Here is a 57,671-nt window from a genome sequence, read left to right as displayed (position 1 = left end):
GCCCGGTGATCCACTCCCCTGCCGGGGCCTGTCGGACCGCCTTCCGCACGGCCTCGGCCACATCGGCCAGCGAGGTGACGGCGGGGTGGGCGACGTCGAGGGACAGCGGGGGCCTGGTCATCCCGAAGGCGCAGCCGTGCAGGTGGGCGTCGTTGATGCCGGGCAGGAGGGTGCCGCCCTTGAGGTCGACGACGCGGGTCGCCGGGCCGGCGTGTGCCATGACCTCCGCCCGGTCCCCGACCGCGCTCACGAGGCCGTCGGTGACCGCCAGGGCGGAGGCGACGGTGAAGCGGGAGTCGACGGTCAGGACCGAGCCGTTGACGAGGACGAGGTCTGCCGGGGTGACGGGCAAGGTGCTGTCTTCCTCTCGGGATGCCGTGAACGGCTGTGCGTTGTGCGGCGGACCGGCCCCGCGTCCGGCAGCGGACGCGGGGCCGGTGATCAGCTACGGGCAGTTCAGTGCCACTTGGTGCAGGTGTAGTTGCCGCCCTGACCGTCGTACATCTCCACGCAGGCGCGGTAGGAGTAGCTGTTCCACACCATGCGCGTGTAGGCCTCGAAGGTGTACGAGGCGTTCGCGAACTGCGGCTTGCCGCCCTTGTACTCGATCTTGAACTTCCAGCTGGGGTCGGCCTTCTCGATACGGGCCCACGCCGCGCCACAGGTGGCCGAGCTCCGCAGCTCGACCTCGGGCCCGCCACCGCCCGGCCGCACTCTGTCGATGACCTTGGCATCCTCGCCGCACCCGGCCGTCTTCGGGTTCTGGCCCGTGCAGGACTGCCCCTTGCACGTGGCCGCCTGAGCGGTCCCCATGGGCAGGACCGCCGCCAGGGCGACGCCCGCCACGACGGTACCGAGCACCTTATTGATCAACATGCGTAAAGCCCCCTGGACTCAACAGATCGGGTCATTTCCGGCCAACTGCCTCAGTCGATCTTATGAAGCGGCGCTCGCCGACGGGATCCGTCATTCGACCGATGACCCCGATATCGACACGGCGCTTCCGCTGGAGCGGGCGGCGAAGGCCCACGCGCTCGCCGGCAGCCGCCGCACACCGGCAAGATCGTCCTGTCCGTCACCGACTGAGCACCAGGGAGCAACCCATGACCACCTTCGTCCTCATACCGGGCGCCTGGCACGGCGCTTGGACCTTCGAACCGACGGCCCGTCAGCTGCGGGCGCACGGCCACCACGCCTACCCCCTCACCCTCACCGGCGTCGGGGACCGCAAGCACCTGCTCACCTCCACGGTCAACCTCGACACCCACATCGACGACGTGGTGAACCTCCTGACGGAGGAGGAGATCACCGACGCCGTGCTGGTCGGTCACAGCTACGGCGGCATGGTGATCACCGGCGCCGCCGACCGCGTCCCCGAGCGGGTGGCCGGGCTGGTCTACGTCGACGCCATGGTCCCCGCCCACGGCGACTCCTGCTGGTCCCTGGTCACCGACCAGGAGCGCGCCTGGTATCTCGACGGCGCGGGCGAGACCGGCTACACCAGCGCGCCGTTGCCCTTCTTCGACCCCCGGACCACCCCGCACCCCCTGGCCTCCCTCCTCCAGTCGATCCGCCTGGAGGGCGGACTCGACCGGTACCGGAGCCGGGACTACGTCTACGCCACCGGCTGGGAGGGGCGGTCCCCCTTCACCGGGCTCTACGAACGGCTGCGCGACGACCCCGCCTGGCGCACACACGCGCTGGTCAGCGGCCACAACGTGATGCGCGACGCCCCCGACGACCTGCTGAAGGTCCTGCTGACGGCCGCCCAGGGCTGACGGTCACGGCGCCATGGCCGGGGCCGCCGCCGGGGCGCGGTTCCAGCGCATCCTGGACCACGGCAGGGCAAGGCCGCTCTGGTCGGCGACCTCACGCGGGGCGAGGTCCGCGATCGGCGCGGCCTCGCGGTGCCGGGCGTAGACGGTGTCGACGTAACGGTGGCCGGTGTCGGCGGCGATGAAGAGGACCGTCCGCCCCGGGGAGCGCTCGCGTTCGTGGCGGGCGGCGAGGTAGCCGGCGCCGGTCGACAGTCCCGCGAAGACCGCGTGCCGCCGCAGGAGGTCGACGCTGCCGGCCAGCGCCGCGTCGAACGAGATCCAGTGCAGGGTGTCGTACAGCTCGTGCGAGACGTTCCCGAAGGGGATGGAGCTGCCGATCCCGGCGATGATGATCTCGGGGTCGGCGACGTGTTCGGCGCCGAAGGTGACGCTGCCGTACGGCTGGACGCCGACGAGTTCGACGTCCGCCGGGCGCACAGCGCCACCGGAGTCCTCGCGCAGGTAGCGGGCGAGGGCTCCGGTGGAGGCCCCCGAGCCGACGCCGCCGACGACGGTGAGCCCGTCCGCGCCGATCGCCTGACGGATCCGGTGGGCGATCGCGCGGTAGCCGAGGTAGTGGATGTCGTCGTGATACTGGCGCATCCAGTGGTACTCGGGGTGTTCGGCGAGGATCTCGTGGATCCGCTCGACGCGCCGCTTCTGGTCGAGTTTGAGGTCGCTGCACGGTTCCATCTGCTCCAGCGTCGCCCCGAGCACGGCGAGCTGGGTGCGCAGCGTGTGGTCCACCGTCGTCGAGCCGACGATGTGACAGCGCATGCCGTGCCGGTGACAGGCCAGGGCGAGGGCGTAGGCGTAGATGCCGCTGGAGCTGTCCAGCAGGGTGTCCCCGCGGCGCACCGCCCCGGTGTCCAGCAGGTGGCGTACCGCGGCGAGGGCGGAGACCACCTTCATCGTCTCAAAGCGCAGGCAGACGAGCCGGTCGTCGAGGCGTATCAGGTCCGGTCGGCCGATCGACTCCGCGATGTGCTGGTCCATGCAGGATCCCCTTGGTGGTGGTGAAGGTCGTGAAGGTCCGGGTGGCGGGGATGCCGTGGGCGTCCAGGGCGCGCAGGCAGCTGCGGACGCGGTGCCGCAGGCCCGGCGCGGCCGGGTCGAACAGCACGCCCGCCACCGCGCCGCTGTGCGCGATCTGGACGCCGGCGGCACCGACCCGCCGGGCGATGAGGGTCAGCGCGTCGAACTCCGGGTGTCCGAGCGCCCGCTGGCCGCGCCGGGCGCTGGCGGTGGCGACCTGGCCGAGCAGCCGTACGTCGCCGGTGGCGATCGCCCGGCGCAGCCGCGTGCGCAGCCGTTCGCAGGCCCGTACGTCGCTGTCGCCGGGCTCGTGCACGGGCAGGGACAGGGTGTCCACGGGCGCGCCCCCGCCGAGGGCGCAGCCCACCACGACCAGCGGCGGCAGGGCCGGGCCGAGGACCTCCAGGACCCGGCCCTCCCGCTGGGCGAACAGCACCGGGCGGCCGTCGAGCATCAGCGGATCGCAGGCCAGCTCGGCGCGCACGGCCAGCCGGGCGACCGTGCCGGGGGTCAGCCGCAGCCCGTAGGAGTCCGCGACCGCGCGCACGGTGGCGATCACGTCGCTGGTGGAGCTGCCCATGCCCAGGCCCACCGGAATGTCACCGGTGAGCCGCAACTCCCCGCCGCAGGGCGGCTGACCGGCCCGCCGCGCGCACTCCGTCACCGCGAGAGCCGCGGCCCGCGCGGCCTTCGTACGGCCGGCGGGTACGACGGTGAGCACCTCGGGGGCCGTGCCGGGCCGGCGGACGAACTCGGCGTCGCTGCCGGGGCCGGCCATGGGGAGGGTGACCAGGCCCGCGCACCGGCGTCCGGCGTCGTCGAGGAAGACGCCCTGGAGGATCTCGCCGTGGTGGCAGGGGGCGTACCCGGTGCCGGTGGGGAGGCCACCGGCACCGGGTACGGCCGTGGGGGCGGCGGGGGTCACGCGCCGCCCACCGTCCGGTAGCGGTACAGGACCGTCTCCTCGGCGCTGAACTGGGAGAAGGGGAACGGTTCCGCGGACAGGGCGGTCACACCGGAGCCGAGGAAGGCGCGGGCGACGGCGCTGCCGGTCTGCGCGTAGACGATCAGCGGGATGCCCCGGGACCGGCAGCGCTCCAGGATGGTGTCGAACGAGCCGTTGCTCAGGGTCATTCCGGTGGCGACGACGGCGTCGGCGCGCTCGAGCACCTCGTGCATGTCGTCACTGACGGGGTCGCCCCACTGGGTGGTCTTGAGGTTGAAGTCGCAGGGCAGCGGCCGGCCGCCGCGCTCGCGGATGGCCGCGACCAGCGGGTTGACGACGCCGATGAGGCCGACCTGGGCGCCCTCCTCGATGTCCAGCAGGCCGGCGATGGCCGCGTCGCGGGCCACGGCGCGGACCTCCGGGGTGCCGGTGGGGAGGGTGACGGGCTCGGCGTCGCCCGTCTCGGCGGCCACGCGGTGCGGGCGTATGCCGGAGAGGTAGGCGTCGAGGGCGGCGATCCGCAGCGGGCGCGGGGCCTCGCGCAGCAGGACGTCGAGCGGGGTGCCGGAGAGCTCGCGGCAGATCGACGGGTCGATCTCGCCGGCCTCGAACGCGCAGCCGCCGAAGGAGCCGCCGAGGCGGACCAGGACGTACTGGTTGAGGTAGGTGGTGTCGCCGCCGGCCAGGCGGGTGCCGTGGTGGATCCAGAACACGCTGGTGGCGACGAGTTCGGAGGGGAGCGGGCCGTGTTCACCCGCGAGGACGGCGTCGACGAGCGCGTCGACGGTGGGCGCGAGAGAAGGGGCGGGGGACGTCTGGTTCATGAGTGTCCTTTTCGCAGGGATTCACAGGGATTAACAGGGATGCACGGGGACTTACAGGGACGGCTGGGGTGCCGGGGCCGGGGCGTCGAGCGGCCCGCGGTAGGTGACCACGGGGTGTCCCAGGGGGTCGGTGGTGAGGTCGGCGTCCACCTCGAAGACCTCGGCGAGCCGCTCGGGCGTGAGGACGGCGGCCGGGGTGCCGGAGGCGATGAGGCGGCCGTGGTGCAGGAGCAGCAGCCGGTCGCAGTACCGGGCGGCGAGCGACAGGTCGTGCAGCGCGACCAGGACCGTCTGGTCGGTCCCGGCCAGCAGCTCCATGAGTTCCAACTGGTGTTTGACGTCGAGATGGTTGGTGGGTTCGTCGAGCAGGAGCGCGTACGGCTGCTGGGCCAGCGCGCGGGCGATGTGGGCGCGCTGCCGTTCGCCGCCCGACAGCGCCTTCCAGGAGCGGCCGGCGAGCGCGGTGAGGCCGACGCGCTCCAGCGCGGCGGCGACCACGGCCCGGTCGGTGGCGTCCGGTCCGCGCCAGCGGTCGCGGAACGGGGTCCGGCCCAGGCCCACGACGTCGGCGACCCGCAGATCGCTGTCCGCGCCCGAGTCCTGTTCGACGAAGGCGACATGGCGGGCGACGCGGCGCGCGCTCCAGTCCCGTACGGGTTCGCCGTCGTAGCGGACCGTGCCCGCGTCGGGGGCCCGCAGTCCGGCCAGGCAGCGCAGCAGCGAGGACTTGCCGGAGCCGTTGGGGCCGAGCAGGCCGACCGTCTCGCCGGGGGCGATGTCCGCGCTGACGTCGCGCACGACCGGTGTGCCCGCCACCGACCAGCTCAGCTCTTCGGCGGTGATCCTCACAGTTCACCTCTCTTGCGCAGGACGAGGAGGAAGAGCGGCACGCCGAGCAGTGCGGTGAGCACGCCCACGGGGACCTCGCGGGGGGCGAAGGCGATCCGGGCCAGGGCGTCCGTCCACACCAGGAACACCGCGCCCGCGAGGGCCGTGTAGGGCAGCAGCACCCGGTGCAGCGGCCCGACGAGGAACCGCACCCCGTGGGGGACGATGAGCCCGACGAATCCGATGGCGCCGACGGTGGCCACGGCCACGGCGGTCAGCGCGGCCGTGACCACGAGCAGCAGCATGCGCGTGTGCCGTACGCCGATCCCGAGCGAGGCGGCGGTGTCGGTGCCGAACGCGAGCCCGTCGAGGGCGTTGGAGCACAGCCATGCGATCAGCAGCCCCAGCGGGGTGACGATCGCGCAGACCACGACGGTGTTCCAGCGGGCCGGTGCCATCGAGCCCAGCAGCCAGTGGGTGACGGCCCGTGTGGTGTCCGCGTCCGCCGAGGCCATCAGGACGAGCGAGGTGGTCGCGGTGAAGAGCTGGCCGACGACCACGCCGGTGAGGACGATGCGGACCGAGTCCAGCCCGGTGCGCCGCAACAGCAGCAGGAGCAGCCCGAAGGAGAGCAGGGCGCCGGCCAGCGCGCCGCCGGTGACCCCGAGCGCGCTCGCGCCCACGCCAAGGACGACCACGGTGACGGCTCCGGTCGACGCGCCCGAGGAGACGCCGAGCAGATAGGGGTCGGCGAGCGCGTTGCGGGTGACCGCCTGGAGCACCGCGCCGCACACGGCGAGGGAGGCGCCGACGAGGGCGGCCATCAGGACGCGCGGCAGCCGCAGGTCCCAGATGAGGGAGTCGACCAGCGGGGGCAACGGCTCCACGTCCAGGCCGAGACGGGCGCCGAGGACCCGGGCGAGGCCGCTCCAGCCCACGTCGGCGGTGCCGACGCGCACGGCCGCCACCACCGAGCCCGCCAGGGCGGCCGCGGCGAGGAGGAAGAGGAACACGCGGGCCGCCGCGGACCGGCCGGCGTGCCCGGCGGGGCCGGGCGGCCGGGGTCGGGTGGCGGCGGAGCCCTCGGTCACCACCCGCCCGCGGGCCGCCGGAAGCAGGAGGTCCGCCGGATGCCTGCGGGTGCCGGTGTCAGCGGGCATGGCCGAGGTCCTTCATGCCCTTGGCCAGCAGCCCCAGGGCGTGGACGGAGCGGACCGAGGGGTCCAGCTCGATGCCCGGCACCTCGAGGATCTTGTTGTCGCGGACCGCGGCCAGCTTGGAGATCACCGGGTGCTCGGTCATCGTGGCGCGCTTCTCGGCGGCGCTGTCACCCGGCCGCCCGCGCTCGGACAGGTCGCCGATCACGATGAAGTCCGGGTCACGCTTGGCGACCTCCTCCCAGGAGACCTCCGGCCAGTCCTCGTTCACGTCGTCGAAGGCGTTCTTCGCGCCGACGATCCGGCTCATCTCGCTGGGCAGGCCGGTCTTGCCCGCCACGTAGGGCATGCCGTTGAAGACGGAGTAGAGGTAGACGACGGTGGGCCGGTCCGCGCCCTGGGGAACCTTGGCGGCGGTCTCCCCGGCCTTGGCGACCGCGGCGCGCTGGCCTGCGGCGAGCTTGCCGGCCCGCTCCTGGACGCCGAACACCTTGCCCAGGTTCTCGTAGTCGGAGAAGAGCAGCTCGAAGGAGGTCTTGCCGGCGGCGTCGCGCTGCGGGCAGTCCACGGCGCTGACGAAGGTGGGGACCTTGAGGGCGGCCAGCTCCTCACGGGTGCCGGCGCGGTCCTTGGTGTAGAGGTCCGCGGAGCCGGCGACGACGAAGTCGGGGGTGGCGGCGCGCAGTTGCTCGCCGGTGGCGATCTTGGGCGCGATGACCGGGACCTTGGCGTACGCGGCCTCGTACTGCGCCGGGATCTTCGTCTTGAGGTTGGCCGTTCCCGCCATCCGGTCCTGGAGTCCGAGTTCGAGCAGGGTCTCGGTCGAGGTCTGGTCCAGGGCGACGGTGCGCTGCGGGGGCTTGGCGAAGGAGACCTGGCGGCCGCAGCTGGTGACGGATGTCGCCTCGGCGGTGGCCTTGGCGTCCGTCGTGGCACGGTCGCCGGCCGCCGTGGAGCAGCCCACGGTGGCGAGGGCGATGGTCAGGGCGATGCCGAGGCGAGCTGGGTGGCGCATGGGGTTCTCCGGTCTGGGGGCGGGGTGCGGGGAGGGGCAGACGTGGGCGTTGTCGTGCACCGGGCAAGGAGTGCCGCGTTCGAAGGGTACTGTAATGGTATTCATTTTCATTAACGAATCCGGGTGCGGTTCGCCGAGCCGCCACCCCCACCCCCGAGGAGCGACCACACCGTGGCGACCACACCCACGCCGACAACGACCAAGTCCGATACCCCGCCCCCGCGTTCGGTCCTTCGCGACGTCGCGTTCCTGCGCCTGTGGGCGGGCACCACCGCCTCCGGCCTCGCGACCTGGGCCCTGCCCTTCGTCCTCGGACTCGCCGTACTCCACCGCGACCTCGGCGCCGCCGGTCTCGGCCTGGTCCTCGCCGCACGTACCGCCGGCTTCCTCGCCGCCGTCGCCGTCGGCGGCGTGCTGGCCGACCGGCACTCCCGCCGCGCGGTCGTCCTCTGGTCGGCCCTCGCGGCGGCGGTCGCCGCCCCCCTCCTCGCCGCGGGTCTCGGCCGCTCCCTCGTGCTGATGACGGCCGCCGCCGCCCTCGCGGGCGCCGGACAGGGCGCCTGCCGCCCGGCGTTCCAGGCGCTCACCGCCGAGACCGTCGCCCCAGAACAGCGTCAGCAGGCCAACGCCGCAATGACCATGGCCGTACGGAGCTCCACGCTCGCCGGACCCGCCCTGACCGCGCTGCTCGCGGCCTTCCTCGACGTCTGGACGCTCCTGCTCGGCATCGGCCTGCTCTGGCTGGCCGCCGCGCTCGTCCCGGGCAAGGGCGTAACGGGCACCACCGCGGCGGACCCGGCCGCGGAGCCCGCCCCGCGCGCCGGCTTCCGCAGGGAGTTCCTCGACGGGATACACGAGGCACGCCGCCACCCCTGGTTCCTCGCCGGACTCGGCGCCCTCGTCGCCGTCATCGCCCTCGGCTACTCCGCCACCAGCGTCGCGCTGCCCCTGATCAGCCGGGACCGCTACGACACCGAGTGGGTGCTGGCCGCGGCCATGACCGCGTACACCGTGGGCGCGCTCGGCGGGGCGGTGGTCATCGCCCGCTGGCGGCCGCGCTCGCAGGGCTGGGCCGCGTTCGCCGGACTGGCCGCGTACGGCGTCGCCCCGCTGAGCCTCATGCTGCCCGTGCACCCGGTCGTGGTCGTCGCCGCGTACGCCGTCGCCGGGATCGGCATCGAGCTGTTCAACGTGCCCTGGTTCACGGCCACCCAGCGCGAGGTCGCGCCGGACAAGCTGGCCCGCGTCTCCTCGCTGGACTTCCTGGTGTCGTACGGCCTGGCACCGGTCGGCCTGGCCCTGATCGCCCCGGCCATCGACGCGTTCGGGGTCACGGCCGTACTCGGCGTGTGCGCCGCCGCCTGCTTCCTCGTACCGGCCGCGGCGGCGCTGGTGCCCACCGCCCGCCACTTCGCGCGTACGGCCCCGGCGACGACCGACTGACCGGCGGTCGCGAAGGCCCCCGAAGGCCCCGGCCGGTCTCGTACCACCGGCCGGGGCCTCGCGGGGTCAGGGGCGCGGGCCGACGCCGCCTCCGCTCAGGACACGAGGGTCTGCTCCGCCAATTCGGTCAGCTTCACGGTGCACAAGCCGCCGCGCTCGGCCTTGACGTCCGTCACCTTGAGCTGCGTGCCGGGCGAGAGGATGAATTCCTCCTCGCCGGTGAACGCGGAGAAGCTGCTGATACCCACCGCCCGGGCGGGCACCACCTCGAAAAGCGTCCGCTTGCCGCGGCCACCGAGGAACGCCCGTGCCACGCTGGGATTGGACGTGCACGAGGACACGCCCCACCAGGTCACGGTCCGACCGAGGGGATACTGCGCACGCAGGTCCAGCGACACCCCACGCCACAGCGGCTCGGTGCGGACGGGAAGCCGCGACACCGCTGAGAACAGCAGCCGCAGATACGGGAGATAGGGGACCAGGGCGGCCCTGTCCGGGGAGCGCAGGACGGCGTTGATCTCCCGGTAGAACGCGGACTCGCAGGTGTAGAGGTAGAGGGCGGCGATCGCGTCGGCGGACAGTCCACCGGCCGCTTCGTCCGCCCGCCTCTTGCCGAATTCGTGCGACATCTTCACGTGCCGGTCGAGATGGGACAGCAGTTTGGTGACCGGGCTGACGGCGTCCTGGAAATCCATGAGCGGGGTGTCGAACACCCCGGTGATCGCGGGAAGGACGAGGCCCTCGTCCTTGACGCTGGCGAGCCGTTCGAGATACAGCTGGTGCAGCTCCATGGTGGACGCGATGAACGCGCCCATGCGTTCGGCGATGTCACCGCCCTTTCCGCCGGACTCCCCCGCGAGCTCGTTCCACCCCTTGGCCGGCAGCCAGTCGATCACATTGGCGCCCAGCGACGCGAGGGCATCGTTCACCATCGCGAAATGGTCGCCGTCGCAGAAGATGTCGCCCTGTGCCGCGGGATTGCAGTGGTCGATGTGCCGGACGTCGACCTCGGGGTACTTCTCCTGGAGTTTGAGGACGACCTTTTTCAGATTGCGCGCGTGAGCCCCCCACCACGCGAAGACCACGCCACGGTCCTCCTCGTCGGCGTTCTGCTTGGCCTTGAGGATCTCTTCGACGATCTGCTCGGCGACCGGGCGCCAGAACGCGGTGTGCCGGTCGGCTCCCGCCGCCCTGCCGCTGTCGCTGCTGGCGGTGAGCGAGGCGTTCAACAGCAGTACGCCCTGGGTGAGCATCGCCTGGAACCATTCCGGCGGCTGGACGGTGTCCTGCTTCTTCAGCAGCGCACGGATGTCGGCGATCGGGGTCTTCTTGGGTATGCCGTACTTCCACATCGCCGCCGCCTTGATGATGCAGCGGATGCTGACGACCTTGCCGAACTGACTGTCCTTCCAGTCATGGAAGGTGTTGTCGAACATGGCTATTCCGGTGGCGCTTTCCGGCCGCGGATAGGGATTCTGACCGAATACGACGACCTTCCACTTGTGCGGTGGATGGGGCTTGAGCGCCTGGAAGGTCAGTTCGCGGACGGGGACGACCTCCGGGCCGCGGCCCGCACCGATGAAGGAGGCCGCGTCCGGCTGTGCCTCGATCACCGGCTTCAGGAGCGGAAGCCACGGTTCACCGCCGCCTGTGAACAGTTCGGCGAGGGCCAGCGGGTCGTTCGGGTCGGGCTGGGCGGGGGCGTTGGCATCGATCATGGCCGGGAGGCTAGCAACGGGGTACGACAACGGGTTCCGGACCGGTTGTCAGTGGTGCGCGGTAGCTTCGTGATCGCTGGAAGGACCGTTCCCGATGGGAGTGCACTATGGCCGTGAACCGCGAGCAGGCGCCGCTGAAGGTGGTGTTGACCGACGTCAACACGGAGGTGGTGGAGGCATGGCGGGCGGCGTTCGCCGACACCCCCGGGATCGAGATCCGCAAGGGCTCGATCCTCGATGAGACTGTCGACGCCTGGGTCAGCCCGACCAACTCGCGGGGCCTGATGAACGGCGGGGTCGACGCCGTCATCAAGCGGCACCTCGGAGCGGGCATCCAGCTGCGTGTGCAGCGGGCGATCCGGGACCGGTTCGCGGGCAGCCTCCCGGTGGGGAGCGCGGTGTGCGTTCCGTCCGGGGCGGTCGATCCGAAGTTCCTGATCTCGACGCCGACGATGGAGACGTCCTCACAGAATGTGAGCGAGACCCTGAATGTGGCCCTGGCGTGCGCCGCCGCGTTCCAGGCGATCCACCGGCAGAACGAGGAGGCGCCCGGCAGCATCGCGTCGGTGGCGCTGGTCGGCATGGGCGCCCGGACGGGCCGGGTGCCGGCACGGATATGCGCCAACCTGATGTGGACGGGCTACACGCTGTTCCACGACTACCACTTCGAGGACTACGACGACCTGCGCAGCACGATCGTCTCGCAACTCGACGACATCGAGAACGCGCCCGCCGAACAGCGGGTACGGATAGCGCCGCCCCAGCGCTCTACCCGCCGTCGCTGATCGAGGCTGTCTCCTGCGTCCCGCGCGTCAGGGCCAGGCGTTGGTGGACGAGGTCGGCGATGTCGGTGATGGTGCCGTTGCTGTGCATCAGCTCCAGCGGGGGGATCTGTACCTCGTAGCGCCGGTACAGCAGGGCGAGGAGTTCGGCGGCCATCAGGGAGTCCACGCCGAAGGTGTCCAACCGGCGGTTGACGTCGAGCTGCTCGGGGTCGGCTCCCAGGACCTCCGCGAGCAGCCCCTTCACATGCCGGGCGATGAGGGCACGTGCCTCCGCCTCGCCGGCCCCGGCGAGCTGCCGCACGAGGTCCACCCGGGACAGCCCCTCCGATGCGCCGCGTTCGGGGACGAGGGCCCGCATGCGCGGCGCGGACAGTGAGGGCAGCAGCGCGCCCAGGCGTGCCCAGTCGCAGCGCAGCAGTGCCGCCACATCCGTCCGCTCGCCCAGCAGCCGGGCGGCCGGCGGCAGCGCCCGGGCCGGGTCGAGCGCTTCCAGGCCGATCGCGGCGAGGGCGGGGATCGAGCCGGTGCGGGCGGCGTAGCCGGTCCCACCGATCGTTCCCCAGGCGATGGCCGTCGCGCTCCCGCCCGACTGGCGGCGCCGGCGTGCGAGTGCTTCGAGGTAGAGGTTCCCGGCCGCGTAGGGGGCCTGCTTGATGTTGCCGACCAGGGCGGTGGCGGACGAGTACAGCAGGAACAGGTCGCACGGACGGTCGCGGGTGAGCTCCTCCAGCACGGCCGCCCCGGCCATCTTGGGGGCGAGGACGGAGGCGAAGCGCTCCGGGCCGAGCTCGGTGAGGAGTTCGTCGTCGAGGTGCATGGCGCAGTGCACCGCGCCTCGCACCGGGTGCCCGCCAGCGTCGATGCGCCGCACCAGGGCCCGCATGGCCTCGGGGTCGGTGACGTCGACGGCGTGGGCCACGGCGTCGACGCCGCGTGCGGTCAGCGCGGCACGGACGCCGGCCGCCTCGGGGCTGTGCGCACCGCGTCGGCTGACCAGGGCGAGGTGACGGGCGCCCAGGTCGGCGAGCCAGTCGGCGCTGACGGCTCCGAAGCCGCCGGTGCCGCCGGTGATGAGGTAGGTGGCGTCCTCGCGCAGCCGGGGCGGGCGGGCGAGGTGGTGCACGAGGGGTGGTTCGTCGAGCGGGTCGAAGCTGATGACGACCTTGCCGAGGTGCCTGGAGTGCTGCATCTGCCGGAAGGCGTCCGTCACCCGGGCCGCCGGGTGGACGGTGTGGGGAAGCGGCCGCAGGGCGCCGTCCCGCAGGTGCTCGTCGACCTCGGCGAGCAGTTCCTCCAGCCGTTGCGGGTCCTCGGTGAGGAGGTTGAAGTTCAGGGCGGTGAAGGCGATGTTGTTGCCGAACGGGCGCAAGGGGAGCGTCCGGTCCTCGTAGAGGTCCCGTTTGCCGAGTTCGACGAACCGGCCGCCGGGGCGCAGGAGTTCCAGGCTGCGCGTCATCGCCTCGCCGGCCAGCGAGTTCAGTACCACGTCGACGCCCCGGCCCTGGGTGATCCGTCGGACGTCCTCGGCGAAGGCGAGGGTGCGGGAGTCCAGGACGTGGGGGACGCCGAGCCGCCGCAGGAAGTCGCGCTTGAGTTCGTTGCCGGCCGTGGCGATGAGGTGGGCGCCGCGCGAGGTGACGTACTGGAGGGCGGCGAGCCCGACCCCGCCGGCCGCTCCGTGCACCAGCACGGTCTCGCCGGGCTGGAGGCGGGCCAGGTGGTGCAGCCCGTAGTGGACGGTGGTGAAGACAATCGGAAGGGTGGCCGCCTCCGTCCAGGAGAGGCCGTCCGGGAGGGGACGTACGGACCGGGCCGATGTCACGGTGTGCGAGGCGAGCGCGTCCGGGGCCACGGCGACGACCCGGTCGCCCGGGCTGAGCCCCTGCACGCCGGGCCCGCAGGCGGTGACGACTCCGGCGCACTCCAACCCCAGTCCCCGGTGGGGAGGTCCGTGCTCGTCCGCCTCGGGCGGGAGCAGTCCGACGGCGTCCATGATGTCGCGGTAGTTGAGGGCGGCGGCCCGTACCTGGAGGACCACTTCGCCCGGCCCGGGTCGGGGTGGTTCGACCTCCTCCCAGACCAGCCGGTAGGACAGCCCGGGGTCGCGCACCCGCAGGGCGTAGGGCGTTCCCGTGGCCGGGGTGCGGGCCGGATCGTGCGGCTTCTCGCGCGGTACGAAGCGGTCGTGCGCCGTGAGCACCAGCTCGTCCTCGTCGCCGGGGGCGAGCAGCTCACGGGCGAGGCGGCGGGCATCGGCCGTGGCATCGCCGGTACGGTGCAGCGCGACGCGGCGATTGCCCATGTCGGAGTGTTCGTTGCGCAGGCAGCGTGCCGTGCCCCACGCGGCCGCGTCGGCGGGGTGGGTGATGGGGTCGGGGCCGGGCACGGCCCCGCACGGGCGGGTGACCAGCCAGAGTTCCGTCCGCGCTCCGGGAGCGAGGTGGGCGCGGAGGCCGGCGATGGTCCGCAGGATCGAGGCGCGGTCCGTGGTCCGGGTCACCAGGTCGCCGGGGGCGGGGAGTTCCGCCTCGCCGAGGAGGAGGACGACGGAGAGGACGCCGGGTGCGGCGGGAGCGCGGCGGGTCAGCTGTTCGGAGAGGGCTGTGAGGTTCATGGGTGTCGCCTGGGGGGAGCAGGTGACGGTGTCGACCGGAGCGCTGCCGGCGGCGGTCAGCGCCTCGGCCACCGCGTGGGCCATCGCCTCCTCTTTTGGGGTCTCGGCGGCGATGACGAAGGTGCCGGCTCGCGCCCGGGGCGGGGCCGGTGGCTCGGTCGCCGTCCGGAGCGGGGCCGTGGCGAGGAATACCGACGCGTGGTCGCGGAGGGCCTTTCGCTCGTCCCCGAACCGGACGACACCGGTGTAGCCGCAGCTCTCCAGCACGCCGGGCCACCGGTCGCGGGAGAGCAGCACGCAGTCGGGCCGCAGTGTGCGGTCGGTGTTGTGGTAGAAGCTGTCCAGGGTGCCGAAGTACGGCAACAGCGCTTCCGCGTCGTGGAATTCGTAGGCGAGCAGCATGCCGCCGGGGCCGAGCAGCGTGGTGACGTGGCCCAGCGCGGCGTGCAGGTCCTGCGCCGTGTGCAGGGCGTTGGCGGCGACGACCAGGTCGAAGGTGTGGGGTGTGAATCCCTGGGCGGTGGGGTCGGTGTCCAGGTCGAGGGTGCGGTAGTCGATGACGTCGTGCTGGGCGAAGCGCTGCTGGGCGCGGTGGAGGAACGCGGCGGAGACGTCGCTGAAGCAGTACGTGGTGCGGTCGGCGGGCAACAGCGGCAGCAGGGCGGCGGTGGCGGCCCCGGTGCCGGCGCCGACCTCCAGTACGCGCAGCGCCCGGTCGCCGGGCCAGGCTTTCACCGTCTCGCTCACCAGTGCCTGCATGAGGCGGTGGTGGAAGCGGTTGACGGGGGCGGTGTCGTAGAACTGCTCCAGGGCGCGGGCGACGGGTTCGGACACCAGGAGCCCCATGGCGTCCTCCGCACCCGTGAGGACGGCGGGAAGGTGTCGCAGGAGGTGCTCCAGCAACGCCACTTCCGTCACGCAGGCCGGTGGGGTGGTCTCCGGGGCGGGCGCGGGCGCGGTGGTGCCCGCCGGGTCCAGCCGCCACTGCCCGGCCCCCTCCGCCTGTGCGAGGCCATGTCGTGCGAGCAGGGGCAGGGCCAGCCGGGCCAGTCGCCGGTAGCGGGGGGCGAGGCCCCCGGAGACGAGGTCGTCCACGGAGAAGGGGGCGGCGGGGTCGGGCAGGAGCCCGGCGAACACTGTGGCGTACCGCCGGGCTGTGGCCTCCTTGCCGTAGCGGATCAGGCGCTCGTGGCCCACCTTTCCCCAGGCGGCGCCGAGTTCGGCGATCCGCTCGCGGGCCGCCGTCGCGATGAGCGGGCTCGCCGGCCCGCCCGAGGGGGACAGCGGGGACGCGGCGCGGGGGGCGTCGGGGTGCGGGGCGGCGCGCGTGACCGTGCGGAGCGTCGTGAGGGGGGTGATCCGGGGTAGCGGGAGGCGGCGCAGCCGGCAGCCGTCGAGCCGCACGGTGACCGTGCCGTCCTCGTCCGCCACGGTGATGTCCCAGCACACCGTGTCCCTCGTCCGGCTCCGTTCCCTGGCCCGTACGAGTCCGGACGGCGATGGTGTGCGCCAGACCCGGACCGCCTCGAAGCCGGTGGGCAGATAGCCCTGGCCTTCGGCCAGTTCGCTGGCCAGCATGACGACACCGCTCTGGAGGGCGCCGTCGAGCAGGGCCGGGTGCACGGTGTACGGGGCTCCGGGCGCGTCGTGGTGGTACTCGGCCAGCACCTCGCCGTCGCCCGCCCACAGCCCGCGCAGGGTGCGGAAGGCGGGGCCGTAGGCCAGTCCCACCTCGGTGCACGTCCGGTAGATCTCCGGCGCCTCCACCCTGCGCGGGCACCGGGCGCGCAGCGCGACCGGGTCCAGGGGCGCCGGCCGGGAACGCAGCAGGGTCCGGACGCGGGCGCGGGCGTGCGGCCGGGCCTCGCCGCCGGCGGTGCCGCTGCTGGTCACGGTCACCGTGCCGTCGTCCGGGCGCAGGCAGACCTGGGTGCGCACCGCGCCGGGGTCGTCCCAGTCCACGATGAGTGGTGCGCTGATGGCGAGGTGTTCCACCTCGACGGGGCCGCCGAGTACGCGGCGGCCCGCGGCCATCGCCATCTCGACGTAACCGGTGGAGGGCATGACCACGGAACCGACCAGCCGGTGGTCCGCCAGCCAGGGCACCAGCGTCGGCTCGATGGGGCCGCCCCAGGTCGGCAGCGGGGCGCTGACCTTCTCGCCCAGCAGGGGGTGTTCCAGCCGCGCGGTGCCGCAGGGGGTGATCCAGGGCAGTCCGTCGGCCACGCTGTTCCAGTGCCGTTCGCGCTGCCAGGGGTAGGCGGGCAGGCGGGTCACGCGTCCGGGGCTGGGGAAGTAGTGGTCCCAGTCGACGCGGGCCCCCGCCGCGATCAGCGCGGCCGAGGCGGTGGCGAGCGCCCGGGGCCCGTCGGCGGACCGGCGCAGGGTCGCCAGGGCGGCGAACCGGGCGCGCGTGCGCCGGCCCGCGGTGCGCCGCACGTAGCCGCCGAGCACCGGGTGGGGGCCGATCTCCAGGAAGACGTCCGCCCCCTGGTCGAGGGCGGCTTCGACCGCCGCCGAGAAGAGCACCGGCCGGCGCACGTTGCGCCACCAGTACTCGGCGTCCAGCTCCGGGCCCGGGGCCGGCGCCCCGGTGACGGTGGACAGGAACGGGACGTTCGTTGCCACCGGAGCCAGGCCGGCGAGGGCCGGCAGGAGGCGGGTGCGCAGGTCGTCCATGTGACGGCTGTGGAAGGGGTGGTCCAGCCGCAGTTCGTGGAACGGGACGCCGCGTTCCCGCAGCTGCTCGGCGAGGGAGGACAGCGCCTTGGAGCCGCCGGTGACGGTCACGTCCCTGGGGCTGTTGATCCCGGCGATCTCCAGGTCCGGCCCGTAGGGGGCGAGTGCTTCGGCGGCCTCCTCAAGGGGCAGGCCCACCGCGGCCATCCGGCCCAGTCCCGCCGTGGCCGCCTGGGCGAGGCCGCGTTCGGCAATGACCTGGGCCGCCTGGTCGAGGCCGAGGGCTCCCGCGGCGTGGGCGGCGGCGACCTCGCCGACGCTGTGGCCCAGCACCATGGCGGGCTCGACACCGCGGGAGCGGAGCACGGCCACCAGGCCGAGCTGTACGGCGAACAGCATGGGCTGGGCCGTCTCCGTCGCGCTCAGCCGCCACTGGCCGGGGGGCGCTGCCAGCAGTTCCGCCACCGACCAGCCGAGGCGGGGGGTCAGCTCCGCGTCCGCCGCGGCCACCGCGGCGCGGAACACCGCATCCTGGGCGAAGAGATCGGCCCCCATGCCGGCCCACTGGGAGCCGTTGCCGGAGAAGACGAACGCGATCCGCCCGCCGGTGACGGCCTCGGCCGTCGCCCCCACGGCATCGCCTGGGTCCACCTCGTCCGTGGCGGCGGGGCGAGCGAGCCACCGGGCCGCCTGCTCGGCGGTGCGGGCCAGCACCGCCGAGCGGTGTTCATGGCCGCCCCGGCGTACGCACGCGGTGTAGGCGATGTCGTAGAACTCCTCGGGTGTGGCTCCGGCCAGGCGCCGCGCCATCCGCTCGGCCGCCTCGGACAGCGCGGCCGGCGTGCGGGCGGAGACCACCACCGGCAGCCCCTCCGGTGGTACGTCGGGGAGCGTCGCCCGGGGCGGGGCCGGCGGGGCGACGGTGAGGACCGCGTGCGCGTTGGAACCGCCGAAGCCGAAGGAGTTGACGCCCACCACCGGCCGGTCGCGGTCGGGCAGCGCGCGGGTGGCCGTGACCGGGCTGATGCCGAGCCCGGTGAAGTCGATGCCGGGGTGGGGCGGTTGGGCGTGCAGCGATGCCGGCGCCGTGCGGTGGGCGAGCACCAGCAGGGCCTTGCACAGGCCCGCCATCCCGGAGGCCGGCTCGAGGTGCCCGAGCGTGGACTTCACCGAGCCGACGGGCAGCGGACCGACGGTGCGACGGCTGCCCAGGGCGCGGCCGATGGACTGTGCCTCGGCCGGGTCGCCCGCCGGCGTTCCCGTGCCGTGGGCCTCGAAGTACACCAGCTCGTCGGGGTGGACACCGGTATCGGCGTAGAGGCGGCGCAGCAGCTCCTCCTGCGCCGCCGGGTTGGGCAGCGACAGGCCCATGGTCCGGCCGTCACTGCCCGTCGCGGTGCCCAGGATCACTCCGTGTACCCGGTCGCCGTCGGCGAGGGCGTCCCGCAACGTCTTGAGGACGACCATTGCGCCGCCCTCGGCGCGTACGAACCCGTCGGCGTCGGCGGAGAAGGCCGCGCACCGCCCCCGGGGCGACAGCATCGACGCCTGGGAGAAGCCGACGTACGGGAACGGGCTGAGCAGGACGTTGGCTCCGCCGCAGAGCGCGGTGCGGCTGGTGCCGTCCCGCAGGGTGCGGCAGGCTCGGTCGAGGGCGACCAGGGAGGACGAGCAGGCGGTGTCGATCGTCATGCTGGGGCCGCGCAGGTCGAAGGCGTGGGAGAGGCGGTTGGCGGCGATGGAGAGCGCCCCGCCCACCATGGAGTAGGCGTTGACGGTGCGTGGGGAGGTCAGCTGGATGAAGCCGTAGGAGTTGTCGGAGAGCCCTACGTACACGGCGGTGTCCGTCCCGGCCAGCGTGGCGGGGGCGATCGCGGCGTCGTCGAGGGCCTCGGCGGCCAGTTCCAGCAGCAGCCGGTGCTGGGGGTCGATGTGGGCCGCTTCCCTGCCGGAGATCCCGAAGTACCCGGGGTCGAAGCCGGTGATGTCGTCGAGGAGGCCGCCCGCCGCCGTGTAGCTCTTGCCGCGACGGGGCCGGGACCGGTCGACGAACCGGTCGAGGTCGAAGCGGTCCCCCGGCACCTCACCGACCAGGTCCCGTCCCTCGATCAGGGCGCTCCACAGCCCTTCCAGGTCGGTGACGCTTCCGGGCAGCCGGCAGGCGACCCCCACCACGGCGACGGCTCGCCCGGCGTCGATAGTCCGCTCACACACCATGCGCCTGCCCCCAACCCGCTTCGGTGGCACATCCGTTGACACTGTGCGGCGCGGCGGGGAACACCGGGAAGACCAATGCCCCCAAACCACTCAAAGCAATGAAAACCCAAGTGCCGTCCGGCACCGGAGTGCCCGGCACGCCCACCAGCAGGCCAACCCGGCCGGTTTCCCCCTCAACTACCGTCTGCTGTACGCCAGTTCGAGGCGCGGCAAGGGCCGGGCGTTAAGCTGAGAGTCAGGTCAAGTCTTGTCAAATCAAGCTTGCCTCTTCGCGCTGGCGCAGCCCGAATCCGCCTCTCGGGGAAAGCAAGTCGATGTCGCACCGGCCCACGGCATCCGAGGAACGGTCCGCAGAACGGCAGCTCAGGAAGACAAGGGGGAAGAAATGTGCGCTGGCTGCTCCGTCGACGATTCGGAACGAAATGAAAGTCTCCTGGTCATCCACAGCGCGCCGGCTTATCGCTATGGGCTCACGCTCGGCCTGAAGGAGTCCGGATTCAGTGTCCACGAATCTGATTCCGTGGAACAGGCCGAGACCGTCGAATGGGACGCATGCCTGGTGCATGTACCGGACTCGGACATGGCGCCGCTGGCACGTCTGCGCGCGGCGTGGCCCGGCCGGTCCGTCGTCGCGCTGCTCAACGAACCGGACGTGGACGACTACCGGTCCGCCCTGCGCGCCGGCGTCCAGGGGCTGGTGGCGCACGACGCGGACCTGTGGGAGATCGGCGAGGTGCTGCGCAGCGCGCTGCGCGGCGACGTCCGATTACCGGCCGCCGTCGCCCGGGCCCTGGCGGACCGGACCACGGCGGCACCGAGCGCGCTGGCCCTCAGCAGCGACGAGACGGAACTGCTCACGCAGCTGGCCTCCGGCGCCCCGGTCGCCGACATCGCCAAGCGGTCCGGCTACTCCGAGCGGCACATGTACCGGGTGGTGCGTCACCTCTACGGCAGGGTGGGCGCCCGCAACCGCAGCGAGGCCATCGCCGCCGTGGCGCGCTGGGGCCTGCTCTCCGAGACTGGCCGCCGGCGGTAGGGGTGATGGCACAGACCTGCCACCCGGATGTCAGGAGAACGCCACGACGCTGTCGCATTCCCGCGCCGTCCCGGCGGGAATTCCGGCCCCTTGACATGGAATTACCAGCCCGGGCGTCCATAGGATCGATGCCGCGCGAGATCGTGCGAAGCCTTGTGCACAGGCTCGTCCAGTCATCGACGACAAGGAGTCCGGTCATGTACTCCAAGCCCACCGTGCTGAAGATCGGCACGTTCGGAAAGCTCACGATGCACAGCCGTCCGGCGAAGAAGGACAAGGCGGGCCGTCGGCGTCCGCGGCACGTCCTCCTCTGACCCTGCGGGGCTGATCGCCGAATGCCGGCGCGGACGGACGCACGGCGTTCGTCCGCGCCTTTCGCGCTCGCCACCTGTGAACCGGACGGGACTGCATTCCATGAATCAATTCGACCGCGCGGGTGAGTGGCTCATCGTCCTCCCCGACCACGCGGAGTCGACCACGATCGCGCACCGCATCGGCCCCGCCCCCCGGCGGGTCGACCATCCCTCCGGCCGTCCCTGGCTGATCGGGAACTGGGACCCGGCCGACTTCCGGCTCGGGGAGGCCGGGCCCACCAAGATCGCCACGCTCGGCTTCTGTTCGGCCGGCTCCGCCCGTCTCACGGAGATCGCCGCCCGCACCGCCGACGTCTCGGCGCTAGACGACGCCCGGCACCGGCTGTCCGGCTGCTTCCACCTGCTGGCCAGCGTGCACGGGACGACCCGGGCGCAGGGCACCCTCTCCGGGCTCCGCAAGCTGGTGCACGCCAGGGTCGGGGGCGTCACCGTCGCCGCCACGCGCGCGGACGCGCTGGCCGCACTCACCGGCGCCGGCGTCGACGAACGACGGCTGCTGCTGCGGCTGCTGCTGTCCGAGGTGGCGCTGCACACCGTCAACTCACCCTTGTGGAAGGGGATCCAGGCCGTCGACGAGGACAGCTGCGTCGTCCTGGACCCGGCCGGCGGTGTCCGCGTGTCCCGCCGCTGGAGTCCGCCGCTGGACGTCCTGCCGTTGCGGGAGGCGGCCGACCGGCTGCGCGTCGCCCTGAGCGACGCGGTCCAGGCCCGCGCCGACTCCGGGCTGACGCTGACCTCCGACCTGTCCGGAGGGCTGGACTCCACCACCTTGTGCTTCCTCCTCGCCCAGGCCCGCCCCGGACCGCTGACCACGCTGACCACCCTGGCCACGGACGTGGGGGACGACGACCCGCACTGGGCCGACCTGGCCGCCGGCCACCTGCCCGGCGTACGGCGCGTCATGGCCGCGTTCGCCGACCTCCCCACGCCGTACGAGGACATCCTCCAGCCGGGTCCGGCCGGCGAGGAGCCGTTCCCGGGCGTGGAGGACCGGACGATGTACCGGGCGCTCGCCGCGCTGATGAGCGCCGAGGGCTCGCAGGCCCACCTCAGCGGCGACGGCGGCGACGAGGTGCTGCCCGGCGGCTCCACGGGCGTGTTCGACATCCTCCGCACCCGGCCCCTCACCGCCCTGTCCTACCTGCGCGGCTACCGCGCCCTGGAGCACTGGACCTGGCAGGACGTCGTGCGCATGGGCCTCGAGCAGCGTCGCCCCTACCCGGCCTGGCTGGCCGACCGCGCCCGGCGCGTCGTCGCCTCCCCCCTGGACGACCAGGACGAGCGGGCCTCCGCACTGCTCCAGCTGCCTCCGTGGGCCACGCCCGACGCGGTGGCCTCCGTACGCGACCTGCTCGTGGAGGAGTCCGCCCGCGCCCGGCAGCACGGCCACAACTGGACGGCGCACCACACCATCTGGGGCATCCGCCTGTGCGCCAGCCTCGTCCGCGGCACGGTCCCGCTCTACGCCGCGGAGGGCATCCGGCTCACCTCGCCCTACCTGGACGACGCCGTCATCGACGCCTGCATGGCGGCCCGCGCCCACGAGCGCCGCACCCCTTGGGCGTACAAGCCGCTGCTCCGCGAGGCCATGCGCGGCATCGTGCCCGACCTGTCGCTGAGCCGGAGCACCAAGGCCGAGGGCTCCAACCTGGAGCACGCCGGCATCCGCCGGAACGTCCAGCACCTCGACGAGCTGTGCGCGGACTCACGGCTCGCCGCACTGGGCCTGGTCGACGGCGAGAGGCTGCGCTCGGTGTGCACCGGCTTCCAGCTCCGCCTGTTCACCCCCTACGCCCTGTCCACCACCTTCAGCTGCGAGCGGTGGCTGCGCGACCTCGAGAACCCGGGCGGCACGCCCGTGCCGTCCGGACCGACCACCGTGGAGGCCCTCCCATGACCGTGCGGTTGCGTGACGACGTCTCACTGGCCGAGACCGACGACGGCGGCATCCTGCTCGACCAGCGCTCCGGGCACTACTGGCAGCTCAACCACAGCGCCTCCGTCGCCCTGCGCAAACTGCTCGACGGCGCCGACGAGCACGAGGCGGCCCTGGCCCTCACGGCCGGCAGCTCACCGGACGAGGTGAGCGTCGAGCAGGCCGTCCGCGACGTCCGTGAGCTCACCGACCAACTGACGACGGCGAAGCTGGCGGTACGGACATGAGCACACCCGAAACCCTCTTCCAGGTCCGCGAACGCATGCCGCTCACCACCCGCCTGACCGCACGCGCCGCCGTCGCGGCGGCCCTGCTCCTCGCCCGCCTCCCACCCCGGCACATCCGCCGGATCCTGGCCGCCGTACGCAGCGGCGCCGTCGGCGCCACCCACGCGCAGGCGTACGCGGCACGCCAGGCCGTGGTCTCCGTGAGCGTCACCTGCGCGGGCAAGGGGTGTCTGCCGCGGTCCATCGCGACGGCGCTACTGTGCCGGATGCGCGGACACTGGCCGGTGTGGCGCGTGGGCGCCCGGACCGCTCCGTTCGGGGCCCACGCGTGGGTGGAGGCCGAGGGCCGCGCGGTGGGCGAGGGCGAGCAGATCACCGCCTTCCGCCCGCTGTTGACGGTCGGACACCGAGACGGCTGAGGGAGATGGGCGCACGTGTTGAGGAGCTTGCGGTCCACGCGTCGTGACGACGCCGAGGACGACGGGCAGAACGTTGAAAGGGGGGTAGAGGGGGCCGAGGGGGAAGAGGAGGCCGAGGAGGAGGCGACACGACGCGTCGGCATCAGGGACCTCTTACGGGTGACCCAGGGCCACCGCAAGGCCCTCTTCCTCGCCCTCGCGCTCTCCCTCGTGGCCGCCGCCATGGGCCTGGCCCAGCCCATGCTGGCGACCAAAACGATCAACGAGTTCTCCCACCACCGGCCCTATCTGCTGCTGACCGTCGTGCTCGGCGTGGTCTTCGTCGTCGAGGCGATCGTGTCCGCCTGCGCCCACTACTCGCTGGAGCGCACCAGCGAGGGCATCGTCCTCGGCCTGCGGCAGCGCCTCGTCGGCAAGCTGCTGCGCCTGCCCATGCGCCGCTACGAGCGGCACCGCCTCGGCGACCTGCTGACCCGCACCACCAGCGACACCACCTTGCTGCGCGACTCCCTGGCCTACGACCTCTCCGAGGTCGTGGTGGGCGCCTTCGTCATCGTCGGCGGCATCTCGATGATGATCTGGCTGGACGCCTCGCTGTTCCTCATCGTGCTGGTGATCGTCGGAGCCATCGGCGGGCTGACGATGCTGCTCCTGGCCGGGATCCGCAAGGCCGTCGAGGACGCCCAGGACAGCCTCGGCGCCATGTCGGCCGAACTGGAACGGGCCCTGTCGGCCATCCGCACCGTCCGCGTCATGCGCGCCGAGGACCGGGAGCAGGAACGCATCGGCCGCATGGCACGACAGGCGTACGAGCAGAACCTGCAGGCCGCCAAGCGTGACGCCGTGGTCGGCCCGGCCATGACCCTGGCCATGCACGGCTCGATGATGGCCGTCCTGGTGGTCGGCGGCATCCGGGTGGCCGGCGGCGAGTCCTCCCTCGCCGACATGGTCGGTTTCCTGCTGTACATCACCTACATCTCCGCACCGATGGCCAACATCTTCGACGTCATGGCCACCCTGCAGAAGGGCCTGGCGGCCCTCCAGCGCATCGAGGCCGTCGCCCAGCAGCCCGGCGAGGACGACGCCACCCCGGCGCCGGCGCCGGTGCCCGCGCCCCCGGCCCCCGACGCCGCCACGCCCGCGGTGGAGTTGCGCGACGTCGGCTTCGGCTACGAACCCGGCCGGCCGGTCCTGCACGACGTGTCGTTCACCGTGCCGCGCAACACCCACGTCGCCCTGGTGGGTCCCTCGGGCGCGGGCAAGTCCACCGTCTTCGGCCTGCTGGCCCGCTTCCACGAGCCGGACCGGGGGCAGATCCTGCTCGACGGCGTCGACATCACCACCGGCATGAGCAGGGAGCAGTGCCGGTCCATGATGAGCCTGGTCGAACAGAACGCCCCCGTCCTGCACGGCACGCTGCGCGAGAACATCGCCTACGCCCGGCCGGAGGCCACCGACGAGGAGCTGCGCCGCGTCATCACGCTCGCGAGCCTCGACGAGCTGGTGCGGCGCCTGCCCCGGGGCCTGGACACCCCCGTCGGCGAGCACGGCGACATGCTCTCCGGCGGCGAACGGCAACGCGTGGCCATCGCCCGCGCCCTGCTCCCCCGCCCCCGGCTGCTGCTCCTGGACGAGCCCACCTCACAACTGGACGCCGCGAACGAGGCCGCCCTGACCCGCACCATCGAGCAGATCACCCAGGAGTGCACGCTCCTGGTCATCGCCCACCGACCGTCCACCATCCGCGCCGCCGACGCGGTGGTGGCCCTGGAGTCCGGCCGGGTGGTGGCCACGGGCACGCACGAGGAAGTCGCCCGGCTGACTCCTGTCACACTTCCGCGCCGTGATCCGTCAGAGCAGTGACAACGACGTGAAGCCCGGAAGGAAACACGATGGAAGCACGTTCGATCACTGCGAAGGTACCGATGGGTCCGCGGATGTCCCAGGACCCGCAGGAGCTCGTCCCCGAGCTGGCGGAGGTGTCGGCGGCACTGTTCAAGGCCACCGGCAACCGCTCCGTGCCCCGGACCACGATCAGTCTGCTCCAGCTGCGGGCCGGCCAGATCGTCGGCAACACCTACCTGACCGTCCTGCACACGGGTTTCCTGCGCAAGGCCGGGGAGACGGAGGAGCGCATCACCGCGGTGGCGTCCTGGCGGGACGCCCCGTACTTCACCGGCGCCGAACGGGCCGCGCTGGCTCTGGTGGAGGCGGTGCTCCTGCCGTCCCCGCACGGCGGCGAGCGGGTGCCGGACGAGCTGTACGCCGAGGTGTCCGAGCACTACGACGCCAAGGCGCTCACCACCTTGATGATCGCGATCGGCCAGGTCAACTTCTTCATACCGGTCGCCCTCATCGCCAAGCCGGTCCCCGGCCGTTCGTTCACCGATCCGTGGGCGTAGAACCGGCCCGGTAAGGCCCGGCGTCCGCGGTCGCCTTCGCCTCAGCCGACGTCGTCGGGGTTGGTGGCGGTGACCAGCCAGGCGGCGCCGCGCAAGTGGACGCCGTCCGGCTGGGCGAAGGGCCGCAGGGCGGCGGTCAGCGCCTCCCCGGCGCGGTGGGCGACGTCCGGGGCGGCCTGGTCGAGGAGGAACCGCAGGGGCCCGGAGCCGAGGACGAAGTTGGCCGCCTCCCGGGCGTCGGGCCCCCAGTTCTGCGGCGCCTCGACCGAGGTGACGGTCACGGCCCGGAAGCCCGCGCCGCCGAGGACGTCGTGGATGCGCGCCGGGTCGGCGAAGGAGAACATGCCGGGTGCGCTGCCGTCGGCACCGAAGTACGGCATGGGCAGGTGCTCGCGCAGAGCGCCGACCGCCCGCACCCACTCGTTGCGGCCGGGCTCGGCCATCGTGACGAAGGCGAGGCGGCCGCCGGGCCGCAGGGCACGGCGGATGTTGCCGAAGGCGGCGACGGGGTCGGCGAAGAACATGATGCCGAACCGGCTGATGGCGACGTCGAACCCGCCGTGCGGGAGGGGGTGGGCCTGGGCGTCGCCCTGTTCGAAGGCGAGGTGGGCGAGCCCTTCCCGGTCCGCGAGCTCACGGGCGAGCCGGAGCTCGGGCCCGGACAGGTCGAGGCCGAGCACCCGCCCGCGCGCGGCACGCCGCGCGGCCAGCCGCGAGGTCTGGCCCGCCCCGCAGCCGATGTCCAGCACCCGGTCCTCGGCACCGATGGCGGCGGCGGCCAGGAGCGGCTCGTTGAAACCGGCGTTCACGGCATTCCAGCGGTCGTGGTGGTCGGCCCAGTGCTGCCCCTCATAGCCGTTCCACGCCTGCTCCTGCTCGGTGTTGACAACGGTGCGCATGTAAGTCCTCCCCTGTCGGGTCGCCGGTCCGGCGACTAGTATGGGCGCGTGCCCATACTGTATGGGCACGCGCCCATACTGACCAGAGGCCCGCGGGAAGAACATGACGCGGCGGCAGGGAAGGAAGTCCGGTGTCCCCACGAGGCGTCGCCATCACAGGAGTTCGGGAACGGCTCTTCGAAGCCGCGGAGCGCGTGCTGAGCCGCGACGGCGCGGGCGGTTTGACGAGCCGGGCGGTGACCGGCGAGGCCGGATGCGCCAAGGGCCTGCTGCACAACCACTTCGCGGACCTCGACGACTTCGTGGCACAGCTGGTGCTCCACCGGTTCCGACTGCTGGCGGAGCGAGCCGCCGCTCTTCCCGCGCGGGCGGGCGAGAGCACCGTCACGGAGAACCTGAACGCCACCGTCCTGGCGCTCCTCGACTCCGCCGGGCCGGCGCTGGCCGCGCTCGCCCTGGTCCGCCCCGGGGCCAGCGCCCGTATCCGGGACGCCTGGCGGGACGGCGCGCCCGGACTGAACGCCATCGAGGCGTCCGTCGCCACTTACCTGGAGGCGGAGCAGCGCCTGGGCCGCGTCTCCGGGACGGCCGACTGTGCCGCGCTGGCCCTGGCGGTGGTCGGAACGGCGCACCACCTGCTCATGACCGCCTGGCCCGGCGGGCCGGACCCGCGCGAGCGCCTCCAGCACGTCATCGCGTCGCTGACCGGCCGCAACGGCTGACCCGAGCTGCCCGGGGCCGCGGCACCCGACTGGCGGCCGTCAACGCGCGCCCGCCCGCCCCGCCCTCCAGGCTGGGGGCGTGGCTGATCAGCGGCGGGTCGTCGTCCAGCCGCCGTCCCCGAACGGCGGCCGGCGCGTGCGCGTGGACGGGGAGACCCTCGGTGTGGCGCACGGTCCGGAGGACGTGAAGGAGTTCGTCAGGCGGGCCGGCCTCGCCCCGGACACCATCCGGCTCGACGATGCCGAGCTGTTCGAATGGCAGGGCGGCGGACCCGGAGTATGGGCCGAGTCGCCGCCCTGACCAGGTGTGACGAGGAGGCCCCGGCCGAAGCCGGGGCCTCCTCGAACGAGCGGGGCTGACTCAACTCCTCACGTGAAGCGCCTCAGCCGCAGGCTGTTGGTGACGACGAAGACCGAGGAGAAGGCCATCGCCGCGCCGGCGATCATCGGGTTGAGCATGCCGGCCGCCGCGAGCGGGAGGGCGGCGATGTTGTAGCCGAAGGCCCAGAAGAGGTTGCCCTTGATGGTGCCCAGGGTGCGGCGGGAGAGACGGATGGCGTCGGCGGCCACGAGGAGGTCGCCGCGTACGAGGGTGAGGTCGCCGGCCTCGATGGCGGCGTCGGTGCCCGTACCCATCGCGAGGCCGAGGTCGGCGGTGGCGAGGGCGGCCGCGTCGTTGACGCCGTCGCCGACCATCGCGACCGTACGGCCCTCGGCCTGCAGGCGCTTGACGACGTCGACCTTGTCCTGCGGCAGTACCTCGGCGATGACCTCGTCGATCCCCACCGCGCGGGCCACGGCCTCGGCGACGGCCTGGTTGTCACCGGTGAGGAGGACGGGGGTCAGGCCCAGGCGGCGCAGCTCGGTGACCGCCTGTGCGCTGGTGTCCTTGATCTTGTCGGCGACGGTGAGGACACCACGGGCCTCGCCGTCCCAGGCCACGGCCACCGCGGTGCGGCCCGCGGCCTCGGCGGTCGCCTTGGCCGCCGCGAGCTCGGCGGGCAGCTCGATCACCCACTCGGCCAGCAGCTTCTCGCGGCCGACGAGCACGGCGTGCCCGTCGACGACGCCCTGGACGCCGAGGCCGGCGATGTTCTCGAAGCTCTCGGGGACGGGCAGGGTGCCGGTGCGCTCGGCGGCGCCGTCGGCGATGGCGCGGGCGATGGGGTGCTCCGAGGCGTGCTCCAGCGCGCCGGCCAGCCGCAGCAGCTCCCGCTCGCTGACGCCGGGGGCGGTGACGACCTCGTGGAGGGCCATCTTCCCGGTGGTGACGGTGCCGGTCTTGTCCAGGACGACGGTGTCGACGCGGCGGGTGGACTCCAGCACCTCGGGGCCCTTGATGAGGATGCCGAGCTGCGCTCCCCGGCCGGTGCCGACCATGAGGGCGGTCGGGGTGGCCAGGCCCAGGGCGCAGGGGCAGGCGATGATCAGTACGGCCACGGCGGCGGTGAACGCGGCGGTGGCGTCGCCGGTCACGAACAGCCAGGTCAGCAGGGTGCCCAGCGCGATGAGCAGGACGACGGGGACGAAGACGCCGGAGATGCGGTCGGCCAGGCGCTGCACGGCGGCCTTGCCGTTCTGCGCGTCCTCCACGAGCCGGGCCATGCGGGCCAGCTGGGTGTCGGAGCCGACGCGGGTGGCCTCGACGACCAGGCGGCCGGAGACGTTGACGGTCGCGCCGGTGACAGAGTCGCCGGCGGTGACGTCCGCGGGTACGGATTCGCCGGTCAGCATCGAGGCGTCGACGGCCGAGCCGCCCTCGACGACGGTGCCGTCGGTGGCGATCTTCTCCCCGGGCCGGACCACGAACCGGTCGCCGGCCACCAGCTCCGCGGTTGGGACGCGGACTTCACGCCCGTCCCGCAGGACGGTCACGTCCTTGGCGCCCAGCTCCAGCAGTGCCCGCAGGGCCGCACCGGCCTTGCGCTTGGACTTCGCCTCCAGGTAGCGGCCGGCGAGGATGAAGGCCGTGACACCGGCGGCGGCCTCCAGATAGATGGAGGAGGATCCGTCCGTGCGCGAGACGGCGAAGTCGAAGCCGTGCCGCATGCCCGGCATTCCCGCGTGCCCGAAGAACAGGGCCCACAGCGACCAGCCGAGCGCGGCGAGCGTACCGATCGACACCAGCGTGTCCATCGTCGCCGCCCCGTGCCGGGCGTTGGTCCAGGCGGCCTTGTGGAAGGGCAGCGCACCCCAGACGACCACGGGAGCGGCCAGGGTGAGCGAGAGCCACTGCCAGTTGTCGAACTGCAGCGCCGGCACCATCGCCATCAGCACCACCGGCACCGAGAGGACGAGCGAGACCAGCAGCCGCTGCCGCAGCGGGGCGGTCTCGTCAGCCCCCGGGCTCTCCGCCGGGGCGGCCGCACCTTCCCGCTCGGCCCGCTCGGCCCGCTCTTCCCGGGCCGCCGGCTTCGGCGGCTCCTGGGCGGTGTAGCCGGTCTTCTCCACGGTGGCGATGAGGTCGGCGACCCCGACCCCCGCCCCGTAGGCGACCTTCGCCTTCTCGGTGGCGAAGTTGACCGTCGCCGTCACGCCGTCCATCCGGTTGAGCTTCTTCTCGATGCGCGCCGCGCACGAGGCGCAGGTCATGCCTCCGATCGAAAGCTCGACTTCGGCGGCGGGTATGGCAGACGTCGCTGCCTTCTCGGGAGCCATGCTGGTCATCGCGTTCTCCTGGCGAGGGCCGGACCGTGCGGCGGCCATATCAGTGGTGCGGCACGGCCCGGCCGGGGGGAATACGGGGGTGGGGTATGTCAGGCGCGGCCGGCGAGCTCGTAGCCCGCCTCGTCCACGGCGGCACGGACCGCCTCGTCGTCCGGCGCGCCGATGGAGGTGACGGTCACCAGGCCGGTGGCGGCCACGGCCTTGACGGACGTCACGCCGGGTATGGCGGAGACCTCCTGCGCGATCGAGCTCTCGCAGTGGCCGCAGGTCATGCCGGTCACCGTGTAGACCGTGGTGATGCCGCCCCGGACGTCATCCTGGGCGCCGGTGCCGCAGGTGCCGGCCGGGGTGCAGCAGGAGCCGGGGGTCGTCCGGGAGGTCATGGCTACTCCTTGAGGGTTTGTCGTGTACGCGCGGGGACGGCTGGTCCGGGCCCGAGACGGCCCGGCGCCCCCGCCTGGAAGAACCATATACCCCCCGGGGGTATTCCGGAAGTCCACGCCGGCCCACCCGGCACCGCCGGGAGGTGGAATGCGGCGAGGCGTGCCAGCATCTATGCGTACGAACCAGATCCTGCTCTGGCTCGGAGTGCCGGCCTGCCCAACGACGCCGGCGGCTCCGGGTACGCGGAAAGGGTGGTCTCAGGCGACGGTCTCTGGAGGTCCGTGCCATGTCCGATGCGCGGGGACGCCCTGGACGCCCCGGGAAGAGTTCCTTCAACCGCCCGGCCGGAAGAGGCGGCGGAAAGCCGGCCGAACCGGCACCCGAGCGATCCATGGACCCCCGGGCGGAGGCCGAGGAGCCACCGCCCCTGCCCTTGGCACGCAGCGTCGTCGATGCCGCGGTCTACCGCGGCGGCCGGCGGATCGAGAGGCCGGCGACGCTGGAGGACATCTACGAACGGCTGCCGGGCGAGCCGGGCACGATGGCGTGGATCGGGCTCTACCGCCCCTCCCCGGCACAGCTGTGGGAGGCGGCGGCACAGTTCGGACTCCACGAGCTGGCGGTGGAGGACGCCATCGTGGCCCACCAGCGGCCCAAGCTGGAACGGTACGGCAAGACCCTCTTCGTCGTCCTGCGCGCCGCCCGCTACCTGGACGAGGCCGAGGAGGTCGACTTCGGCGAGATCCACCTCTTCGTCGGCCCCGAGTTCGTCCTGACCGTCCGGCACAGCCAGGCCCCGGACCTCGCCGCGGTACGCAAACGGCTGGAGCAGAACCCCGACCTGCTCGCCCTCGGCCCGGAGGCCGTGCTGTACGCGGTGCTGGACGCGGTGGTCGACGGCTACGCGCCGGTGGTGGCGGGCCTGCAGTACGACATCGACGAGATCGAGACCGAGGTCTTCGGCGGCGACCCCAAGGTCTCCCGGCGCATCTACGAACTCTCCCGCGAGGTCGTGGAATTCCAGCGGGCCGCCCGCCCGCTGCTGACCATCATGGCGGGGCTGGAGGCCGGCTTCGACAAATACGGCACGGACGAGGAGCTGCGCCGCTACCTGCGGGACGTGGCCGACCACGCGACCACCGTGGCCGAGCGCGTCGACGGCCTGCGCCAGGCACTCACCGACATCCTCGCCGTCAACGCCACGCTCGTCTCGCAGGCCCAGAACGAGGAGATGCGACTGCTGGCAGAGGCCGGCCACGCGCAGAACAACGAGATCAAGAAGATCTCCTCATGGGCGGCCATCCTGTTCGCTCCCACCCTGGTCGGCACGATCTACGGCATGAACTTCGACCACATGCCGGAGTTGCACTGGGTAGCCGGATACCCCTTCGCCATCATCCTGATGGCAGCCGTATGTACCAGTTTGTACGTCATCTTCAAGCGGCGTGGCTGGCTCTGAGTAACCAGCCCGAGACCCAAGGTCCCAGTCGGTCGGGGTCGCTACGGCCTGACCTCCAGGTCCCGGGCCGGGAAGGCGTCGTCGTCCCGCTGCGCACTGGCCTCGTTGTAGACCTCGGCGAGCACGGCCGGCATCCCCGCGTAGTTCATCGCCCGCAGCACCCGGTCGCGCAGCCCCGCCCAGTCGACGTCACGGTCGTCGGCCGCCGGCTGACCGCACAGCTGCTTCAGCTGGGCCCGGGCGCGCGCGGTCCGGGGGTTCCTGGTGTTCCCGTTCGCCGGGAAGGCGTCGGCGAGCAGCTTGCCGAGGCGCTGGACGTGCCGCGTCTGGGCCGGTTCGTCGGGCATCTTGCCCTTGTTGAGCGGCAGCACCAGCCCGTCCCGCCGTGGCGGGGCGGCGGCGGGACCGTACTCGGGGAAGTCCTGGAGGTCCGGCATGCCGAGCCGGTCCAGCAGGGAGCTCAGCGGCTCCACCCGTCCGTGCCGGGCGTCCTTCCGGAGCTCTGCCACGAGGCCGTCCGGGGCGTAGGTGACGAGGGAGCCCGGTACGGCCGTGGCGGCGACCTCCGCCATCCACGCCCCGCGGATCTCGTACTGGTCCGAGTCCTTCGCCTTGTCCGTGCTCTGGTTGAGGTTCTTGGGGTCGTGGGTGGAATTGATCTGCTGCTCGCTGACCGCGTGGCCGGTCACCTGCCGGTAGGTGGCGAGGGGTACGAGGAAGGACCGCACCAGTGAGGTGGTCTGCGCCGTGGGTACGGCAGAGCCGCCGCCGCCCCGGGCCGCGCGGTTCTTCTGGTCCTGGTAGGTGCGCATGTAGTGCATCGACCGCCAGGGACGGCCCATGTTGAGCCAGGCGGAATGCGTCTGGTTGCGGAAGTCGATGGCCCCGTCGCCGCTCTGGTGCACGTCCTTGTGCCGGCCGGAGCCGATGACCGGCGCGAAGACCGTCTGGTAGACGCGTACGCAGGTCTCACCGGCGTGCTCCTCGACGTCGATGTCGCCGCGATTGGTGAGAGAGGTCTTGCCGCCCACCTCAACGGTGTAGCTGGCTTCCTGGTGGATCACCCGCTGCACGGTGGAGGCGGCCGCGAACCGCCGCGACGGCGACGGCGACGTCGTGTCGGCGATGCCGCCGGATTCCGGTGCCGGGCCGCTCGTCGCCCGGCGCGCGTTCTCCTCGGCGGCGTGTTCGTCGCGGTCCTGCGGATGGCTGATCCGCAGCCCCGCCCCGTTGTCCGTACCGGCGACCGGGCCCTGCCGCTGCTGCACGACGTGGGTGAGCTCGTGGACGAGGGTGCGCTTGTCCACCGAGCCGTCCCCGATGAAGACGTGGTCGCCGGAGGTGTAGGCGCGGGCGCCCAGTTCGGCGGCGGAGCGGCGGGCGGTGGCGTCGGTGTGCAGGCGCACGTCGGAGAAGTCGGCGCCCAGGCGCGCCTCCATCTCCGACTTCAGCGGATCGGCGAGGGGCCGCCCCCGGGAGGCGAGGGCCTGCTGGACGTGGCGGGTGACGGCCGCGTTCCCGGCGGTGCGCTGCCGGGCGAGCAGGTCGCCCGGCGACAGCGGCGGCGAGACCGGGACGGAGCGTGCCGCGGCCTTCTTCTCGACGGGGCCGGCATTCCGGGCAGGGCGGTGCGCGCGCATGGCGGAACCTCTCCGTGTGGCCTTCCTTCGGGAATCCGCCGGTACCGCGCGGACCCGAACGGTCGCTCGGCACCGAGGGGGGTCGTGCCGTGTCTCCTGCGGCGAAGGCCCGGTGCGGCAGGCCCTGTCCGTGCGGCTGCCGCCCGGGCGGAGTGGAGGGAGCCCCGCGCACCCTCGCGCAAGGACGTCGTCATCTTCGCCTCTGCCAAAGGCCCGCAGCAGACTCCCGCGTCCGCCCGGGATTCCCGCGATGAGGACGGCGGATGGGCGTCATCCCGGTCAGAGCAGTTCGGCCGGAAAGCCTGGCGGGAGGGGCGTCCCGGCGAGCGTCACGGCGCCGGTCCGCTTGTCCTTCCTGACGTAGCGCGCCGAGTGGTCGAATTCCTCCGCTACGTGGTAGTCCGGGTCCCCCTTCGTATTCGACCGCCGCCCTTCAGCCGTCGCGTGGAAGCGCACCCCGTACCAGTGGTCCGCCGTCGGGTTGTCCTGAGCGTGCCGCATGCACGCCCAGAGCATCTTCTTGAGCGGTTCCTCGAAGCCCCTGTTGAACTGGCTGTTCGTCGCGGACGTCATGGGCGCGAGGTTGCACGACGTACCGGGCCCGCCGAGGTGGTCGTTCCAGAGGTGCCCGCGAACCCAGCCCCCGCCGTCGCGGGCGATGAGGGCGTCGACGACGGTGCACTCCTTGGGGTCGGGCGGTGAGCCGCCGTAGCTGCGCTCCGGGGCGCGGGACCCCGGCCCCAGCGTGACGTGCACCGACCGGCCGCCGCCGACGCGGTCGAAGGCACCCCAGACGGGCCCCTCCCACACGACCTCGTTCTCCCAGCGGCCCAGCGTCGCGGTGCGCGCGGGCCGGACCATGCGCTGGACGACGAGCGGCGTGGGCGGCAAGCCGCCGATCAGCCTGCTGACGGCCGCGTTTCCCGCCCGGGGCTGCAACGCGGCCAGGATCCGTGCGGAAGACGGAGATTCCGCCGCCGCGGACCGGCGGGCCGGCCCGGTGGAATGCTCGCCTAAGTGGGCGTGATCGCTCCGGCGCATGATTCCTCACCATCTCGAGGTGACACCCGAAGACTGGCCGATCACATTTCTTTGCGCAATGGACAACCGGCGAATTCTCGCCACGCGTCGACACCTCGGTGAAAAAACGTTTCCCACGCGACGGAATATTGAAGTCCGGCTCCGCGCGGCAGGGAGTACGTCCACTCGACGCCTCGGGTGAAGTGGCCCGAAACAGTGAACCCTCGTGGCCTTGCGGCCTGTTGACGGGCACAGCCGAGCCGCTAGCATCGGTCTCCACGTACCGCTGTTCTGGCATGTGCTTCCGGCACTGTCGGGTGCTGCCATTTCGCCGGCGGCGGTGCGGTGCGACGCGAACAGCCGTGAACCGCAATCGGATCGGATCCGGAGGATCGCACATGCCCATCGAGGAATTCCCGATCGACCAGTCCGGCGGCGCCAAAATTCCCCACTCCATCACGGTCGGCCCGAATCGCTGGTTGTGGGTGACGACCGACAACAACGCCCTCGTGCAGATCATGAGGAGCGATCCGACCGCCCAGACCGCGCACACCGATCTCATTCCGCAGTACACGGCAGGAATCATCAAGGACCCGACGGACCGGAAGGTCGTCTGGTTCGCCGCGCCGGCGGGCCCCCAGGATTACGACCCCATCTACGAGTTCGACGTCGAACGGCGCAAGGTCATCAACAAGCACAACCTCCAGCCCGACGCCCGGGCACAGACCATCACCACCGTGCGGATCAAGACGAGCGACAGCCCGTCGGCCCCGAGCAAGGACTACATCCTGTTCGCCGAGCCCGTGCACACCAACGTGGGCTTCGTCGAGGTCGGCCAGGACGGCGCGAATTACCACTCGCTCCCCACGGGTACCGACGAATTCAACACATGGCTGTGGTCGGTGGCGGCTACAGTCAACAACCCGGACACGCCGACGAAGTACACCTACTGGGTCACCGGCCAGGCGCACGACAGGCCCTCCAGGAAGACCAACGGCCTGTACTGGTACACCCCGGCCGACGACGACGCACAGTGGAGGCGTATTTCACTCCCGGGCAGCGAAAGCCAGGTACCCATCCACGTCATCTCCGGTCTCATTCAGGAAGGCGGGGAAAAGAAGCCCTATCTCTGGATCAGCGCGCGCAACCCCAACCAGATCCTGCGGTACGACATCAAGAACAAGTCGTGGAAGACGAGCTCCACCATCAACGGTGAGCCGCGTCAGTTGGCATTCGGCCCCGACGGCAACATCTGGGTGGCCGGAACCGACAAGATCTACTGTTTCGAGAAGGACGTCTCCCGTCCGCCCATCCCCACTCCCGCGCTGCTCGCCGGCAGCGAAGCCTACGGGATCTGTGTCGACGAGAACGATCAGGTCATCTGGTACACCAGCCGCACGAACAACAAGATCGGCAAGTACCCGATCCCGACGGGGGGCAGGTCCTCTTTCGGCAAGACCCAGATGCTGATCCAGCCGGTCAAGAGCATCACCCCGGGCTCCGTGGCCGAAGTTCCCCTCGTCGCCGAATTCATGGCCGACGCCAGCCCGACCCCGGGAATCCCGCTCACCTGCCGGATCGTCTCCCAGGAGGCGACGTTCCTCGACGGCCGGCGCGAATGCGTCATCGAGACGGACTGGACCGGCCAGGTCCCCTTCCCCGCCGTGCAGGCGGGCAAGGTGGAGGAGGACGTCGTCCTGAAGATCGGCTGGGGTGGCAACGAACCGCCCACCACCGTCGTCCTCAGCGTGCGCAACGAGCCGGAAGGCGACGAGGCGTAACCCCTCGTATCCCCCATCGCGAACACGAGAGGAGCCCGGCCGTGCCGTCCGGACCCGGCAACACATACGACCTCATGGGGAACGCCAAGCCCGTGGCGCTCGCCTACAACCCCACCGACAGGAACGTCTGGTTCATCACCGCCGACGCGAAGATCGGCAGCTTTACGCCGCGCAGCCCCTACGAGAGCAAGGTGTTCGAGCCGATCTACTCGGGGATGCGGGCGGAGGACCTGGTGCTCCGGGACCGGGCCGTCTGGACCTACGTCCACGACAACGCGACCGGACACGCCGTCGCGTGCGCCGGTGACGGCCGCTACGCGGTGCACGGTTCCGGTCAGGCGGCCGCCACCCGCGCCATGGCCCTGGGTTCCGACAGCACCGGTGCCCGGCGCGTCGTCGCGACGCTCGACGGCAGGGGCGCGCTGCTCTTCATCGACGGCGAGGGCGGGATCTCCTACTCGACCGACCACGGGAAGCCGCTGCACGGACTGACCGTCGACAGCAACAACTCCCAGGAATACTGGGTGAGTTGCCCCGACCGTCACCACGTGGTCCGGTTCGACGCCTCGCGCGGGGACTTCGACCTGTCCCCCATCGACTTCGGCGACCGGCTGAAGCCCCAGTCCATCGCGCTCACCGGGACGGACAGCAAGGTGCTCTGGGCGACCACCCCGGAAGCCAGGATCATCCGGTACGACTTCGACACCAAGTCGCACAGGACCATCGACATCCCCACGGTCGCCCACCGCGTCTACGGCCTGCCCGACGGCTCCGCGTGGTTCACCATGCCCACGGGCGACACGGTCGGCTACTTCGCCCCCGGCGCGACGGACCTGACCGGGACCATCTCGACCGGCACGGGGACGGGCCCGTCGAGCGTCGCCGTGGACCGGGACGGGACGCTGTGGATCGGGCTCACCGGGACCGGGCAGATGTTCCGTGTCTCCAAGGTCCAGCTGACCCCGGTCTCCGGGCAGGGGCAGGAAGCCGTCGTCGGCACCCCGTTCCCCAACCCGCTGCGGGTCAAGGCGACCAAGCTGGACGGCAGCCCGGTGCAGGGAGCGACGATCACCTTCACGATCAACGGCGACCAGGCCCGGTTCGAGGGCGACAGGACCACCGACACCCGGACCACCCTGGCCGACGGCACCGCCACCAGCGCCGTGTTCCACGCCAAGCAGGTCGGGGCATGCGACATCTCGGCCATGTGGGAGCAGGAAAGCGCCTTCACCCGCTTCGACAACATCACCGTCATCCCGGCCGCGGGACCCGCCGACCACACCCGCTACCTCTCGGGCGCCGGCCAGCAGGCGGTGCGCGGCACGGAGTTCCCCGAGCGGCTCAAGGTCACGGTGGTGGACGCCAACGGCGCGCCCGTACCGGCGATCGACGTCACGTTCAGGGTCGTGGACGACGACCTGGCCTCGTTCGAGGGCGGTCCAATCGTGGTCGTCCCGAGCGACGACACCGGTGTGGCGGCCTCTCCGGCCCTGACGGCCGGTTCCGAGGCCGGGCGCGTCCGGGTCGAGGCGTGGGCGGCGGACACCTCCGCCGGAACGGTGTTCCGCGAGCGCGTCCTCTGACGACGAGCCGGTAGGCAGACAGACAGGAGAACCGATGACGCAGCAGACCCCCGGGTTGCAGACCGAGTTCGACTTCGAACTGCCCTGTGGGTACGTCGACGGCGACGGCACCGTCCACCGCGGGGGCCGGATGCGTCTGGCCACCGCGCGGGACGAACTGGCGCCACTGATCGACCAGCGGGTGAAGGAGAACCCGGCCTACCTGGGGGTCGTGCTGCTGAGCCTCGTCATCACCCGGCTGGGGAACGTGCCCGACATCCACGCCGGCGTGGTGGAGTCGCTCTTCGCGACCGACCTGGCCTACCTCCAGGACTTCTATCGCCGGATCAACGGGATGGCGGGCGACCGCGCGGTGACCTGCCCGTCGTGCGGGACGGCGTTCGCTGTCCCCGAGCCCGTGCCCGGTGAACGCCTGGGGGAATCATGACGCACCCCGCCGCCCGGCTCCGGGAGGAGGTCGCGTACGTCGCCTATCACTTCCACTGGGCGTACGCGGACCTTCTGGGCCTCCCGCACGGGGAACGGCGCGCGTGGGTGCGGGAGATCGCCCGGATCAACACGGCGGCGGCCGGGGGCGGGGGCCTGTGATGTTCTCCTGGCCCTCGCGCCGGCGGTCACCGCGCCCGGAGGGCGACCCGTTGCGGCGCGAACCGTTCCGGCGAGTTCCGTTACAGCCCCCGACGGCGGCGCCGCGTCCTCCGCTGCCGTCGTGGACCCGTCGGGCGACGCTGCCGGGCAGCCCACTGCCCGGATTCCGGCGGTCGCTGGCGGCGTGGCAGCCTGACCCGGCCGTGGCCCTGCACGGACGGTTACTGCCGCGTGGGGTGCGGGTGGGGTGCGGAAGGGTGGGTTTCTCCGGCGGGCGGGCGTGGCGCCCGTACGGGGTGGAGGCGGCCCCCCTCCCCTTCGTCGGACCGCCCGAGCCCCCGGCGCCCGAGCCGGTGCCTCGGTGGCGCACGGTGGTGCGTGGGGTGGGGGGTGCGCTCGGTGCGTTACGCGGCCGGGCCGCCGGGCAACAGTCCGCGGCTGGCAGGGGTACCGGGGCGGGCAGCCACCCGTCGTACGGGGGCGAGGTGCGCGGGCGCGCCACAGCCCCGGCGGTGCGCCCGCGTGGCACGGCCCGCTCGGCCGTGCGCCGCGCGGTGCCGCCGGCGTCGGGCGACAGGCCCGGGGCCCCCGGCAGTGTGGCCAGCGTGCCCATGTCCCGGCCCGCGCGGGCCGCCGACGAAGGCCGCCTACCAACCGGACCCCCCGGCAATGTGGCCGACGTACCCATGTCCCCGCCCGCGCGGGCCGCCGACGAAGGCCGCCTACCAACCGGACCCCCCGGCAATGTGGCCGACGTACCCATGTCCCCGCCCGCGTGGGCCGCCGACGAAGGCCGCCTACCGACCGGTCACGGATTCCCGGCGTTACGGCCTGGTCTCTCCTCCGCCGAGGGCATGCCCGCCTCTCCGCCGGTCGGGGCTACGACTCCCCGGCCTTCGGGGCCGGCTGCGGCCCCGGCATGGACCGGGACCCGGCCCGGCACCGGCCTTCCCCAGGCTCTCCCCTTCGCGCAGGCGCACCGTCCGGGCGATGCCCCTGCGCCGGCACCACCTCCGGCTCCCCGGCCACCTGTTACCTCTCCGATCCCCCGGCCATCCGCCCCCTCGGGGACCCCCACGACAACGGCGCCGTCCGGACATGTTCATCCGGCCGCTCCCGTGGGCACGCCGGAACCCGTTCCCCACACGGCCGGCGTCCTCCCGGGAACGCCCGCCCCGATCCACCACCGGGCCGCACTCGGAACCACGCCCGCGCAGGCCCTCGACCGGGCCGTCGACCAGGCGCTCCCCGCACCGGCTGCCCACCCGCTGCCCCTGGCTCCCCCGCAAGCCACCGCCGGCGCGGCACCGGCGCCCGTACCGCCCCACACCCCGGCCCCTCCCTCCCCCTCATCCCCGCCGACCCGGCCATCAGTTCCCCGGCCGACGCCGGCACGCGGGTTCGCCCTCGGCGCCGCCTTCCCTTCGCACCCCGGGGCCTCTCCCTCGAGTCCCTCCAGCGCGTCTCACGAACCGGCACACCCCGCGTCCCGTCTCCCGGCGGTCGATCGGGGGCCGGGAGGCACGACCGGAACGCGCCCCGGTCCCGGGGAGCACCGGCATCCGTCACGCCATGCCCCTGCCGACAGGCCGTCGGGCCCACCCCCGTACGGGCCCGCGCCCGACCGGCCATCGGACACGCTCCCGCCCCGGCCCCGCATCGGGCACCCCCTGCACCGGACGCCACCGACCGCCGTGCGCATCCCCCTCGCACCCCGCCCTCACGGGCCCGAGGGTCCGGCGCCGGTCACGTCCCCGGCCGCGGTGCCGCTGTCCGTACGACCCCCAACCCCCGCTACCCCTCCCCCTGACCCCGCCCTTCTCGCCCGCCGGATCGCCGAGGCCCACGCCGAGGTGATCGCCCGCGCCGTGCTGCCCGAGCTCGGCCTCCCCGTGCGCGTCGACTGGCCGGCGCCGTACTGCCCGCCCCCCGGCCACGCCCCCCGTTGACGACATCCCGGACGGAGCCTCCATGCCGGACCAGGTCCAGCCGTTCGCCGTCAGTTCGTTGTTCCAGTTGACGATCGGCACCAGCGAGCTCGGTTCGTTCACCTCGTGCGAGGGGCTGGGCTGTTCCATGGACGTCGAGGAGCGGACGGAAGGCGGCATGAACGGGCGGGTGTGGCATCTGCCGACCCGGATCCGCTACTCGAACGTCGTACTCGGCAGACCGCTGACGAAGGACACCTTGCTCATCTGGGCGTGGATCCAGCAGCAGGTCCGCGAACCGCTGCGGCTGCCGGGGCAGTTGGTGGCGCTCGGGCCGGACCGCAAGCCGATCGTCCGGTGGCTGCTGGACGGCGTGCTGCCGGTGCGGTGGAGCGGGCCGTCCTTCGACACCGAGCAGTCCCTCCCGGCCCGGGAAACGCTGGAGATCGCGCACGACGGGTTCATCGGGGTCACGCTCTGACCCTCCCCGACCACAGGCGACAGTGCGCCGACGCGAGTAGAAGGGACCGCCGCCGATGGCCGTTCTGCCCTTGGGAGGCACCCCCGTACGGGCCTCCTTGGTGATCTACGACCCGCCGGCCGGCACCGGCAGCACGCCGGGGCCCGAACGCACCCGGGTCAAGCTGCACTTCAATCCGGACCGCCTGTCCGTCGGCAAACAGGCCCGCTGGGACCGCAGCCGCGCACCGTCCAACGAAGCGGCCGCCAGACCGCAGTTCATCGGCGCCGAGCCACGGACGATGACGCTGGACGTGTTCCTCGACGCGCCCGGCAGTGGCGCCGGTGTCCAGGGTGAGGTGGAGGCGCTGCTGGGGTGCTGCGCGCCGACGGCACAGAGCGCCGCGGCGAAGCCGGCCTCCGCGCCGTGGGTGCGCCTGGAATGGGGGCGTGCCCGGACCACCGCATTTCTGGCCGTCGTCACGCAGGTGAACGCCGTCTACACGCGGTTCGGGACGGACGGGACACCGCTGCGCGCGGAGTGTTCGCTGACGCTGGAGGAGGTCGGCGGCTCGGCGCAGCGGCAGAACCCGAGCTCAGGCGCGGACGGCCCCGTGGGCACGCACACGGTGGTGGCCGGTGACACGCTGCCGGGCATCGCGTGGCGCGCGTACGGGGACGCCGCGTCCTGGCGGGCGATCGCCCGCGCGAACGGCATCGACGACCCGGAGCGCCTGCGCCCGGGCAGCGAGTTGCTGCTGCCCGTACTGGAGGACGGCCGGTGACGGAACGGGCGTACGCGGCCGAACCGGTGGTCGCCTTCGACGGCGTCGCGCTGCCGGAGCTGTGGAGTGAGCGTCTCGCGGCGGCGGGTGTCGCGACGGCGACCGGGCTGCCGGCCACGGCGTGGCTGCGGTTCCGCGACCCGGAGCACCGGCTGCTGCCGGGGGTGCGCGTCGCCGTCGGCACGGCCGTGACGGTCTCGGTGACCGCCGCCCGGCAGCGGGCCCGTACACCGCTCTTCGACGGCGAGGTCACCGCGCTGGAGAAGGAGGTCGGCCCGGACGGCGCCTTCACCACGGTCCGGGCCGCCGACCGGGGTCACCGGCTGACGCGCGGCCGGCAGGTGGCGGCGTACGTCGAGACGACCGTCGCGGAGGTCGTCGCGCGGGCCGCCGCCCGGCACGGTCTGCGGGCCGGCCGTGTCGAGGCCGACGGTGGCCGTATCCGGCACCTGTCCCAGCCCAACCTCACGGACTGGGAGCTTCTCACCCATCTCGCCGACCAGCAGGGCCTCCATCTCGCCGTCGAGGGACGGACGGTGGAGCTGCGCCGGCTCGCCTCCGCCGCGCGGGCCCCCGCGCCGTCGACCGGCGCCGACCGCAGCCCGTATGTGCTCCAGTACGGGGTGAACCTGCTGTCCCTGCGGACGGGCGTCTCCTCGGCCGGGCAGGTCGGTGAGGTCGAGGTGCGCGGCTGGGACCAGGATGCCAAGTCCCCGGTGACGTCCCGGGCCCCGGCCGCCACCAGCGAGCGGCTGCGGCTGGGGACGACGCCGGGAGAGCTGGGCAAGCCCTTCGGCGACCGGCCGGGGCTGCTGGTGGCGGGCCGCCCGTACACCACCGCCGCGCAGGTGACCGCCGCCGCCCGCGCGCTGGCCGACGAGACGGCCGCCGCGATGACGGACCTGGAGGCCACGGTCACGGGCACGCCGGAGCTGCGCGCGGGTGTGCCGTTCACGGTGAGCGGCACCGGCGCGCCGTTCGCCGGGCAGTACACGGCGACGGCCTGTCTGCACACCTTCGACGGCGAGCACGGCTTCTTGACCCGCCTGCGGGTCGGGGCGCTTCCCCCACCGGTCGTGCCGCCTCCGCCACCGTTGTGCGGGACGGGTGTCGCGGTGGGAATCGTGACGGACGTGCGCGAGCCGGGGCAGGGCCAGCGCGGTGCCGTGCGGCTGAAGCTGCCGTGGCTGTCGCAGGAGTACGTCACCGACTGGGTGCGCACGGTGCAGTGGGGCGGCGCGGGCGGCGGGGGCGTCGTCGCGCCGGAGACCGGGGACGAGGTGCTCGTCGGCTTCGAGCACGGCCGGCTGGACCGGCCGTACGTCCTGGGCGGGCTCTACAACGGGGTCGACGCCCCGACGGACCACGGGCTGCCCCTGGTCGACGCCGGTACGGGACGGCTGAACCGGCGGTCCGTCACCTCGCGGGCGGGCGACCGGCTGGAGCTGCTGAGCGCGGCCGAGGGCCCCCAGGGCGTGCGGCTGAGGTCCGGCGACGGGAAGCTGACCGCGCACCTCGACCGCAAGGAGACGGCGATCTCGCTGGAGGCGGGCGAGCTGCGCCTGCGGCTCGACGCGCGCTCGGGAACCGTCACCGTCGACGCGGGGGCCTCGGGCACGGTCGTCGTCAAGGCGGGCACGGTGCGGATCGAGGCGGAGGGGCCGGGCGACCTGACGCTCACGGGCAAGAGCGTGACCGTCGAGGGAACCACCCAGCTCACCCTCAAGGGCGGCACGACGCAGATCACCGGCACTCCCGTCGACATCAACTGAAGGCAGGTGAGCGCAATGGACCGCATCAAGGGTGACATCATCGGCACGGGCTGGGCCTTCCCCGGCGACCTCACCCCCTCCGGCGAGGTGGCGCTGGCCACCGGCGGCGACGACGTGGCACAGGCCATCGGCCTCGTGCTCGGCACCGCGCCGGGAGAACGGCCGATGCGGCCGGAGTTCGGCTGCGGCATCCACCGGCTGGTCTTCGACCCGCTGGACGCCGCGACGGTGGCCCGCGCCGATCTGGAGGTGCGCCGGGCCCTGGAGCGCTGGGAGCCGCGGATCGAGCTCGACGACCTGCTGTTCAGCACGGACTCCGCGGACGAGGGCGTGCTCTACGTCGATGTCCGCTACCGGCTGCGGAGCACCAACGAGCCGCGCAACCTCGTCTTCCCGTTCTACACGCTGCCCCGGGAGGGGTGACGGCCCGCATGCAGGAGGCTCGTATGCCGGAGCTCCCGGTCCCCGATCTCGACGACCTCCGCTTCCAGCCGATGGTGGACGCGGCCAAGCGCGCGCTGCCGTCCCGGTCGCCGTCCTGGACCGACCACAACGTCTCCGACCCCGGCGTCACGCTGCTGGAGGCGTGCGCCGGACGGGTGGACGCGCTGGTCTACCGCGCGAACAGGATGACGCCGCCCCAGCGGTCCCGGCTGCTGGCGCTGATGGGCATCACGCCGATGGCGGCGGTGCCGTGCCGGGTCGTCGTCCGCTTCGCCGGGTCGGGCGCCGGGCGGGACGTCCCCGCGGGGACCGGGCTGACCGTTCCCCGGGAGCGCCCGTTCGTGCTCCGTACGACGGCTCCGGTCCATGTGCCCGCGGTCGGCTCCGCGACGGTCGGGGCCGTCGAGTGCCCGGAGGCGGTCACCGAGGACCTCGGGACGTCCGACGGCACCCCGGGGCAGCGGTTCGCCCCCTCCCGCCGGCCCTGGAGCCCGGCCGCGCCCACGCCGGAACCAGTACCGTCACCGATCACCGAGGTGACGGTGGCAGGCCGCGTATGGCCGGCGGTCGAGTCCTTCGCCGGGGCCGACCGGCAGACGCTCTGCTACTGGTGGGACGACGCGGTGGGAGAGGTCGTGTTCGGCCCGCTCGTCCCCTTCGCCGACGGGGAACGACAGCTGGGGGCGGTCCCCGCTCCCGGGGCGCCCGTGCGCGTCACCTACGCGGCGTGCCGGGGCGCGCGGGAGGCCGTCTCCCCCGGTACGGAACTCGTCGGGGACACCCCGCCGGCCGTGGTCGAGGAGGTGGTCGCGCCCGGCCGGGACGCGGAGGACTGGCGGCAGGCGCTGGAGCGGGCGGCGCTCGGGCTGGCGCCGCCGCGTCGGGCCGTGACCGCCGCCGACCACGAACGCGTCCTCACCGGGCAGGCGTTCACCGTCGCCCGCGCCCTGGTGCTGGACAGCGTGCGGCCGGAGGACCCCCGGGTGCCGGACGGGCTGTGCCCGCCGGCGCGGCCGGAGGGCGTCACCGCGTGTGCCGTGGCCGTCGACGGTGCGGACGTCGCCGTGCACTACTTCGTGGACGCGGACGGGAAGGTGGCCCACCGGCAGGTGCTCCTGGACACGGGCCAGGAGATCCCCGGTGCGACGGAGGACGATCCGCCGGCGTTCGCGGCGAAGCGCCTCGACGCGGTGCTCGAGCTGGAGCAGGACGTCGCGAGGCTGTGGTTCTCCGGTGATCTGTGCGCATGGACCGGGGACGCCGGTACGACGAAGATCGCCGACGAGTTCCGGGGCCTGCCCGATCCGTTCCGTGCCGGTGTGGACGCCGTCGCGGCCCTCGCGCACAGCGACGGCGAAGACGAAGACGAAGGCGAAAGCGAAGGCCACCGCGACTACGAGGTGTTCTTCTTCCGCGACGACACCTTCTACCACCGGCGTTTCACCTACGAGAACGGCAGACTGCGCCCCTCGGGCGGGCGCGGGGTGCGGTCCCTGATCTCGGAGTCGTTCCCCCACCTGTCCCCGCACTGCGCACGGAAGCCCGACGCGGTGGTGACCGTGAACGGGGTCTTCTTCTTCGTCAAGGGCGCCCGGACGGAGTCCACGCTGTGGCTCCCCGAGGACGCGGCACTGCGCGTCCTGCTCGTCCCCCACCTTCCCGCCGACCCCGGAATCCCCCTGAGGGACGCCGACCTGGACGTGACCGACGCCATGCTCGCGGAGGTCGATGCTCTGCTGGAGGGCGCCCGCCTGCTCGGTGATCGCCTGCAGGTGGCCCGCCCCGGCTACCGGTCGTTCGCGGCGCACGCCCGGATCCGTTCCTGGGCCTACACCTCGCGGAGCGTCGAGGAGACGAAGGCGGCCGCCGGGCGTGCCTTGTACCGGTACTTCCACCCCACCTCCGGCGGCCCGTCCGGAAGCGGCTGGCCCTGGGGTCGCCGGGTCCACGCCAGTGACGTCCTCGCGGCCCTGGAGACGGTGCCGGAGGTCCGCGCGGTCCTCGACGCGTCGGTGGAGAGCGACCGGGGCGGACCGGTCGTCGAAGTGCCCGACAACGGGCTGGTGCTGCTGACCGACTGCGTGATCGACGTGACGGACTGAACCCCGGAAGGAGCCGGAACCGTGCCCGATGTCCCCCGGTCGATGTTGCCCGCCGTCTACGCCGGTGACCGCGTCGCCCACGCCTTCGCCGACGGCATCCGTGCCGCGCTCGCGCCGTCGGAGGACTGTCTGGACCGGCTCGCCGAGGTCCTCGACCCCTGGGCGGCTCCCGCCTCCTTCCTGGACTGGCTGGCGCACCTCACCGGGGCCCGCGTCGAACCCGACTGGACCGAGCTCCAGTGGCGGACCGCCGTCGCCCTCGCCCCCTGGCTGGCCGCGCACCGCGGCACCCGGCAGGCGCTGCTGCGCGAGGCCCGGGAGATCTACGGATGGGTCCTCGACGTCAAGGACCTCGGGGGCGTCTTCACGGGCGACCGGCGACCGCCGGCGGGCCGGATGCTGACCGTGACGCTCATCCTCGGCAGCGGGGAGGACCGTCTGACCGCGGAACGCCGGCTGACCCGGCTGGTGGTCGCCCACTGCCCCGCGCACCTGCCCTTCAAGACCGTGGTCACCGCGGACCACTGACCCGTTTCCCAGGGAGCCCTGAAGGATGACACCGTCACCCCCCGCCCACGACGGACGCGACCGCGCGCACATCGTCGCCGACGCGGTCCGCGCGGTGCGTGCCGCCTTGCCCGCGTGGACGGGGCGGAACCCCGCCGACCCGGGCCGGGCGCTGATCGAGTCGTGCGCCGACATGGCCGAGGCGCTGCGGGACCGGGTCAACCGCGCCCCCGACCGGCACCGGCTGGAGTTGCTGGGCCTGCTGGGGCCACGGCCCTACCCGGCGGCACCGGCCCGTACCGACGTGCTGTTCCAGCTCGCGGCGCCCGCGCCCGAACCCGTGCGTGTCCCCGTGGGGTTGGAGGTGTCCACCAGTCCCCCGGCCGGAGCGGGCGAGCCGGTGGTCTTCAGCACCGTGGCCGAGGCCGTCGTCAACCCGTGCGTCCTGGTCGCGGCGGGCCGGTTCGCACAGCGGGGCGCGGCGGGCGGTGCGGTGGAGGGAACCCTCGTGCCGTTCGCCGACGAGAGGGGGGACGGCCCGTTCGCGGGGCCGCCCTTCCACCTCAACCTCCCCTCCTACGAGGACGTTGCGCCGGGCGACGACCGGCCGCCGCCGGAACCCGCCGCATACGCGCTGGTCGTCCTGTCGGTGGCCGTGCCCGGCACCCGCGTCGCCCTCGACATCACGCCGGTCGGGGCCCCGGCCGACCTGGGGTCCTGGGAGGCGTGGCAGGGCACGCACTGGTCGGCCTGCCGGACCGTCACCCGGTCCGTCGGACCGGACGGCCGGGTACGGGTCACGCTCGACGTACCCGCCACGCACGCCCCCGCCCGGCTGCTCCTCGACCCTCCGGACGACGAGGGCGGCGCGCGGGCCCGGCAGCTGCGCGACGTCGGCCTCGTCCGGCTCGCACCGCCGGGGACGGGCATCCGGGCGCTCGCCCTGGATCCGGCCCTGTCGGTGACCGTGCCGGTGGTGCAGGCCCGGGTCGTGCTGGAGGAGGAGCTGGGCATCGCGACCGGCGCCCCCGGCGAACGGCTGTGCTTCGCCCACCCGCCCATGCTGCGCGCCACCGACACCCTCGCGGTCGAGGCCGTCGAAGAGGGACGGGCGCTCCGCTGGACGTACGTGCCCTCGCTCGCCGGATCGGGGCCCGGCGACCGGCACTTCACCCTGGACGCCCGCAGCGGGGAGGCCGTGTTCGCACCGGTCGCCGGCACCGGCCGGGGAGCCCTGCGGCACGGCGCGCCCCTGCCGGCGGGAGCCATGGTGCGTGTCCCGCGCTATCTGACCGGCGGCGGGGCCGGGGGCAACGTCCCCGCGCGTACGATCACCGTCCTGCGCACCCCGCTGCCGTACGTGTCCGCCGTCACCAACCCCGCGCCCGCCACCGGCGGCACCGACGCCGAGACGCCCGCCGAGTGCGCCGAGCGGCTGCCGCTGGGCTCCCCGTTCCCGGAACGGGCCGTCACTCCGCACGACTACGAGCAGCTGGCCCTCGCCGCCTCGGCCGGGATGGCCCGCATCCACCACGTGCGCACGGACGACGACGGGAGCCTGGATCCGGCGCGCAACTACGTCCTGGCCCGGCCGGCCGGCATCGAGCTCCGCTTCGTCCTCGACGCGGGGACGCCGTCCCTGCCCAGCGGCACCGAGATCACCACGCGGGACGACGGATTGGTGTTCACCACGCAGGACGAGGCCACGCGGGCCGCCACCCGGATCGCCGGCGTCGCCCCGCTGTTTCCGGATCCCCGCGTGACCGGGGCCCGTGACGCCCTGGCCGCCGGTGACTACTTGGCGAACGGGCCGGTCAAGGGTCCGTACCGCACCGGCGCCCAGGTCACCCTGGCGCTCGTCCACCTCCCCGCGGACACCGCGCTCGCTCACCTGACCCTCTGGGTGCGGCCGGACCGGGCGGTCGAGGCCGCGGACCGGATCGCGCTGTCGGCCTTCCTCCCGCGCAAGGGCGTCCCGTGGTGGGATCCCGACATCCCGGTGGCCTACGCCTGCGCGGCCCCCGCCCAGGTGACCGTCGGCGGCGCCTCCGCGCTCGCGCACCCCGTGCGACTGGGCGGCTCCCCTCGCTGGAGGCCCGCGATCGACCGGCCCGCCGCGCGCGTGGAGGATGCCGTGGCCCGCCACGGAGGGAACTACCCCACAGTGGACGGTGTCTGGCTCGCCCTCCAGATCCGCGACCCGAAGGCCACGGACTCCACCGCGTACACGATCGCCGTCGACGACGGCGCGACCGGCTCCGTAGCGGCCCTGCAGTACGTGACACGCTCCGACGCCTCGGCACGGACGGGCGAGAAGGAGCCGGGCCAGGTGATCGCCCTCATGACCCCGCAGCTGTGCGATCCGCTGCCCACGACGGTCTCGGTCGGCGGGGAGGACTGGTGCGTGCGGACCTCCTTCGAGGAGTCCGGAGAGACGGACAAACACGTGGTGCTGAACGCCGCCACCGGGCAGGTCCACTTCGGTCCGGAGGTTCCCGACGGCTCGGGGCGCAAGGTGCAGCACGGCAAGATCCCCGAGCGGAACTCTCCTGTGACCGTGGCCAGTTACCGTTGCACTGAGGGCAGCAAGGGCAACGGCGTTCCGGCGGACACGGCCTGGCGCCTCCCCCCGGGTGTCGCGTCGATCAGCAACACCGCGTCCGCCCAGGGCGCCGACGGCTTCACCGACACCAGCGGCGGCGCCTTCCAGGCCGGCGTACGGCTGAAGGTCGTCCCGTTCGTCACCGCCGACGAGCGCGGCTGGTTCCCCTTCCCGATGCTCACCCCCACCCAGGACGCGTGCGACACCGTTCAGCGCTCCTTGCGCGCGCTGCACCCGGCGGGCGTCCCGGTGTGGCTGGAGACACCGCGCTACGTGGGCATCCGCGGCGAGGCCCGCGTGGTGCCCGAGGACTACCTGACCGCGACGGAACGCGCCGCCCTGGCCATGGCGGCCGAACGCGCCCTGTACCGCTGGTTCAACCCCGTCGACGGCGGGCCCGACGGCAAGGGCTGGCCGCTGGGGCGACCGGTGTACACCGGCGAGGCGTACCGCGTCCTGGAACGCGTGCAGGGCATCGCCCGCGTCGACTCCGTGGTGCTGCACGGCTCCGACATGGACACGGGGGCGGCCGTCGGGACCGCACCGCGCATCGACTGCGACGACGAACAGACCGTGTACTCCATCGAGCACCGCGTCACCGTCGCCGAAACCCCCTGAGCAGAGAGGCAGTTGATGGACGGCCAAACCGGAGCCGACCGATGGCTCCTCGCACTCGACCGGGCGTCGGATCACGTGGTCATGGCGAAGCTCGGGCCGGACGGAACGCCGGGTACGCCGGCCCGGGTGCCCGTGGGCAAGGGCCCGTGTGCGGTCGCGCTCGGCCCGGACGGCGGCCGTGCCTACGTCGCCGGGTACGACGAGGGCACGCTCTCCGTCCTCGTCGTACCCGGCGGCTCCCCCACCACGGTGCGCCTGTCCGGTGCCCTGTGCGCGGTGGCCGCCGGGCTCGTCGCCGAGCAGGTCTGTGTGGCGTCCTGGACGGACGACGTGGTGCACGTCCTGGACGGCGACGGCAACGGCGGCCGCGCCGTACAGGTGGCCGGTGGCCCGTTCGCGCTGGCGGGCGCACCGGGGAGCCGGTGGGTGTGCGTCGCGCACGACAAGGACGAGGGGGCGGCGCGCCGACTGTACGTGGTCGACGTCGGCACTCCCGGTTCACCGACGGCCGCGCCCGTCGCCATGCCGGCGCCCGTCCGTGCGGTGGCCGTGTCCCCGGACGGGCGGTTCGGTTACGCGCTGTGCGAGGGGACCGGTGTCGTGGTGGTGGACCTTGCCCGTGCCACGGTGACGGCGTCCCGCCCCGTGGGACCGGGCCCCGCCACCGTCGTCGTCGGGCACGACCGCCTGTGGATCGCCGACCAGGAATCGGCCGAGCTGTGGGTGGCCACCCTCGACGCCGGCACCGGAGAGCCGGGAGCCTTCACCGCGCTCCCGGCCGCCCGGCGCCCCTCGGCGGTTCTCCTCTCCCCGGACGGCGCTGTGGCCCATGTCCTCAGCCGGACCACGGGCGTGCTCAGCGCGGTCTTCCCGGCCCTGCCCGCCGCCCGTACCGACGTCCCGGCCGGTGTCCTGCCCTCGGCCCTGGCCCGCGACCCCGAGGGGCGGTTCGTCCACGTCACCGACCAGGCGACCGGGAAGATCCGCACGCTCCGCGTGGGGCCGGCCGTCACGGGCCGGATCGACACCGGCGACGTCACCAAGCCGTTCGCCACAGGGGTGACACCCGATGGGCTGTGGGCCTGCACCACCGACACGTCCGGTCACCGCGTCGCCGTCGCCGATCTGAACGCGGGCACGCACCGGGGCACCATCGCCATCGCCCCGCCGTCCGGCACCACGGCGTGGGGCATCGCCATGGGCCCCACCTTCGCCTGCGTCACCAGCCCGGGTACCGATCAGCTCCTGACCCTGCGCCCGGCGGAGGGCCACGACTTCGGCGACACGTCCACGGTGACGGTGAAGCCCACGGCCCTGGCGCACGGCGCGCAGCCGCACGGAGTGGCCGTCAGCCCGGACGGCCGGTATGCCGTGACCGCCGACGCCGGTACGGGGACCGCGTCCCGGGTCGACCTGAGGGGCGGTACGTACACTCTCAGCGAGGATGTCGTGAAGTGCGAGATTCCCCTGGGCCTGGCGATCCGGAATGACACCCTCTACGTCGCGGACTACGTGAGCCAGCAGATGAACGTCCCCAAGGGCCAGATCAGCGTGCTCCGACGCACGGAATCAGGCTGGACGTTCGAGCGCGCCATCGAAAAGGACCAGGGGCACTTCACCGGACCGCACGAAATCGCGCTCTCCTCGGGGGGCGACCATCTGTACGTCACCAATTACGACAGCCGCGGCGACCGGCCCGTGAAGGTCTCCATCCTGCGGTGGAACGGCACTTCCTGGGAATTCCGGCAGGGCATCGAGCGGAGTGACCTGACCAATCCGCACGGGCTGGCACTGTCCGGTGAGGACTCGGACCGGAAGGCGCAGCTGTACGTATCCAGTGCGGCTACAGGCAAGGTCGCCCAGTTCACGGTCACGGACAACTCCGACGTGAAGTTCGATTGCTGGCTCACCATCGAACCGAGCACTGACCTGCCCGCTTCCCTCGCCCTGTCCCCGGACGGCACCTATCTGTACGCCACCCACAACGGACGAGGTCGTGTGTACGGAATCGCCGTCCCCCAGCCCTCCGACGCCGCCATGACCGCGGTGGGCGATCTGACGGTCGACGGTGTGCGCGGCGTCGCGTGCCGCGGGACCGACACCCTGTACGTGGTCACCGAGAAGAGCTCCGCCGCGGCCGGCCTGACCACCGTCACCCTCGACCACACCCGTCTCAGCGCGGCCTCCGTCTCCCAGCCCCAACCACTGACCGAATACCCCTGGACGATCGTGGCCGGCGACGACGACACGCTCTACATCGCGGACTACAGGCGGCAGGAGATCGCCGTGCGAGGCACCGGCGTCACACCCATCCCCCTCAAGTCGTCCGACGACTCCCGTCCCTGGGAGGTGGCCTGCACCCCGGACGGCGGCTACGCGTACGTCACCGACCGCTCGCTCAAGGCCCCTTCCGTGCACTGGGTCGACCTCGCCACCGCGCAGAGGTCGGCCACGCTGCCTGTCGGCGCGGACCCCGTGGGGGTGGCCTGCGCCCCGGACGGGCTGCGCGCGTACGTGGCCTGTGCCGGCGACCGGTCCGTATCCGTCCTTCGCCGGCACCCCGAACTGACCGCCGGCTCCACCACCACGGCCGACCCCGCCGTGCCCCTGTCCCTGGCGGTGCATCCCACGGCCCCGTACGCCTACCGCGTGCACCAGGACGCGCTGTGCCCTGTCAGGCTGGCCGGCACCGACGACGGACAGCGCCTTCGCCTCCAGGGAGGGCTGTGCGATGTCGCGATCCATCCGGGCGGCACCTTGGCCTACCTCCCCGGCGCCGGGGCTCAGGGCGAGCCCGTGCTCCACGTCGTGCGCCTGGAGAACCCCGCGACACCGGCCATAGGGCCCGCCGTTCCCCTGCCCGGTACGCAGCCGCCCACCGCCCTCGCCCTGCACCCGCACGGCACGCACGGCTACGTGACAGGCTCCCTGAACGGCACGGTCGCGCTCTGGGCTCTCACGCTCGCCACCCCCGACCGGCCCACGGTGGCCGACGCCTTCCCCCTGAGCCTCCCCTCCGTCCGGAGCATGGCCGTCGCTCCCGCCCACCTGTACGCGCTCACCGCCGAGGGCGCGGACGACGCGGCCCTGCACGTACTGGAACTGTCGGCCCTGCCGGACGCGCCGATCGAACGCCCGCGCGCCACGCTGTCGTTGCCCGGCCGTCCCCGGTCGATCCGCGTGCATCCGCTCGGCGGCCACGCCTACGTCAGCACCGACGACAAGGGCGTCCACCTCCTCGACCTCACCGACCCCGCCCGCCCGCAGCTCGTGGGAACGGTGTCCGCCGACGCCGGGGCCGCCGCCTTCCGGCCCGACGGGACGGGAGCGCTCCTCGCGCACAAGGACCGGATCCGTGGTCTCGGCCTGGGCGCCCCACAAGTACTCCCGGACGTCTGGAAGTTGCCCGGAACCACCGCTCCCCGGCGGCTGCTGGTCTCCGCCGACGGCGGGTCGGTCTACGTCACCGACGAGAACGGCGGCGACCTCCGCGTGCTCGACGCCGCGAGCGGCGCCGTACGGCACACCGTCCGCACGGGCACGGCGCTCGCGGGCCTGGCCCTGCGCCCCGGGACCGCGGGCCGGCGGCTGTACGTCGTGGACGAGGGCGCCCCGGGCCTCGTCACGGCCGACATGGCCGAGCTCGTTCCCGTCGGCACCGCGTTGGAGGCCGGCATCGACCTGCGGCAGGTTCACGTCGCGAAGGAGACGTCCTCGTGATCGACATCGTCGACAAGGCGCTGAAGAAGCGCGTCCAGCAGGACCTCGCGCCCATCGAATGCGCCATCGACTTCCGCCCGCCGTCCGGTGGCCAGGAGCCCGGCCGGACCGTGGGCACGGAGACCGTCGGCATCTACCTCCACGACGTCCGCGAGGATCTCGACCGCCGGCAGGCGGGACTCGTCCAGCGCTACGGCGTGCCGAACGGCTTCCCTCCCGGCAAGCCGGTCAAGACGGCCCACCACGACCCGCCCCGCTACGCCCGGCTGTCCTATCTGATCACGGCCTGGGCGCCGGATCCGATGGCGTCCCACCACCTGCTGGGCAAGCTGTTGACCGGACTGTCCACCGACCGTGAGTTCGAACTCGACCTGCCGGAGGAACTCGAGGACATGGGCCTGTGCGCGCTGCTCGAGGTCGGCCGGCCCCCGGTGCACGACCGGGCCCTGCAGGAGCTGTGGTCCGCCGTCGGCCACGCGCTCGTCCCCGCCCTCCACGTCAGCGTGACCATCCCCCTGCTGAACCTCATCGTCGAGGACTACCGGCAGTGGGTCACCGAGCCGCTCGCCCTGGAGGTGGAGCTGCCCCGCGCGGACCCGCCCCCGTGCTGGGAGAAGTGGCCGCCGCGACCGGACGGGGACGCGCCGTCGTGACCACGACCCCCATCCGGCCGCCCGCCCCCGCCGACGCCCTCCTCGCCCGGCTCGGCCTCCTCCGCCACCGGGTCCGGCGAGCGGTCGCCGCCCGCGCCGAGGACGATCCCCAGCCGCTGGACGACCCGTTCCGCGGCCTCTACGTCTCCGACGCGATGGCACCACACCTCCTGCGGACCGCCCCCGGGCCGCTGCCACCGGACGACGCCGAACGGCGAGCCGCCGAGGACCTGGACGCCGCCGAACAGGCGGCAGAACAAGCCGGAGGTGCCCTGCCCCTACGGGCCCTGGGCCTCTCCCCGCTGGAGACCGACCTCCTGCTGGTGGCCCTCGCCCCCGACCTCGACCCCGGCTACGAGCGCTGCTACGGCTACCTCAACGACGACGTGTCCCTGCGCCGGGCCACCGTCGGCCTCGCCCTGCACCTGTGCGGCCTGCACCCGGGCGAGCCACGCGGGCGCGCGGCCCTGGACCCGGCCGGGCCACTGCGCGCGGGCGGATTGCTGGAGGTCGAGGACCCCGACCGCCCCTACCTCACCCGCTCGCTGCGCGTCCCCGACCGTGTGACGGACCACCTCCTGGGCCTCGCCGGACCACCGCCCCCGCCCCCCGCTCCCGAGGACCCCACGCACCGGCTGGCACGCCGCGTCCGGCCGGCCGTCGGCTGGGACGACCTGGTCCTCCCCGACCGCCCCCACACCCTCCTGCACGACCTCGTCCGCCGGGTCCGGCACCGCGGACGCGTCCTCGGGGACTGGAGGATGCGCCCCGGAGGCGGGCGGGGCCGGGGCGTCAGCGCCCTGTTCAGCGGTCCCTCCGGCACGGGCAAGACGCTCGCCGCCGAGGTCGTCGCGGCCGACCTGGGGCTGGAGCTGCGCGTCGTCGACCTCTCCGCGGTCGTCGACAAGTACATCGGGGAGACCGAGAAGCACCTCGAACTCCTCTTCTCCGCGGCCGACCCCGCCCGCGTGGCGCTCCTCTTCGACGAGGCGGACGGCGTCTTCGGCAAGCGATCGCGGCCCGTGGACGCACACGACCGGTACGCCAACACCACGACCGCGTATCTGCTGCAGCGCCTGGAGTCCTTCGACGGGCTCACCGTCCTGACGACCAATGTGCACGACCACATCGACTCCGCGTTCCTGCGCCGGCTCGACCTCGTGGTGCCCTTCGGCCCGCCCGGTCCGGAGCAGCGCCGGGCACTGTGGGACCGCTGCCTCGGTCCCTTTCTGCCGCGCGCGCCGGAGCTCGACCTGGGGCTGCTGGCGGACGCGTTCGAGTTGCCCGGAGGTGCCATCCGCTGCTGCGCGCTGACCGCGGCCTACCGGGCGGCGGAGACGGGCCGTCCGGTGGGCACCGGCGATCTGCTGGATGCCGTGCGGGACGAGTACGTCAAGCTGGGGCGGTACTTCGACGGGTCGGTGCTCCCGGGCTGAGTCAGGCTCGGGATCCGGCCCGTGCGGGGCGGACGCGGGGGCAGGAAAGGGTGGCCCGGCCGGCGTATTCCTTCGACGGGTCGTTGGGCATCGCCGTGTTGGAGGGGTTCGACGCGGCGACCTTGGGCACGAGCACCAGGCCCAGTGGGCCGCCGTCGAGGGCGACTTCTGTGCCGCGCCGGGTGCGTGCGTGGCGTGACCGGTGGCGTGGCGAGAGGGTCAGCCGCACCTCGCCGATGCCCAGGACGGGGTAGGCGGGGGTGAAGTAGAAGACGTAGAACCTCAGTCGCTCGATGTCCTCGGGTACGCACGCGGTCATGCGCTCCACGGTGAATGCCGCCGAGCCGGGCAGGGGCGTCGGCACGGGGGTGAGCGTTCCTTGCAGGCCGGGTATCGGTGTGGTCGAGGTGATCTGCGGCAGGGGGGTGACGATGTCACCCGCGCGCAGCACGAGTCGCGGCATGTGGGCCCCTTGTGCCGGGGCGGTCCCGCCGGCCCCACGGGTGCGGGGCCGGCGGGTCGCCGTCAGCCGGTCCGGCCGGGCTGGCCGGCGATCTGGGTGATGGTGAAGTGCACGAACTCGGCGGGACGCACGGGCGCGACGCCGATGTCGCAGATGACCTTGCCTTCGTCCATGGTGTCCGACTTGTTGTTCGTGTCGTCGCAGATCACGTAGAACGCCTCGTCGGGCTTGCGGCCGACCAGGGCGCCCTGGCGCCACTGGTCGGTGAGGAACGACGTCACCGAGTGCCGCAACGTCGCCCGCAACCGCTCGTCGTTCGGCTCGAACACCGCCCACGTCGACGACTGACGGATCGAGTCCGAGAGGAACGACACCAGACGCCGGACGTTCAGGTACTTCCAGTCACGCGTCGTCGACCTCGTCCGGGCACCCCACACCAGCAGGCCCCGGTCGGGAAAGGCCCGCAGGCAGTTCACGCCCGCCGCGTTCAGCTCCCCGTGCTGGTCGTCGGTGAGGAGGGTGTCGAGCGTGAGGGCGCCGCGCAGGTTCTGGTTGGCGGGGGCCTTGAAGACGCCGCGTTCGGCGTCGGTACGGGCCCATACGCCGGCGATGTGGCCACAGGGTGGCACGGTGCGTTCTGTGGCGTTGACGCCCGGCACCGTGATCCACGGGTAGTAGAGGGTGGTGAAGGCGGCGTCGTCGGTGTCCGGGGAGGCGAGCTTCCCGGCGAACGTCTTGACGTCCCCGGCGTTCAGGTCCGGGGGCGGGTCGAGGATCGCCAGCCGGTTGCGCTGTGCGGTGCAGTGGCTCAGGACCTCGGCCATCCTGCTGATGCCCTGGTCCTGGTCGGGTGGGGGCGGTTCACCGGCACTGACGTCGGCGGTCATGTCCCAGAGGCTGGGCACGGCGACCATGGTGACCTCGGGGACGGTCTCCAGCCCGGCGAGACCTGTGCGGTCGTCGATGTTCCCCTTGAGGCCCGGGACATCCACGGCTTTGTCGGGGCTGGTGAAGCCCACCACGTAGCAGGTGCTCCCGCCGTTGGCGAAGAATCCGTAGACGGCCTCGGCCAGTGGGAAACACCTTTCCAGCGTCTGGACGGTGTCCGGGTCGTCCGTCCCGGCGAGCTCCTTGGCGATCTTCTCCATGCTGTAGCGCGCGGCGAACTCGCGCCAGCTTCCGATCTTCTGCGGGACCTTGCGCTCGGCATCGTCGAACGGCGCGGGCGTGGCGTTCGGGTCGTCCGCCGCGAAGAACTTCGTGTAGCCGAGGAACGCCGGGACGGAGGTGCTCGCCCCGGTGATGGTGCGCACTCCGCTGGGGAGTTCCTTGACGAAGACTCCCGGAGGGTTCGGATCGGGCATCTGCGCTCCTTGGGATGGGGACCGGCCGGCTACTCGACGGTGATGTCCTCGTAGGTGATGGTCACCTGTTCCGTGGCGGGCCCGGATTCCGAGGCGCCCAGCGACGGCCCCTCCCAGCGGGATGCCCAGGCGTTGCTGAGGTGGATGCGGCGGACGGTCTGCTTCTTGGCGTCCTTCAGGGCGATGGTGATGTTCTGCCGCGCGGAGTCGAGGTCGGCGTTGACGAGCGTCGCCTTGATCCAGTCGGTGAAGGCGGTGCTCTTGTCCATGCCCCGGGTGATGGTGATCTCGCCCGTCTTCCGGGCGCCGGGTTGCTTGCGGATCAGGAGTTCCCCGGTCGGGGACACCTGGCGGACCTCCACGACGTCCTGCTCCAGTTGGAGCCCCGAGACGCTCTGGACGGTCTCCACCTGGAACTTGCCGAGTTCGATGGCGAAGGTGCTGCTGCTGAAGCTGTCACCGGTCAACATGTGGGGTGCCTCCTGCGGCTCGTTCAGGTGCTCTGACCGGGCTGGCCGGCGATCTGGGTGATGGTGAAGTGCACGAACTCGGCGGGACGCACGGGCGCGACGCCGATGTCGCAGATGACCTTGCCTTCGTCCA

The 57,671-nt window shown here is 72.8% G+C and carries 44 protein-coding genes (1 of these 44 running past the window's edge); 26 read left to right on the top strand and 18 right to left on the bottom strand.

Annotated elements, in window-relative coordinates:
- Both ABZ956_RS08070 and ABZ956_RS08065 read right to left on the bottom strand, forming a co-directional pair.
- On the bottom strand, positions 1-352 hold the start of the coding sequence (locus ABZ956_RS08070) for an amidohydrolase (protein WP_361888655.1). Its footprint begins 1,355 nt before the window's first position; only the first 352 of its 1,707 coding nucleotides appear in the window; it begins with the start codon at positions 350-352; its stop codon lies beyond the left edge, outside the window.
- A gap of 104 nt (positions 353-456) precedes the next feature.
- On the bottom strand, positions 457-876 hold the full coding sequence (locus ABZ956_RS08065; RefSeq protein ID WP_361888652.1) for a DUF2690 domain-containing protein: 420 nt from the start codon (positions 874-876) through the stop codon (positions 457-459).
- A gap of 227 nt (positions 877-1,103) precedes the next feature.
- On the opposite strand from ABZ956_RS08065, the gene ABZ956_RS08060 reads away from it, so the two are divergent.
- Positions 1,104-1,778 (top strand): alpha/beta hydrolase, encoded by a 675-nt coding sequence (locus tag ABZ956_RS08060; RefSeq protein ID WP_361888649.1) that lies wholly within the window; start codon positions 1,104-1,106, stop codon positions 1,776-1,778.
- A 3-nt stretch (positions 1,779-1,781) separates the two neighbouring features.
- On the opposite strand, the gene ABZ956_RS08055 is transcribed toward ABZ956_RS08060, so the two are convergent.
- The 6 genes from ABZ956_RS08055 to ABZ956_RS08030 are packed head-to-tail and all read right to left on the bottom strand — an operon-like array spanning position 1,782 to position 7,622.
- Positions 1,782-2,813: a pyridoxal-phosphate dependent enzyme gene (locus tag ABZ956_RS08055; protein WP_361888646.1), complete on the bottom strand. Its 1,032-nt coding sequence runs from the start codon at positions 2,811-2,813 to the stop codon at positions 1,782-1,784.
- The gene (locus tag ABZ956_RS08050) at positions 2,734-3,777 is read right to left on the bottom strand and encodes a GHMP kinase (RefSeq protein WP_361888643.1); all 1,044 of its coding nucleotides are present in this window, start codon (positions 3,775-3,777) and stop codon (positions 2,734-2,736) included. The genes ABZ956_RS08055 and ABZ956_RS08050 overlap by 80 nt, the downstream gene beginning before the upstream one ends.
- Positions 3,774-4,622, bottom strand: a complete 849-nt coding sequence (locus ABZ956_RS08045; RefSeq protein ID WP_361888640.1) for a DUF364 domain-containing protein — start codon at positions 4,620-4,622, stop codon at positions 3,774-3,776. Before ABZ956_RS08045 ends, ABZ956_RS08050 begins: the two co-directional genes overlap by 4 nt.
- 51 nt (positions 4,623-4,673) lie before the next feature.
- Positions 4,674-5,471, bottom strand: a complete 798-nt coding sequence (locus tag ABZ956_RS08040; protein WP_361888637.1) for an ABC transporter ATP-binding protein — start codon at positions 5,469-5,471, stop codon at positions 4,674-4,676.
- Positions 5,468-6,610 (bottom strand): iron ABC transporter permease, encoded by a 1,143-nt coding sequence (locus tag ABZ956_RS08035; RefSeq protein ID WP_361888634.1) that lies wholly within the window; start codon positions 6,608-6,610, stop codon positions 5,468-5,470. Before ABZ956_RS08035 ends, ABZ956_RS08040 begins: the two co-directional genes overlap by 4 nt.
- Positions 6,600-7,622, bottom strand: a complete 1,023-nt coding sequence (locus ABZ956_RS08030; protein ID WP_361888631.1) for an ABC transporter substrate-binding protein — start codon at positions 7,620-7,622, stop codon at positions 6,600-6,602. The genes ABZ956_RS08035 and ABZ956_RS08030 overlap by 11 nt, the downstream gene beginning before the upstream one ends.
- A 171-nt stretch (positions 7,623-7,793) precedes the next feature.
- Between ABZ956_RS08030 and ABZ956_RS08025 the strand changes: the two genes are divergently transcribed.
- Complete coding sequence (locus ABZ956_RS08025; protein WP_361888628.1) at positions 7,794-9,065, top strand: MFS transporter; 1,272 nt, start codon at positions 7,794-7,796, stop codon at positions 9,063-9,065.
- 95 nt (positions 9,066-9,160) lie between these two features.
- Here the strand turns inward: ABZ956_RS08025 and ABZ956_RS08020 are convergent, their stop codons facing one another.
- Complete coding sequence (locus tag ABZ956_RS08020; protein ID WP_361888625.1) at positions 9,161-10,783, bottom strand: ADP-ribosyltransferase domain-containing protein; 1,623 nt, start codon at positions 10,781-10,783, stop codon at positions 9,161-9,163.
- Between the two features lie 107 nt (positions 10,784-10,890).
- Between ABZ956_RS08020 and ABZ956_RS08015 the strand changes: the two genes are divergently transcribed.
- Positions 10,891-11,568, top strand: coding sequence for a macro domain-containing protein (locus tag ABZ956_RS08015; protein WP_361888622.1), 678 nt, complete (start codon positions 10,891-10,893; stop codon positions 11,566-11,568).
- Here the strand turns inward: ABZ956_RS08015 and ABZ956_RS08010 are convergent.
- Complete coding sequence (locus tag ABZ956_RS08010) at positions 11,552-19,078, bottom strand: SDR family NAD(P)-dependent oxidoreductase (protein WP_361888620.1); 7,527 nt, start codon at positions 19,076-19,078, stop codon at positions 11,552-11,554. The genes ABZ956_RS08015 and ABZ956_RS08010 overlap by 17 nt on opposite strands.
- A 520-nt stretch (positions 19,079-19,598) precedes the next feature.
- Between ABZ956_RS08010 and ABZ956_RS08005 the strand changes: the two genes are divergently transcribed.
- The 6 genes from ABZ956_RS08005 (at position 19,599) to ABZ956_RS07980 (ending at position 25,472) form a co-directional block, all read left to right on the top strand.
- Positions 19,599-20,114: a hypothetical protein gene (locus ABZ956_RS08005; RefSeq protein ID WP_361888617.1), complete on the top strand. Its 516-nt coding sequence runs from the start codon at positions 19,599-19,601 to the stop codon at positions 20,112-20,114.
- A gap of 414 nt (positions 20,115-20,528) precedes the next feature.
- Positions 20,529-22,385: an asparagine synthase-related protein gene (locus tag ABZ956_RS08000; RefSeq protein ID WP_361888614.1), complete on the top strand. Its 1,857-nt coding sequence runs from the start codon at positions 20,529-20,531 to the stop codon at positions 22,383-22,385.
- Positions 22,382-22,651, top strand: coding sequence for a lasso peptide biosynthesis PqqD family chaperone (locus tag ABZ956_RS07995; RefSeq protein ID WP_361888611.1), 270 nt, complete (start codon positions 22,382-22,384; stop codon positions 22,649-22,651). The genes ABZ956_RS08000 and ABZ956_RS07995 overlap by 4 nt, the downstream gene beginning before the upstream one ends.
- The gene (locus tag ABZ956_RS07990; RefSeq protein WP_361888608.1) at positions 22,648-23,070 is read left to right on the top strand and encodes a lasso peptide biosynthesis B2 protein; all 423 of its coding nucleotides are present in this window, start codon (positions 22,648-22,650) and stop codon (positions 23,068-23,070) included. Before ABZ956_RS07995 ends, ABZ956_RS07990 begins: the two co-directional genes overlap by 4 nt.
- Positions 23,071-23,085: 15 nt before the next feature.
- Positions 23,086-24,933: an ABC transporter ATP-binding protein gene (locus tag ABZ956_RS07985; RefSeq protein WP_361888605.1), complete on the top strand. Its 1,848-nt coding sequence runs from the start codon at positions 23,086-23,088 to the stop codon at positions 24,931-24,933.
- A 29-nt stretch (positions 24,934-24,962) separates the two neighbouring features.
- Entirely contained in the window at positions 24,963-25,472 is a 510-nt protein-coding gene (locus tag ABZ956_RS07980) for a carboxymuconolactone decarboxylase family protein (protein WP_361888602.1), read from the top strand.
- Between the two features lie 41 nt (positions 25,473-25,513).
- Here the strand turns inward: ABZ956_RS07980 and ABZ956_RS07975 are convergent, their stop codons facing one another.
- Entirely contained in the window at positions 25,514-26,371 is an 858-nt protein-coding gene (locus tag ABZ956_RS07975) for a class I SAM-dependent methyltransferase (protein WP_361888599.1), read from the bottom strand.
- Between the two features lie 131 nt (positions 26,372-26,502).
- Here ABZ956_RS07975 and ABZ956_RS07970 point away from each other — a divergent pair, with 131 nt between their 5' ends.
- Positions 26,503-27,093, top strand: a complete 591-nt coding sequence (locus tag ABZ956_RS07970) for a TetR/AcrR family transcriptional regulator (RefSeq protein WP_361888596.1) — start codon at positions 26,503-26,505, stop codon at positions 27,091-27,093.
- A 79-nt stretch (positions 27,094-27,172) separates the two neighbouring features.
- Complete coding sequence (locus tag ABZ956_RS07965) at positions 27,173-27,394, top strand: hypothetical protein (protein WP_361888593.1); 222 nt, start codon at positions 27,173-27,175, stop codon at positions 27,392-27,394.
- 68 nt (positions 27,395-27,462) lie between these two features.
- Here ABZ956_RS07965 and ABZ956_RS07960 read toward each other — a convergent pair whose 3' ends face one another.
- Both ABZ956_RS07960 and ABZ956_RS07955 read right to left on the bottom strand, forming a co-directional pair.
- On the bottom strand, positions 27,463-29,760 hold the full coding sequence (locus ABZ956_RS07960) for a heavy metal translocating P-type ATPase (protein ID WP_361888590.1): 2,298 nt from the start codon (positions 29,758-29,760) through the stop codon (positions 27,463-27,465).
- A gap of 89 nt (positions 29,761-29,849) precedes the next feature.
- Positions 29,850-30,143 (bottom strand): heavy-metal-associated domain-containing protein, encoded by a 294-nt coding sequence (locus ABZ956_RS07955; protein ID WP_361888587.1) that lies wholly within the window; start codon positions 30,141-30,143, stop codon positions 29,850-29,852.
- Between the two features lie 287 nt (positions 30,144-30,430).
- Between ABZ956_RS07955 and ABZ956_RS07950 the strand changes: the two genes are divergently transcribed.
- Positions 30,431-31,603 (top strand): magnesium and cobalt transport protein CorA, encoded by a 1,173-nt coding sequence (locus ABZ956_RS07950; protein ID WP_361888584.1) that lies wholly within the window; start codon positions 30,431-30,433, stop codon positions 31,601-31,603.
- Positions 31,604-31,644: 41 nt separating this feature from the next.
- Here the strand turns inward: ABZ956_RS07950 and ABZ956_RS07945 are convergent, their stop codons facing one another.
- Positions 31,645-33,243 carry a DUF4157 domain-containing protein gene (locus ABZ956_RS07945; RefSeq protein ID WP_361888581.1) on the bottom strand — a complete coding sequence of 533 codons (1,599 nt, stop codon included), beginning with the start codon at positions 33,241-33,243 and terminating at the stop codon, positions 31,645-31,647.
- Positions 33,244-33,522: 279 nt separating this feature from the next.
- Positions 33,523-34,182: a hypothetical protein gene (locus ABZ956_RS07940; protein WP_361888578.1), complete on the bottom strand. Its 660-nt coding sequence runs from the start codon at positions 34,180-34,182 to the stop codon at positions 33,523-33,525.
- Between the two features lie 479 nt (positions 34,183-34,661).
- Between ABZ956_RS07940 and ABZ956_RS07935 the strand changes: the two genes are divergently transcribed.
- The 14 genes from ABZ956_RS07935 (at position 34,662) to ABZ956_RS07870 (ending at position 55,241) form a co-directional block, all read left to right on the top strand.
- Entirely contained in the window at positions 34,662-36,044 is a 1,383-nt protein-coding gene (locus ABZ956_RS07935; RefSeq protein WP_361888575.1) for a hypothetical protein, read from the top strand.
- Positions 36,045-36,085: 41 nt separating this feature from the next.
- Complete coding sequence (locus ABZ956_RS07930; protein WP_361888572.1) at positions 36,086-37,627, top strand: hypothetical protein; 1,542 nt, start codon at positions 36,086-36,088, stop codon at positions 37,625-37,627.
- 34 nt (positions 37,628-37,661) lie between these two features.
- The gene (locus ABZ956_RS07925; protein ID WP_361888569.1) at positions 37,662-38,054 is read left to right on the top strand and encodes a hypothetical protein; all 393 of its coding nucleotides are present in this window, start codon (positions 37,662-37,664) and stop codon (positions 38,052-38,054) included.
- Complete coding sequence (locus ABZ956_RS07920; RefSeq protein ID WP_361888567.1) at positions 38,051-38,215, top strand: DUF6760 family protein; 165 nt, start codon at positions 38,051-38,053, stop codon at positions 38,213-38,215. The genes ABZ956_RS07925 and ABZ956_RS07920 overlap by 4 nt, the downstream gene beginning before the upstream one ends.
- 1,971 nt (positions 38,216-40,186) lie before the next feature.
- Positions 40,187-40,624 (top strand): phage tail protein, encoded by a 438-nt coding sequence (locus tag ABZ956_RS07915; protein ID WP_361888565.1) that lies wholly within the window; start codon positions 40,187-40,189, stop codon positions 40,622-40,624.
- A 55-nt stretch (positions 40,625-40,679) separates the two neighbouring features.
- Positions 40,680-41,387 carry a LysM peptidoglycan-binding domain-containing protein gene (locus ABZ956_RS07910; RefSeq protein ID WP_361888562.1) on the top strand — a complete coding sequence of 236 codons (708 nt, stop codon included), beginning with the start codon at positions 40,680-40,682 and terminating at the stop codon, positions 41,385-41,387.
- Positions 41,384-43,159 (top strand): VgrG-related protein, encoded by a 1,776-nt coding sequence (locus tag ABZ956_RS07905; protein ID WP_361888559.1) that lies wholly within the window; start codon positions 41,384-41,386, stop codon positions 43,157-43,159. Before ABZ956_RS07910 ends, ABZ956_RS07905 begins: the two co-directional genes overlap by 4 nt.
- Positions 43,160-43,174: 15 nt before the next feature.
- Positions 43,175-43,582: a GPW/gp25 family protein gene (locus ABZ956_RS07900; RefSeq protein ID WP_361888556.1), complete on the top strand. Its 408-nt coding sequence runs from the start codon at positions 43,175-43,177 to the stop codon at positions 43,580-43,582.
- A 23-nt stretch (positions 43,583-43,605) separates the two neighbouring features.
- On the top strand, positions 43,606-45,705 hold the full coding sequence (locus ABZ956_RS07895) for a hypothetical protein (protein ID WP_361888553.1): 2,100 nt from the start codon (positions 43,606-43,608) through the stop codon (positions 45,703-45,705).
- 21 nt (positions 45,706-45,726) lie between these two features.
- Complete coding sequence (locus ABZ956_RS07890) at positions 45,727-46,233, top strand: phage tail protein (RefSeq protein ID WP_361888551.1); 507 nt, start codon at positions 45,727-45,729, stop codon at positions 46,231-46,233.
- A 25-nt stretch (positions 46,234-46,258) separates the two neighbouring features.
- The gene (locus ABZ956_RS07885; protein WP_361888548.1) at positions 46,259-49,432 is read left to right on the top strand and encodes a baseplate J/gp47 family protein; all 3,174 of its coding nucleotides are present in this window, start codon (positions 46,259-46,261) and stop codon (positions 49,430-49,432) included.
- Positions 49,433-49,513: 81 nt separating this feature from the next.
- Positions 49,514-53,152 carry a hypothetical protein gene (locus ABZ956_RS07880; RefSeq protein ID WP_361888545.1) on the top strand — a complete coding sequence of 1,213 codons (3,639 nt, stop codon included), beginning with the start codon at positions 49,514-49,516 and terminating at the stop codon, positions 53,150-53,152.
- Entirely contained in the window at positions 53,149-53,805 is a 657-nt protein-coding gene (locus ABZ956_RS07875; protein ID WP_361888542.1) for a DUF4255 domain-containing protein, read from the top strand. Before ABZ956_RS07880 ends, ABZ956_RS07875 begins: the two co-directional genes overlap by 4 nt.
- Entirely contained in the window at positions 53,802-55,241 is a 1,440-nt protein-coding gene (locus tag ABZ956_RS07870; RefSeq protein ID WP_361888539.1) for an ATP-binding protein, read from the top strand. The genes ABZ956_RS07875 and ABZ956_RS07870 overlap by 4 nt, the downstream gene beginning before the upstream one ends.
- A gap of 1 nt (position 55,242) precedes the next feature.
- Here the strand turns inward: ABZ956_RS07870 and ABZ956_RS07865 are convergent, their stop codons facing one another.
- The 3 genes from ABZ956_RS07865 to ABZ956_RS07855 all read right to left on the bottom strand — a co-directional run bounded on the left by ABZ956_RS07865 (position 55,243) and on the right by ABZ956_RS07855 (position 57,538).
- Complete coding sequence (locus ABZ956_RS07865) at positions 55,243-55,704, bottom strand: hypothetical protein (RefSeq protein ID WP_361888536.1); 462 nt, start codon at positions 55,702-55,704, stop codon at positions 55,243-55,245.
- A gap of 62 nt (positions 55,705-55,766) precedes the next feature.
- Complete coding sequence (locus ABZ956_RS07860; RefSeq protein ID WP_361888533.1) at positions 55,767-57,068, bottom strand: phage tail sheath C-terminal domain-containing protein; 1,302 nt, start codon at positions 57,066-57,068, stop codon at positions 55,767-55,769.
- Between the two features lie 29 nt (positions 57,069-57,097).
- The gene (locus ABZ956_RS07855; RefSeq protein WP_361888530.1) at positions 57,098-57,538 is read right to left on the bottom strand and encodes a phage tail protein; all 441 of its coding nucleotides are present in this window, start codon (positions 57,536-57,538) and stop codon (positions 57,098-57,100) included.
- Between the last annotated feature and the right edge of the window lie 133 nt (positions 57,539-57,671).

Source organism: Streptomyces sp. NPDC046261 (genome assembly GCF_040646235.1).
Lineage (GTDB): Bacteria > Actinomycetota > Actinomycetes > Streptomycetales > Streptomycetaceae > Streptomyces.
This window is presented reverse-complemented; position numbering and strand designations above follow the sequence as displayed.

Coding starts and splice junctions, on each gene's coding strand:
- ABZ956_RS07900 (WP_361888556.1), top strand. CDS start 43,175: ATGGACCGCATCAAGGGTGACATCATCGGCACGGGCTGGGCCTTCCCC.
- ABZ956_RS07990 (WP_361888608.1), top strand. CDS start 22,648: ATGAGCACACCCGAAACCCTCTTCCAGGTCCGCGAACGCATGCCGCTC.
- ABZ956_RS08060 (WP_361888649.1), top strand. CDS start 1,104: ATGACCACCTTCGTCCTCATACCGGGCGCCTGGCACGGCGCTTGGACC.
- ABZ956_RS07915 (WP_361888565.1), top strand. CDS start 40,187: ATGCCGGACCAGGTCCAGCCGTTCGCCGTCAGTTCGTTGTTCCAGTTG.
- ABZ956_RS07960 (WP_361888590.1), bottom strand. CDS start 29,760: ATGACCAGCATGGCTCCCGAGAAGGCAGCGACGTCTGCCATACCCGCC.
- ABZ956_RS07885 (WP_361888548.1), top strand. CDS start 46,259: ATGACACCGTCACCCCCCGCCCACGACGGACGCGACCGCGCGCACATC.
- ABZ956_RS08000 (WP_361888614.1), top strand. CDS start 20,529: ATGAATCAATTCGACCGCGCGGGTGAGTGGCTCATCGTCCTCCCCGAC.
- ABZ956_RS07955 (WP_361888587.1), bottom strand. CDS start 30,143: ATGACCTCCCGGACGACCCCCGGCTCCTGCTGCACCCCGGCCGGCACC.
- ABZ956_RS07945 (WP_361888581.1), bottom strand. CDS start 33,243: ATGCGCGCGCACCGCCCTGCCCGGAATGCCGGCCCCGTCGAGAAGAAG.
- ABZ956_RS07860 (WP_361888533.1), bottom strand. CDS start 57,068: ATGCCCGATCCGAACCCTCCGGGAGTCTTCGTCAAGGAACTCCCCAGC.
- ABZ956_RS08045 (WP_361888640.1), bottom strand. CDS start 4,622: ATGAACCAGACGTCCCCCGCCCCTTCTCTCGCGCCCACCGTCGACGCG.
- ABZ956_RS07950 (WP_361888584.1), top strand. CDS start 30,431: ATGTCCGATGCGCGGGGACGCCCTGGACGCCCCGGGAAGAGTTCCTTC.
- ABZ956_RS07880 (WP_361888545.1), top strand. CDS start 49,514: ATGGCGAAGCTCGGGCCGGACGGAACGCCGGGTACGCCGGCCCGGGTG.
- ABZ956_RS08055 (WP_361888646.1), bottom strand. CDS start 2,813: ATGGACCAGCACATCGCGGAGTCGATCGGCCGACCGGACCTGATACGC.
- ABZ956_RS08020 (WP_361888625.1), bottom strand. CDS start 10,783: ATGATCGATGCCAACGCCCCCGCCCAGCCCGACCCGAACGACCCGCTG.
- ABZ956_RS08010 (WP_361888620.1), bottom strand. CDS start 19,078: ATGGTGTGTGAGCGGACTATCGACGCCGGGCGAGCCGTCGCCGTGGTG.
- ABZ956_RS07910 (WP_361888562.1), top strand. CDS start 40,680: ATGGCCGTTCTGCCCTTGGGAGGCACCCCCGTACGGGCCTCCTTGGTG.
- ABZ956_RS07980 (WP_361888602.1), top strand. CDS start 24,963: ATGGAAGCACGTTCGATCACTGCGAAGGTACCGATGGGTCCGCGGATG.
- ABZ956_RS07895 (WP_361888553.1), top strand. CDS start 43,606: ATGCCGGAGCTCCCGGTCCCCGATCTCGACGACCTCCGCTTCCAGCCG.
- ABZ956_RS07935 (WP_361888575.1), top strand. CDS start 34,662: ATGCCCATCGAGGAATTCCCGATCGACCAGTCCGGCGGCGCCAAAATT.
- ABZ956_RS07925 (WP_361888569.1), top strand. CDS start 37,662: ATGACGCAGCAGACCCCCGGGTTGCAGACCGAGTTCGACTTCGAACTG.
- ABZ956_RS08035 (WP_361888634.1), bottom strand. CDS start 6,610: ATGCCCGCTGACACCGGCACCCGCAGGCATCCGGCGGACCTCCTGCTT.
- ABZ956_RS08065 (WP_361888652.1), bottom strand. CDS start 876: ATGTTGATCAATAAGGTGCTCGGTACCGTCGTGGCGGGCGTCGCCCTG.
- ABZ956_RS07855 (WP_361888530.1), bottom strand. CDS start 57,538: ATGTTGACCGGTGACAGCTTCAGCAGCAGCACCTTCGCCATCGAACTC.
- ABZ956_RS08030 (WP_361888631.1), bottom strand. CDS start 7,622: ATGCGCCACCCAGCTCGCCTCGGCATCGCCCTGACCATCGCCCTCGCC.
- ABZ956_RS07975 (WP_361888599.1), bottom strand. CDS start 26,371: ATGCGCACCGTTGTCAACACCGAGCAGGAGCAGGCGTGGAACGGCTAT.
- ABZ956_RS07995 (WP_361888611.1), top strand. CDS start 22,382: ATGACCGTGCGGTTGCGTGACGACGTCTCACTGGCCGAGACCGACGAC.
- ABZ956_RS07920 (WP_361888567.1), top strand. CDS start 38,051: ATGACGCACCCCGCCGCCCGGCTCCGGGAGGAGGTCGCGTACGTCGCC.
- ABZ956_RS08015 (WP_361888622.1), top strand. CDS start 10,891: ATGGCCGTGAACCGCGAGCAGGCGCCGCTGAAGGTGGTGTTGACCGAC.
- ABZ956_RS07865 (WP_361888536.1), bottom strand. CDS start 55,704: ATGCCGCGACTCGTGCTGCGCGCGGGTGACATCGTCACCCCCCTGCCG.